This window comes from Microvirgula aerodenitrificans DSM 15089 (assembly GCF_000620105.1).
Classification (GTDB): Bacteria; Pseudomonadota; Gammaproteobacteria; order Burkholderiales; family Aquaspirillaceae; genus Microvirgula; species Microvirgula aerodenitrificans.
This window is the reverse complement of sequence record NZ_JHVK01000001.1, coordinates 1-53,480: the sequence shown is the minus strand read 5'-3', so window position 1 is coordinate 53,480 and position 53,480 is coordinate 1. Positions and strand designations below refer to the sequence as shown.

Sequence of the window (53,480 nt, the reverse complement as noted above, 5' to 3'; positions counted from 1 at the left end):
TTTCGCCGGTCTTGCCCTGCTCGACACGGCGGTCCTCGCCGTCAACCGCGAGGGCGCCATCCTCCACGCCAACCCGGCAGCCGAAAACCTGCTGGCGCTGGGCAGTCGCGAACTGGTCCGCCACACCCTGTCGAGCCTGTTCGTCAATGCCCAGCCGCTGATGCGCGGCCTGGCCACCGCCGTCGACAACGATGTCAGTTTCACCGAACACGATCTGACGCTGGACACCACCAACCAGCTGCACCTGCACCTGTACTGCTCGCTGACGCCGATCGACGCCAACGGCGCGGCGGCGCTGCTGGAGCTGCGGCCGATCGACCAGCAGATCCGCATCGCCAACGAGGAACGCCTGCTGATCCAGCAGCAGGCGAACCGCGAGCTGATCCGCAATCTCGCCCACGAGATCAAGAACCCGCTTGGCGGCATCCGGGGTGCCGCGCAGTTGCTGGCACTGGAACTCGATGACCGCCCGGACCTGACCGAGTACCTCGATGTCATCCGCAACGAGGCGTTGCGCCTGCAATCGCTGGTCGACCGCCTGCTGGCGCCGAACCGGCGCCATGTGCAGGACGACGTCAATATCCACGAAGTGCTGGAACGGGTGCGCAGCCTGCTGCTGGCCGAGTATCCGGACGGACTGCACGTTCTCCGCGACTACGATATCAGCCTGCCGATGCTGACCGCCGACAAGGAGCAGTTGATCCAGATCGTCCTCAATATCGTCAAGAACGCGGCACAGGCCATGGCCGGCCACGGCACCATCCGCCTGAAAACCCGCATCGCCCGCCAGGTCACGCTGGCACGCCGCCGCTACGCGCTGGCACTGGAATTGCAGATCATCGATGACGGCCCCGGCATCCCGCCCGACCTGCACGACCATGTGTTCTACCCGCTGGTGACCGGCAGGGCCGAGGGAACCGGACTGGGCCTGACGCTGGCACAGACCTTCGTGCATCAGCACCAAGGAACCATCGAGTTCGAATCCCGGCCAGGACGCACCTGCTTTACCGTGCTCCTGCCGTTCCTGGAGAAAAGCGCATGACCACTGCACCGGTCTGGATTATCGACGACGACAAGTCCATCCGCTGGGTTCTGGAAAAAGCACTGGCCCGCGCCGGCATCGCCTTCCAGAGTTTCAGCAATGCCGACGATGCCCTGAACGCCATGTACGACGACACGCCGAAGGTGATAGTCAGCGATATCCGCATGCCGGGCACGGACGGACTGAAATTCCTGGGCAAGATCAAGGCTGACCATCCGCAACTGCCGGTCATCGTCATGACCGCGCACTCGGATCTCGACAGCGCCGTTTCGGCCTTTCAGGGCGGCGCATTCGAGTACCTGCCCAAGCCGTTCGACATCGACCAGGCCGTCCAGCTGGTCGAACGCGCACTCGGCGAGGTCGCCAGCATCGACCGCCCGGCGGACACGCTGGAACCGCTGCCGGTGCTGCTTGGCCAGGCGCCGGCAATGCAGGACGTGTTTCGCGCCATCGGCCGGCTCAGCCAGTCCAGCGTCACCGTGCTGATCACCGGCGAATCCGGCTCCGGCAAGGAACTGGTCGCGCAGGCGCTGCACCGCCACTCGGCGCGTGCCGCCAAGCCGTTCATCGCCATCAACACCGCCGCCATCCCGCGCGATCTGCTGGAGAGCGAGCTGTTCGGCCACGAGCGTGGTGCCTTCACCGGCGCCACAGCGCAACGGCGCGGCCGCTTCGAGGAGGCCGAGGGCGGTACGCTGTTCCTGGATGAAATCGGCGACATGCCGACCGAGCTGCAGACCCGCCTGCTGCGGGTGCTGTCGGACGGGCAGTTCTATCGCGTCGGCGGCCATATGCCGATCAAGGCCAATGTGCGGGTCATCGCCGCCACCCACCAGAACCTGGAATCCCGCGTGCGCGACGGCCAGTTCCGCGAGGACCTGTTCCATCGCCTGAACGTGATCCGCCTGCGTCTGCCGCCGCTGCGCGAGCGCCACGAGGACATCCCGCTGCTGACCCGGCATTTCCTGGCCCGCAGCGCGTCCAGCCTTGGCGTCGACGCCAAGCGGCTGTCGGAAGCCGCCATGGCCCAGCTGGCCGACTATGCCTTCCCAGGCAATGTCCGCCAGCTGGAGAACCTGTGCCAGTGGCTGACAGTGATGGCACCGGGCCAGACCGTCGAGCCGGCCGACCTGCCGCCGGAGCTGAAGGAAAGCGGCGGGGACGCGGTCGCAGGCCACCATCCGGCGACAGCCGGCGACTGGGCCGGCAGCCTGGCCGCCGTCGCCGCCGAGCAGTTGCGCCGAGGCGAGACCGGCATCATCGACGCGCTGACCCGCGAGTTCGAGGGCACGCTGATCCGCACCGCACTGGCGCACACCGGCGGGCGCCGGGTCGAGGCGGCGTCCCTGCTCGGGCTCGGCCGCAACACGCTGACACGCAAGGTGCAGGAGCTGGGGATAGACAGCGACGAATAAAAGAAGGGGACCTCGCGGTCCCCTTCTTTGTGCCCTGCATGCTACTCGGCGCTGTCCTTGCGGCCTTCGCGCCGCGCCTTGCGCTCGGCGCGGTCGGCCTCGTCAGCCAGCCGCTCGGCTTCGAGCCGGGCTTCGATTTCCTGGGCCATGACCTCCCACTGCGCCGGCGTTTCCAGCGTCAGCCGGCCGATACGGCCGTCGCGGAAGTCGTTCAGCACCACTTCGGCCGCCTTCTGCTCGTCCAGCACGCCGCCGGCACGCATGGCGCCACGGCGACGGCCGATTTCCTCGAACAGTGCTACATCGCTGTCCGGCAGCGCGCTCAGGTTGTAGCGCGCCATCAGTTCGGCCGGGTAGACCGGCATCAGCATCGCCAGCAGTTCGAGCGCCACCTCGGCCTCGTCCATCGCATTGCGGCCGACAGCGCCGCTGGCGGCCAGCGCATAGCCGGAACGCTCATGCTCGATCTTCGGCCACAGCATGCCCGGGGTATCGAACAGCACGACTTCGTCGGTCAGCTGGATGCGCTGCTGCGCCTTGGTGATGGCGGGCTCGTTGCCGGTCTTGGCGATCTTCTTGCCCATCAGGCTGTTGATCAGCGTCGATTTGCCGACGTTGGGAATACCGCACACGATCAGCCGCAATGGCCGGTCCGCACCGATCACCCGACCGGGCACCAGCGCGCGCGCCGCGTCGATAATCTTCTTTTTCGGATTGCTCTCGCCGTTGTCGAGCGCAATCGCGCCGGTCCCCGGCTGCGAGGCGAACCAGGCCAGCCAGTCCCGGGTGGTGGCCGGATCGGCCAGATCCTGCTTGTTGAGGATCTTGAGCTTCGGCCGCCGGGTCTCGAGCAGACGGGAAATCATCGGGTTGGACGACGACATCGGCAGACGCGCATCGCACATCTCGATCACCACGTCGACTTCGGCGAGCTTGTCGGCAAACTCGCGCTTGGCCTTGTGCATGTGACCGGGGAACCATTGGATGGCCATGGGGAGAATCCTTCTGTGGTCGTCCTGGAGCGGCCGACCGGCTTTAACGGCAAAACGGCGCGCATTGTACCCGTGCGGCAGCCTGCCGGATATGGCGGTCGCAGGCAAACCCTTGGCGAAACGGGCTTTTGTGCCGTACTTGACCCCGGTCAATGACGTGCTGCTTAGCCATGGCCGGCACGAACGGGCGGTCGTACATTGTTCCCATGCTGTGCCGCGCATCGGCCAGCAGGGTGTTCTTCACGCAAGCTTGAATCAAAGCCTTGGGCGTCACTGCGGTGGCGCCTTTTTTATTGTCGTCGGCCGCCATCCCGTACACTCGACACCTTGCCGTTTTTCTCCGGTGCGCGATGACACGCTTTGATATCTCGATCTGCTGGTTCCGCCGCGACCTGCGGCTGTCCGACCAAGCCGCGCTGTACCAGGCCCTGAAGCACAGCCGAAGCGTGGTGTGCGTCTTCGTATTCGACCGCGCCATTCTCGAACCACTGCCAAGGGCCGACCGCCGGGTGGATTTCATCCACCGCTCGCTGGCCGAACTCAAGCAGGCGCTGCGCGAGCACGGCAGCGATCTGCTGGTCCGCCATGCCGATGCCTGCGAGGCGATTCCCGAACTGGCTCGCACGCTGGGTGCCGACGCCGTGTTTGCCAACCGCGACGATGACCCGGCCGCCATCGCCCGTGACGATGCCGTGGCTGCCGCCCTGGCCGCCGACGGGCGCACGCTGCTCACCAGCAAGGACGTGACGCTGTTCGAGCGTGACGAGGTCCTGACCGCATCCGGGACGCCCTACAGCGTCTATACGCCGTACCGGAACGCATGGCGGAAAAAGCTCGATCCGTTCTTCCTGCAGGCCTATCCGGTGGAACGCTACCTGACAGCACTGGCGCCGCTGCCGCCGCAACCGTTCCCGTCCCTGCCCGAGCTCGGCTTTGCGCCGGCCGACCCCGGCGTGCCGACCGGGATGTCCGGCGCGCAGGCCCTGTTTGCGGCCTTCCAGCCACGCATTGCCCATTACCGCACCCTGCGCGACTACCCGGCCGACAATGGCGTGTCGGCGCTGTCGGTCCACCTGCGCTTCGGCACGATCTCGATCCGGCAACTGGCGCAGTTCGCCTGGGCCGACGGTTCGGACGGCGCGATGTGCTGGCTCGACGAACTGATCTGGCGCGACTTCTACCACCAGATCCTCTGGCACCATCCCCGGGTCGGTCAAGGGCGGTCGTTCAAGCCGGAGTACGAGGGCCTGGCCTTCCCCGGCGACCCGCAGCATTTCGACGCCTGGTGCGAGGGACGGACCGGCTATCCGCTGGTCGACGCCGCGATGCGTCAGCTGAACCGGACCGGCTGGATGCACAACCGGCTGCGCATGGTCAGTGCCAGCTTTCTGGTCAAGGACCTGTTGATCGACTGGCGCCATGGCGAAGCGTATTTCGCCGAAAAGCTGCTGGATTTCGATCTGGCCGCCAACAATGGCGGCTGGCAGTGGGCCGCCTCGACCGGCTGCGATGCCCAGCCATACTTCCGCATTTTCAACCCGGTCACCCAGTCGGAGAAATTCGACCCGCGCGGCGATTTCATCCGCCGCTTCGTCCCGGAACTGGCCGCGCTGGACCACAAGGCCATCCACGCGCCGTGGCAGGCCAGGCAGTTGCCGCCCGGCTTCCGGCTGTCGCATGACTATCCGGCGCCGATCGTCGACCATGCCGTGCAGCGGCAGCGTGCGCTGGCGCTGTACGGCAAGGACTGACGGCAGACAGCAGCAAGCCCGCAGACCTTTCCGTCTGCGGGCTTGCCGTAGGTGAACGCCGGTTACTTGTGGCGGTCGAGGAAGGCGCGGATTTCGGTTTCCGCCTGCTCCTTCGTTCGGCCGTAGCGCTCGCGGATCAGGCCGTTGAGCTGCTCGACCTTGCCATTGATGCGGGTCAGGTCATCATCGGTCAGCTCGCCCCAGGCGGCCTTGACCTTGCCCTTCAGTTGTTCCCACTTGCCTTCAAACGTATCACTGTTCATGGTCTTTCTCCTTGCAGGTTGGACTTCGTGCCCCGGAGCGGCCGGTCAGCCGCGACGGGAAAACAGGCTGAGCACGAAGAGGATGAGGCCAACGACAAAAACGATTTTGGCCGCGTAGGCTGCCGTACCGGCCAGACCGCCGAATCCAAGCGCGGCCGCAACCAGTGCGACAATCAGAAAAATGACGCCCCAACGAAACATGTCTGTCTCCTTCGGTGCTGACGCGCCGGAACGGGCCGCGACATGGGTGGGGGGAATGCGTGCCGGGCGGGAATTACTTCACCCGCAGGTCGTTCTTGACCGAGGTGACGCCCTGGATGCCGCCGGCGACTTCCGCCGCGCGGAGCACCTGGGCCTTGTTCCTGACCACGCCGCTGAGCTGGACCCGGCCATTGCTGGTACTTACGCTGATCGGAAATGACTTCACATCGGCATCGGCCAGCAGCGCCGCCTTCACCTGGCTGGTGATGGCCGTATCGCTGAGATAGCCCCTGGCGCCCTTGTCACCGCCGTCCTTCAGCCTCAGGTCACTTCTGACCTCCTTGACGCCGGGCACGTTCGCCGCCAGTTGCGCGGCCAGCGACGACTGCTGCATATCGTTGACGAAGCCTGACAGCAGCACGACGCCCTGCTGGGTCTCCACGCCGATATCGAGGCTTTTGATCTGCTCGTCGGCCAGCAGCGCAGCCTTGACCCTGGCCGTCACCGCGCTGTCGTCGATATAGGCATCCGCCTGCTTTGCACCACTCTCGATCTTGCTGCCGGCCTTGTCGATACTCTGGCCGAGGGTGTCCGCCATCGCCGCGCCACTGAAGACCAGCGAGGAAGCGAGGAGCCACGGGGTCGCATGCTGGAACATCCGGTTTCGGGTCGTATTCATGGGGGTGCATCCTTTCCGTTGTTGTTCGGTTTCGGTGTGCTTGTTGCGTACCCCCAGACTAGGGCAGTCATGCCGACGACCCAATGGCGAAAGGTTTAGCAAATGTAAGTATAGCCAGTACATAATGACACATTATGTTAAGGGCCTGTTTTTATTGTAAAAATATTGAAACACCTAGTCACACCGGAAACGCGCTGCGCCGGTGGCAGGCCGGGATTCCGGCATGAAAAAGCCGGAAGCGGCACAGGATGTGCAGCTTCCGGCCGACGGGGGCAGGCCCGGCGCGATGACTAGCCCAGCAGTCCTTCCGCCGTCATCGCCGCCTGCACGGCCGGCCGCTTGAACACCCGCGCGCGCAGCGCCTTGATGCGCGGCCAGCGATCGAGCGAATGATGCAGGAAGCCCAGCCAGCCCAGGCAGGTGAACAGATAGGCATCGGCCACGCTGTAGCTGCCGTTCAGGTAGTCCCGCCCCGCCAGGCGCGTTTCGACATCGTCGAGTCGCAGGCTGAGCCGGGCCCAGGCACGCTGCTTCATCCCGGCCGAGTTCTGGCCATCCACATCCCACAGCGGCCCCGTGCCCTTGTGGATTTCAGTGGCGATAAAGTTCAGCCATTCCGCCAGTTGCGCCCGTTCCAGCGTGCCGGCACGCGGTACCAGCCCCTTGCCGGGCACCAGGTCAGCCACGTACTGCATGATCGCTGCCGCCTCGGTCAGCACCGTACCGCACGGCAGGGCCAGCGCCGGCACATAGTTGCGCGGGTTGATGGTGCGGAAGTCGCGACCATCGGCGGTCAGGCGCGGTGACGCACGCAGGTTGATGCGTTCGAGGTCGTACGGCAGGCCGGCTTCTTCCAGCACGATATGCACCGCCATCGAGCACGCGCCCGGGGTGTAGTACAGCTTCATTCCTGTTCCTCTCGTCATGAATCACGATGCCGGCCAGCAGGTCGTCGCGGCTCGCCGGCCGCTACAGTATGGCGCGGCGATGGCGGGCTGACAAAGGCCGCCGGCCCGCGGAAGCCTGGCGTTCGTCGCCGGGGCTTGCATTAGACCGACCGGTCTAATACCATGTCTCCATGATGACTGAAGCCTCACCGTCGCACGATACCCGCGAACACATTCTTGCCGTCGCCGAGCCGATGATCCTCGGTCGCGGCTTCACCGCGGTCGGCCTGACCGAGCTGCTGACGGCCGCCGGCGTGCCCAAGGGATCGTTCTACCATTACTTCCGTTCTAAGGAGCACTTCGGTGAAGCGCTGCTGGAACGCTACTTCGCCGGCTACGCCAGCCGGATGGAGACGCTTTTCGCCGACGGCGTGCCCGGCCCGATGCGCGACCGGCTGCTGGCCTATTTTGCGTCCTGGCTGCACGGCGCCTGCGATATTGAAAATCACGGCAGTTGCCTGGCGGTCAAGCTGTCGGGCGAGGTCTGCGATCTGTCCGAGCCAATGCGCGAAGCGCTCGCGCACGGCATGAACCAGGTGGTCGGCAAGCTGTCTGCCGCCATCGCGGCGGCCGTTGCCGACGGCTCGACCACGGCCGGCGACGATTGCGATGCACTGGCCGAAGCCCTGTACTCGATGTGGCTGGGTGCTGCGCTGAGAACCAAGGTGCTGCGCGACCCGGCTCCACTGCAACGGGCGCTGGACGAAACCCGGCGGCGCCTGCCGCAACCGGACTGATCCCTGTTCCGGCCGGTGTGACCACGACACCGGCCTTTCATTTCCCCACCAACTAGACGACCAGTCTATTTTCAGGACACCACCGATGAACGCCGACAAGTTGCTCACGCCGCTCACCCTGGGCGCAATCGAACTCCGCAACCGCATTGTGATGGCCCCGCTGACCCGCCTGCGCGCCATCGAACCGGGCGATATCCCGACTCCGCTGATGGCCGAGTACTACACCCAGCGGGCCAGCGCCGGCCTGATCATTACCGAGGCCGCGCAGATTTCGCCGGTCGGCAAGGGCTATGCCGGCGCACCGGGCATCTATGACGAAACCCAGGTCGCCGCCTGGAAGCACATCACCGATGCCGTCCATGAGCACGGCGGCCGCATGGCGATCCAGTTGTGGCACGTCGGCCGCATTTCGCACACTGCGCTGCAGCCCGGCCACGCCGCCCCGGTGGCACCGTCGGCGCTGGCTGCCGACACCCGCACCACCATTCGCGATGAAAACGGCAATCTGACCCGCGTGCCCTGCTCGGTGCCGCGCGCACTGGAAACCGCCGAACTGGAAGACCTGGTTGAAGACTACCGTCTGGCCACCGACCGCGCGCGCCGCGCCGGCTTTGACCTGATTGAAATCCATGCCGCACACGGCTACCTGCTGGCCCAGTTCCTGTCGCCGCAGTCCAATGTCCGCACCGACGCCTATGGTGGCAGTATCGAGAACCGGGCCCGGCTGACGCTGGAAGTGGTCGATGCGACCATCGCCGAGTGGGACAGCGCTCACGTCGGCATCCGCATTTCGCCGCTGGGGATGTTCAACGGGCTGGACGATGCCGGACAGGAAGAAATGGCCTGCTACCTGGTCAGCGAGCTGGCACGGCGCAATCTCGCCTACCTGCATATCTCGGAACCGGACTGGGCTGGTGGCCCGGCCTACAGCGAGGCGTTCCGCCGCGCGCTGCGCGACCGCTACCCGGGCAAAATTCTGGCCGCCGGCAGTTACACCACGGAAAAGGGCGAGAAGCTGATCTCGCAGGGGCTGATCGACGCCGCCGTCTTTGGCCGGCCGTTTATCGCCAATCCGGATCTGGTCGAACGACTGACCCTGGGTGCACCGCTGAACGCCGTCGACGAAGCCACGGTGTATGCGTCGGGCGCCACCGGCTACACCGACTACCCGACCCTGTCCGCCCGGGCCTGAGCCCGGCATGACGCAAGACCGGCGCGGCCTCGTCAACCGGCCTTGCCGGTCTTGCCCCCCGGGTGACGCCCGGTCTTGTCCTGATAGAACGCGCGAATCTCGCGCATGTCGCGCTCGATATCGCCGGTCGGCTGGAACAGCGGGCCGAAGCCGGCGGTCTTGCTCGGGTAGTCCATATAGGCCATCAGGATCGGCACTTCGGCACCGACGGCAATATAGTAGAAGCCGGTCTTCCATTCGGTGACGCGGTTGCGCGTCCCCTCCGGCGGAATGGCGACCACCAGCCGCTCGGACCGACGGTAGACCTCGACCATCTGTTCGACCAGCGAATTGCGCTGGCCGCGCTGGACCGGAATCCCCCCGAGCCAGCGCATGATCGGCCCCATCGGTCCGCGAAACAGGCTGGCCTTGCCCATCCAGTAGATTTTCGCCCGTGCGGCGAAGCACATGCCGAGTGTCAGCGGAAAGTCCCAGTTGCTGGTATGTGGTGCGGCGATCAGCACATATTTGGGCTGATCGGGAAAGCGGCCAACCAGCTTCCAGCCACTGACGCGCAGCAGCACAATGGAAATCCAGGCGAACAGCGTGCGAATGACGGGGGTATCGAAAAGGGTGTAGTGCATCGGGTTCGGCCGAAGCCGCTCGGGTCGCGGTGGAAAAGGCGGCGGACTGTACCTGAAATCGCTTCGCCTGGTATTAACGACAGCACGCCTGCGACAGCGGGTTTGATCTTTCTCATATACCAGTTCTGAATTTGCAATCCATTTTTAATTGCATTTCAGAATATGAGCACTGCGTAGACTGGGGCTGTCAGTATTCGCGGAGATCCCGCCATGCGAGCCCTCATTGTCGGCGGCGACCATATCGAGCCCACCCGGCGCGCCCTGCAGGCGCAAGGTTTTCAGGACATCGTGCACTGGAGCGGCCGCAAGACCGGCGACCTGACCCGGCCGATGCCGGCCCGGGTCGGCCATATGGTCATCATGCTCGGCTACATCAACCACAACCTGGCCAGGCGCATGCGCCAGATTGCCCGGGCGCAGAACATCCGGCTCGATTTCGTCGGCCGCAAGGGACTGCACTAGCGACCGGCAGGCATCAGAACTTGTAGCCCTTGTGCAGCGCGACGATGCCGGCGCTGAGGTTGTGATAATCGACCTTGCCGAAGCCGACATCGAGCATCATCTGCTTCAGCGTTTCCTGGTCCGGGTGCATGCGGATCGACTCGGCCAGGTACTGGTAGCTGGCGGCGTCGCCGGCAATCAGCTTGCCCATGATCGGCAGCGCCTTCAGCGAATACAGGTCGTAGACCGGCTTCAGCGGCGACCAGATGCGCGAGAACTCCAGCACCAGCAGCTTGCCGCCCGGCTTCAGCACCCGCAGCATCTCGGCCAGTGCCAGTTCCTTGTGGGTCATGTTGCGCAGGCCGAAGGCGACGCTGACCAGATCGAAGTAGTTGTCCGGGAACGGCAGCTTTTCCGCATCGGCCAGCGCGACCGGCAGCACCGTACCCTCGTCCAGCAGCCGGTCACGGCCGACGGTCAGCATCGAGCTGTTGATGTCGGTCAGCCAGACTTCGCCCTGCTTGCCGACCCGTTTGGCCCAGCCGCGCGCCAGGTCGCCAGTGCCACCGGCGATATCGAGCACTTTCTGGCCCGGGCGCAGCCCGGCGGTATTCAGCGTGAAGTGCTTCCAGATCCGGTGCAGGCCACCCGACATCATGTCGTTCATCACGTCGTACTTGTTGGCGACCGAATGGAACACCTCGGCCACCTTGCCGGCCTTGGCATTTTCTTCGACGGTCTGGAATCCGAAATGGGTCTGCTTGTCCATGCTTACTCCCTGCTGGCGCCGGCGGCGGCGAGGCGGTCGAGATAGTGTTGCCAGTATTCGGCCTGCTTGAGGCCGAGCTCGTAAAGATAATCCCAGCTGTACAGCCCGGTGGAATGACCGTCGTCAAACACCAGCTTCAAGGCGTAGTGACCAACCGGTTCGAGATCGGTTATGGCCACGTGACGCTTGCCGACCTGCAGCGTTTCCTGGCCGGGGCCATGGCCGCGGACTTCCGCCGACGGCGAGAACACCCGCAGGTATTCGCACGGCAGCTGAAAACGCGCGCCATCGTCGAAGGCGATTTCCAGTTGTGCGCTGCGCGTGTGCAGCACGATGTCGGTCGGGCGGGGAGAAGCAGGGGTCAGGCCGGTCATGCGCGGGTCTCCTTTTCCAGCAGCATGGCGTCGCCATAGCTGAAGAAGCGGTATTCCTGTTCCACCGCATGCCGGTATGCGCCGCGCAGGGTGTCGATGCCGGCAAAGGCACTGACCAGCATCAGCAGCGTGGACTTCGGCAGGTGGAAATTGGTCAGCAGGCGGTCGACCACCCGGAAGCGGTAGCCCGGCGTGATGAAAATGTCGGTCTCACCGCGGCCGGCGCGCAGCGCGCCGTCCTGGGCCGCCGCTTCCAGCGCGCGCATCGAGGTGGTGCCGACGGCAACCACGCGGCCACCGGCCGCATGGCAGGCGGCGATCGCGTCCACGGTCCCGACCGGAATCTCGAAGCGTTCGCTGTGCATCTTGTGTTCGTCGATATTGTCGACCCGCACCGGCTGGAAAGTGCCGGCGCCGACATGCAGCGTGACCGTCGCCGTGCCGATGCCGCGCGCGCGGATGGCGGCGAGGATCTCGTCGGTGAAGTGCAGGCCGGCCGTCGGCGCCGCCACGGCGCCGCGTTCGCGGGCATACACGGTCTGATAGCGCGACTCGTCGTCACCGCCGGCGGCCCGCTCGATATATGGAGGCAGCGGCAGCTTGCCGGCGTCGTCGAGGATCGCGTATACGTCGCGGTCGCCGAGGAAGCGCAGCAGGAACAGTTCGCCCTGGCGTTCGACCATCTCCGCCTCCCAGCGGTCGGCAAACAGCAGCCGGGTGCCCGGCTTCGGCGATTTGGAGGCGCGGACATGAGCCAGCGCATGGTGATCGTCGAGCACGCGCTCGACCAGCGCCTCGATCGCACCGCCGCTGGCCTTGCGGCCGTACAGCCGTGCCTTGATGACGCGGGTATCGTTCATCACCAGCAGGTCGCCGGGGGCGAGCAGCCCGATGAGGTCGGGAAAACGCAGGTCGCTCAGGCGGTCGCCCTCAACGTGCAGCAACCGGCTGTTGCCGCGCTGTTCGGGAGGAAACTGCGCGATCAGGCGCTCGGGAAGGTCGTAATCGAATTCGGAAAGCAGCATGGGGAACGGCACGGCCGGAAGGCAATCGCCGGATTATAACGTTTTGCCCGGTCCCTACCTGCAAAATGCCGCCATGACCCTGTTGCGAGTGCGGAGACGACGAGCGGGAAAATCGAGCAAATACTCTGAAAAATCAGGCCGGCAGCAGCATGGCGGTGACCATTTTCGAGTCACTTGTAACGGAAGTTGCTTGCCAGTTCGCGAACGTTTGCCGCAAAATCGCCGCCATGTCGACGACAAACCCCCGAAACCCCAGCCGCGTACTTGTGCTGCACGGACCGAACCTGAACCTGCTCGGCACCCGTGAACCCCAGCATTATGGCGCAGATACGCTCGCCGGGATCAATGCGCGTCTGATCGAGCGGGCCCGTGCCCGCGGCGTGGCCTGCGATACCTTCCAGTCCAATGCCGAGCACCTGCTGATCGAGCGCATCCATGCCGCCCGCGAGGACGGCACGGGGTTCATCGTCATCAATCCGGCGGCATTCACCCACACCAGCGTCGCCCTGCGCGATGCGCTTGCCGCTGTCGATCTCCCCTTCGTCGAGGTGCACCTCTCCAATGTGCACAAGCGCGAACCGTTCCGACACCACTCGTATTTCTCCGACCTCGCGGTCGGCGTGATCTGCGGGCTGGGTGCGCGCGGCTACGAATTCGCACTCGATATCGCCCTGGACTCGTTGGCGGCCCACTGAGCCATCCGCCCGGTGCGCCGCCCAAGCAAATCTTACGGGAATCCGCCATGGACCTTCGCAAGCTGAAAAAACTGATCGACCTCGTCGAGGAATCCGGCATCGCCGAACTCGAAGTTACCGAGGGAGAAGAAAAAGTCCGCATCACCCGCGTGCAGGCAGGCAACACTGTCAGCTACGCCGCACCGCCGATGGCGATGCAGGCCCCGGCACCGGCCGCCGCCCCCGTGGCAGCAGCCCCGGTGGTCGAGGCCAAGCCGGTCGTCGACGACACCAAGCTGATCAAGTCGCCGATGGTCGGGACTTTCTACCGCTCGTCCAGCCCGGGTTCGAAGCCGTTCCTCGAAGTCGGCCAGACGGTCAATGTCGGCGATACGCTGTGCATCATCGAAGCGATGAAGCTGATGAATGAAATCGAAGCGGACCGTTCCGGCGTGATCAAGTCGATCCTGGCCGAAAACGGCCAGCCGGTCGAATACGGCGAGCCGCTGTTCGTCATCGAGTAATTCCCGCGTGTGCAACGTGAACCCTGAGAAGGCGATGCCGCTGGCGGTGATTCTTCTGACGGTTCACGTTTCACGTTTCACGGATGCAGCCTGCAACCCCACTCGTCGCCGTCCCGGCGGTCCCGCTCCGGCATCCTGCCCGGACCGGACAGTCGGACCGACACCGGTCAGCGGTGTCGCGCCATGACGGACGAGTCGCGGAGACCCGCCATGTTTGAAAAAATCCTTATCGCCAATCGCGGAGAAATCGCGCTGCGCATCCAGCGTGCCTGCCGCGAAATGGGCATCAAGACCGTGGTCGTCCACTCCGAGGCCGACCGCGAAGCCAAGTACGTGAAGCTCGCCGATGAATCGGTGTGCATCGGTCCGGCCGCGTCCGCGCTGAGCTACCTGAATGTGCCGGCGATCATCGCCGCTGCCGAAGTCACCGATGCCCAGGCCATCCACCCCGGCTACGGCTTCCTGTCGGAAAACGCCGATTTCGCCGAGCGCGTCGAGCAGTCGGGCTTCGTCTTTATCGGCCCGCGTCCGGAAACCATCCGCCAGATGGGCGACAAGGTGTGTGCCAAGCAGGCCATGATCGAAGCCGGCGTGCCCTGCGTACCGGGCTCCGGCGGCGAACTGCCGGATGATCCGGCCGAAATCACCAAGACGGCCCGCGAAGTCGGCTACCCGGTCATCATCAAGGCGGCCGGCGGCGGCGGCGGTCGCGGCATGCGCGTCGTGCATTCCGAAGCCTCGCTGATCAACGCGGTCAACATGACCAAGACCGAGGCCCAGTCCGCGTTCGGCAACCCGGCCGTGTACATGGAAAAATTCCTCGAGACACCGCGTCACATCGAGATCCAGGTGCTGGCCGACGAGTACGGCCACGCCATCTATCTCGGCGAACGCGACTGCTCGATGCAGCGCCGTCACCAGAAGGTCATCGAAGAAGCGCCGGCCCCCGGCATCACCGACAAGCAGCGCAAGCAGATCGGCGAAGCCTGCGCCGAAGCCTGCCGCCGCATCGGCTACCGTGGCGCGGGCACGTTCGAGTTCCTGTTCGAGAACGGCGAGTTCTATTTCATCGAAATGAACACCCGCGTCCAGGTCGAACACCCGGTGACCGAACTGATCACCGGCATCGACATCGTCCAGGAACAGATCCGCGTGGCCGCCGGCGAAAAGCTGCGCTACACGCAGAAGGACGTGAAGATCCACGGTCACGCCATCGAGTGCCGCATCAACGCCGAAGACCCGTTCACCTTCGTGCCGAGCCCGGGCAAGATCGAAAGCTATCACCCGGCCGGTGGCCCCGGCATCCGCATCGATTCGCACATTTACCAGGGCTATACCGTCCCGCCGTATTACGATTCGATGGTCGGCAAGCTGATCGCCTATGGCGATACCCGTGACCAGGCCATTGCCCGCATGCGCGTGGCGCTGTCCGAACTGGCCATTTCCGGCATCAAGACCAATATTCCGCTGCACCAGGAACTGATGATGGACGCCGCCTTCCAGCGCGGCGGCACCAGCATCCACTATCTGGAGCACCGGCTTGCAGAACGAAACAAGAAGGGCTGACATGGCTTGGCTTCAAGTCTCTATCGATGCTGACAGCCGTATCGCTGAACGCTTCGCCGACGCACTGATGGAACTCGGCGCCCTGTCCACCGCCATCGAGGATGCGGCGGCGGGTACCGAATTCGAGCAACCGATCTTCGGTGAACCGGGCGAGCCGGTCGACCAGTTGTGGGACAAGAGCCGCATCATCGCCCTGTTCGACGCCGACGCCGACGTGGCGGTGATGATCGCCGCCGCGGCCGCCGAGGCCGGCATGGCCCTGCCGGCCTGGAAGGAAGAGACGGTCGAGGCGCAGGACTGGGTGCGGGTGACCCAGGCGCAATTCGACCCGATCCGCATTTCCGACCGGCTGTGGATCACGCCGACCTGGCATGAGTCGCCGGCGCCCGATGCCATCAACCTGGCCCTGGACCCGGGCCTGGCCTTCGGCACCGGCAGCCATCCGACCACGCGGCTGTGCCTGCAGTGGCTGGATGCCAGCATCACCGGCGGCGAGCATATCCTCGACTACGGCTGCGGCAGCGGCATCCTTGCCATTGCCGCGCTGAAGCTGGGCGCCGCCGATGCGGTAGGCATCGACATCGACAAGCAGGCGGTCACCGCCAGCAATGACAATGCGGCTCAGAACAGCGTCACCGCCACCTTCGGTCTGCCCGATACGCTGGTGGAGGCGTCGCAGTACGACGTGCTGCTGGCCAATATCCTCGCCAATCCGCTGCGTGTGCTCGGCGACCTGCTCGCCTCCCACGTGCGCCCCGGCGGCCGCATCGTGCTGTCCGGCATCCTCGACGAGCAGGCAGAGGAACTGTCCCGCCTGTACAGTCAGTGGTTCGACATGGATGCGCCGGTATTCGACGAGGGCTGGACCCGACTGACGGGTACCAGACGGAGTGTTTGATTACGCTGACATAATTGCAATGCGCCGCAGCCGAGCGGCGCATTTGCATTTATCGTACCCGCCTGTGTAACCTCATAAGCAAGAACCGAGAAAACCCATAGCTGACCCCATGTATACAACCCAATGCCCTCATTGCGACACCCGCTTCCGCCTGCAACCCGAACAGCTGGACGCTGCAGACGGGCTGGTGCGCTGCGGACGCTGCCGCACGGTGTTCAACGCCAGAGCGCATCTGGAAGAAGAGCCGGCAGCGGAAACGCCGGTCGAGCCCGACACGACCGCCCCGGCCGGCGCACGCGCCGAAGACTTTGCGACCCCCGGCACCGGATCAACCGCGCCGTGGGATGAAAACGCCCCGGCCAATGAGGCGCAACGGCTCGCGCATCGCATGCGCCAGGCCAAGTCGGGCGAATGGGCAGCCGAGCCGCTGAAAGCCTCCAGCGACGAAATCGAACTGGCACCGGCCGGCAGCTCGCACGATTTCGACCTCGACCTGCCCGACCTCGCCACCCTGTCGAGTTATGGCGAAGTCGAGACACCGCCCCCGCCGGCAGAGGAGCCGGAAGTGCCACCGCTGCCGCCGCTGCAGGAAGACCGGCAGCCGGAAGCGCAGCCCCCGGAACCCGAGACGCCGGTCAGGAATGAAGAGCCCGACTTCGCCAGCCTGCTCGACAGCCTGAAGACGCCACCCCGGGTCGAACCGGTCGTCGGCGCCGTCGTCAGCGCCACCACCGAGCCGGACTTCGACGTCAGGATCGGCGACCACAAGACTCCGCTGCGCGTCGATGACGAGCACACGCCGGTCCCGCTGCCGGAAGACCGGCCGGTGCGTCCCGCCCGCTCCGAAAAAGCCAGGAAGAAGACCGCCGGGCCGAAGCGCAGCTTCGCCTGGCTGTGGCTGATCGGCGCCCTGCTGGCCGCCATCGCCCTGGCCGCCCAGCTGGTGTACCTGTTCCGTACCGAGATCGCCAGCCAGGTGCCGGGCGCCCGCGCGCCGCTGGAAGCCGCCTGTAAGGCGTTCGACTGCACGGTGCCCTTGCCGCGCCAGAGCGAGCTGCTGCGCACCGAGTGGTCGGAAATGAGCTTTATCCCGGAACAGAGCGCACTGGTGCAGCTGTCCGCCACGGTCATGAACCACGCCGACTACGACATGGACTGGCCGTACATGCAGGTCACGTTCAAGGACGCCTCCGAGCACGTGCTGCTGAAAAAGGTCTTCCCGCCGAAGGAATGGCTGCCTGCCGGCGAGCAGAAACAGCCGGCCTTTGCCGCCAACAAGGAGGTCAAGGTCAACATGCAATTGAACCTCGGCACCCTGCGTGCGCAGGGCTACAGCATCGCCTGGGTCTATCCGTAACATCTGGCCAAGGCAAATCCCGCTCCATCTGCTAGGATGAGCGGGTTTTTTTCACCTTTTGTTGACGAGAATCATATTCCATTCGTCATAGTTAAAGCACGATGACCTATCTTGCGCCGGCACGGTCCTGACTTGTCTCATTCCCGACCGCTCCTGCGTTGCAGGGCAGTCCGAAGCAGCATGACCGATCCGGCACCGCCCGACTGCCGTCTCCGGCTCCGTCAGAGAATCCGCCATGCCCGACTTGTCCATTCGCACTCGTCTGTCCCTGCTGATCGCCGTGCCGCTGCTTGCACTGACCGGCTATGCCGGATACGACGCAAACAGAAGCTGGAACACCATCGAGGAGATGGCGTCGACATCGGCGCTGATCGCTTTCTCGACCGCCTCCGGTGACCTGGTTCATGCCCTGCAGGCCGAACGCGGCCGCTCGATCGGCTTCCTGAACGGCGACCCTGACCGCAAGCCGGTCGACGCGACCCGTGAGGACAGCGATCGCGCCAACGCCAACCTGCTCGATTTCATCCAGAATCGCCCGCTGCCGATTGCCATACAATCGAATATCGCACCGCTGAAAGCCAAGCTCGGCGAACTGGCCGCGCTGCGCGCCAGACTCGACGCGCGCCAGCTGCAGCCGGCCCAGGCGCTGGCGGCCTATACCGGCCTGATCGACGAGCTGTTCGCCTTTGTCGGCACACTGGAACATGCCACCCGCGACCCGGAGCTGTCCCGTGACACCACCGCGCTGCTCGGCCTGATGTGCCAGAAGGAATTCGCCGGCCGCGAACGCGCCACGCTGAATGGCGCGCTGTCTGCCGGCCAGCTCGACACTGCCGCCCGCGACCGCATCATCGGCGGCATGGGCCAGCAGGCGGCCTGTGAGAAGCAGTTCGAGCGCGCTGCCGCGCCGGAAATGAGCGAGGTGTACAAGATCATCCAGGGCACGCCGGAATACCAGGGCGGGCAGAAGATGCGTGATTCACTGATCGTGCCGGGCGAAATCGCCGCCGTCGGCGTCAAGCCTGCCGACTGGTTCAAGGCCTCGACACTGCATATCGACGCGATCAAGGGCATGCAGGACACGCTGAGCCTGACCATGCAGGCCAAGGCCGACGGCCACCTGGCCGACGCTCGCCGCTCGCTGGCCATCACGGGCGGCATTACCGCGCTGCTGCTGGCCATCGTCATCGTCATGTCGCTGATGACGCTGCGCAGCATCCTCAAGCCGATCAACCAGCTGCGCCAGTTGATGGACGACATGGCCCGTTCGCTGAACCTGTCGCTGCGCACCGGCATGAAGGGCAAGAACGAAATCGCCGCCATGGCCGGCAGCTTCGACCGTCTGGCCGCCACCTTCGAGCAATCGCTGAGCGAAGTCGGTGACAACGCGGCCACACTGGCCACCGCCGCGCGCCAGCTTACCGCCATCAGCGCCCAGGCCTCCGAGGCCAGCAGCGCCCAGACCGAATCGTCGAACCGCATTGCCGATGCCGGCGAGGAAATGAGCCAGGGCATTGCCGAGGTCGTGCGCCATGCGCATGCCAGTCGCGACAATGCCGATGCCTCGCGCCGCCTGGCCGACGAGGGGGTCGAGCACATGAATGCCACCACCGCCGAAATTCGCCAGCTGGCCAGCCAGGTCAACGATGCCACCCAGCGCATCGAGGGCCTGCATGCCCGCTCGCAGGAAATCAGCCGCATTATCGTGACCATCCGTGAAATCGCCGACCAGACCAATCTGCTGGCGCTGAACGCGGCCATCGAAGCCGCGCGGGCCGGCGAGCAGGGCCGCGGCTTTGCCGTGGTGGCCGACGAAGTGCGCAAGCTGGCGGAACGCTCGAGCCTGGCCACGGTCGAAATTTCCACCCTGATCGGCGCCATTCGCACCGACACCGATGATGTCGCCGGGCAGATGAACGAGGCCAGCCAGCGCATGCACGACGGGCTGACCCTGCTCGACACCGTGCAGCAGACGCTGGGCCGCATCCGCGCCAGCGCCGAGGGCACGCTGGACAAGACCAGCGAGATCAGCAAGTCGATGCAGGAGCAGGAAGTGTCCAGCGACGCCGTGGCCCAGGGCATCGTCACCATTGCCGGCCAGATTGCGCAGACCGGCCAGCTGGTCAACGAAACGGCCGAGGTCGCCGGGGCGCTGGACGTGACCGCCGACCGCCTGATCGGGCTGGTCGGACGCTTCCGCCACGGCCAAATACAGGCTTGACAAAACGCCCCGCCGGTCTTTCCGCCGTTTAATCGTTCAGGCGCGTTGCTCCGGGCGGGGCTCTGTGAAAAAATCGACTCAATTCAACGGATTTTGGTTTTCTCACTATGCTGGACCGGGACGGCTATCGCCCCAACGTGGGAATTATCCTCTGTAACGCGAAAAATCAGGTGTTCTGGGGCAAGCGGGTGCGCGAGCACTCGTGGCAGTTTCCACAAGGGGGTATCAAACCGGGCGAAAGCCCGGAAGCGGCCATGTACCGCGAACTGATGGAAGAAGTGGGCTTGTCCCCTCATCACGTGAAGATCCTCGGTCGCACCCGCGACTGGATGCGTTATGAGGTACCGCCCAACTGGGTCCGTCGGGAATGGCGAGGCAGTTACAAGGGACAGAAACAGATCTGGTTCCTGCTGCGCCTGACCGGACGTGACTCCGACGTCTGTTTGCGGGCATCGAGCCATCCTGAGTTCGATGGCTGGCGCTGGAGCGACTACTGGTCGCCCATCGACAGCGTGATCGACTTCAAACGCGGCGTGTACGAATCGGCGCTGACCGAGCTCGCCCGTCTGTTGCGCGGGCTGGACGCCCGCCAGTCGTAGCGCCCTGCCCCCCGGCTTCCGGGAGGTTTATCGACCCGCCCGGCGTGGCGGTGCCGCGCCGATTGCGAAAAGGAGCTGTGCATGGCCCTGACCCCTTCTTCCATGCTGCCGCTCGGCTACCCGCTGCCGGCGTTCGAGCTGCCGGACGGCACCGGCCGCCGCTACCGCAGCGAGCAGCTTGCCGGTCCGGCCGGCCTGCTGGTCATTTTCATCTGCAACCATTGCCCTTATGTGAAGCACATCGACCCGGTGCTCGCCCCGCTGGGCGCGGTACTGGCGGCACAGGGTATCGGCATGGTCGCCATCTCCAGCAACGACGTGGTCGCCTATCCGGACGACGCGCCGGCGCGCATGGCGGAGACCGCGCACCTGCTCGGCTACACCTTTCCGTACCTGTATGACGAAGACCAGTCGGTTGCCCACGCCTTCCATGCCGCCTGCACCCCGGACCCGTACCTGTTCGATGCCGGCGGCCACCTGGTCTGGCGCGGCCAGCTCGATGCCAGCCGGCCCGGCAATGGCATTGCGGACGCCGCCGACCTCAGGCGCGCCGTCACCGCCATGCTGGCCGGCCAGCCGCCGCTGACCGAACAGAAGCCCAGCATCGGCTGCGGCATCAAGTGGCGCAAAGCCTGACCCTTTCCGGACATCCATGCTGAATACACCCCGCCCCCCGTACGGGCTGGCCGCGCTGGTCGCCGTTGTGGCGACCTGGTCGGCCATCCTGCCGTTCGACCGCCCGACCTGGTGGCTGGAAGTCGCGCCGGTACTGCTGGCCGCGCCGCTGATCGCCCTGAGCTGGCGCCGCTTCCCGCTGACGCCGCTGCTGTGCGCCGCCGTGGCGCTGCACATGATCCTGCTGTTGTATGGCGGCCACTACACCTATGCCGAGACGCCGTTCGGCAACTGGCTGCGCGAGCAGCTCGGTACCGAACGCAATCCGTTCGACCGCCTCGGCCACCTGGCGCAGGGCTTCGTGCCGGCACTGGTGGTCCGCGAGATCCTGCTCCGCCGCTCGCCGCTGCACGCCGGCAAATGGCTGACCTTCATCACCCTGTCGATCTGCCTGGCCATCAGTGCCGCCTACGAACTGTTAGAATTCGCGGCGGCGATGGCCATCGGCCAGGGCGCCGACGAATTCCTCGCCACCCAGGGCGATCCGTGGGATACACAGTGGGACATGCTGTGCGCGCTGATCGGCGCGACGCTGTCACTGCTGTTGCTGTCACCACTCCACAATCACCAGATCGCGAAACTCCGTAGATTTTCCTGATGAGTCAGACTTACGACGAAAGTGCCGTCCGCGTCCTGAAGGGCCTCGAGCCCGTCAAGGAACGGCCGGGCATGTACACCCGCACCACCGACCCCACCCATATCTGCCAGGAAGTCGTCGACAACGCGGCGGACGAGGCGCTGGGCGGCTATGCGCGCAAGATTGCCGTCACCGTACACACGGACGGCTCGCTGTCGGTCGAGGATGACGGCCGTGGCATTCCGGTCGGCCTGCATCCGGCCGAACACATTCCGGTAGTCGAGCTGGTGTTCACCCAGCTGCACGCCGGCGGCAAGTTCGACAAGACGGCCGGCGGCGCCTATGCGTTCTCCGGCGGCCTGCACGGTGTCGGCGTCTCGGTCACCAATGCGCTGTCGACCCGGCTGGAAGTCGAGGTCAAGCGCGACGGCGCGGTATGGCGCATCGTGTTCTCCGGCGGCGACGTCATCGAACCGCTGACGCAGATCGGTGAATGCGGTGCCCGGACCTCCGGCACCAGCGTCCGCGTCTGGCCGGACCCGAAATACTTCGAGAGCCCGCGCTACTCGATGACCGAGCTCGAACGCCTGCTGCGCGCCAAGGCGGTGTTGCTGCCCGGCGTGGCCGTGACGCTGACGATCGAAAAGGCCGACGGCAGCAGCGACACCCGTACCTGGCGCTATCCGGACGGACTGAAAAGCTATCTGGACGAGCTGTGCAACAGCGACGCGCCGCTGGCGCCGCCGTTCGCCGCCGAACACTATGCCGGCCCCGATCACGACACCTTTGCCGAGGGCGAAGGTGCGGCATGGGCCTTTGCCTGGTTCGAGGAAGGCACCGGCGGCGGCGAAAGCTACGTCAACCTGATCCCGACCGCCTCCGGCGGCACCCACGAGGCGGGGCTGCGCACCGGCGTGTTCGAGGCAATGAAAGCCTTCGTCGAGCACCATGGCCTGATGCCGCGCGGCGTGAAGCTGCTGGCGGAAGACGTATGGAGCCGCGCCCGCTATGTGTTGTCGGCCCGCGTGCTTGACCCGCAGTTCCAGGGCCAGACCAAGGAAAAGCTCAACAACCGCGATGCGCTGAAGCTGGTCTCGGCCATGGTGCGCGACCCGTTCGAGCACTGGCTGAACACCCATGTCGACGACGGCAAGAAGATCGCCGAGCTGGCCATTCGCCAGGCGCAGCACCGGCTGAAGTCCACGCGCAAGGTCGAAAAGAAAAAGGGCTCCGGCGTCGCCGTGCTGCCCGGCAAGCTGACCGACTGCGAGAGCGAGGACATCGAGCGCAACGAACTGTTCCTGGTCGAGGGCGACTCGGCCGGCGGTTCGGCCAAGCTGGCGCGCGACAAGGAAACCCAGGCCATCCTGCCGCTGCGCGGCAAGGTGCTGAACAGCTGGGAAACCGACCGCGACCAGCTGTTCGGCAATGCCGAAATTCATGATATCTCGGTGGCGATCGGCGTCGATCCGCATGGTGACGGCGATGCGCCGGACCTGTCCGGCCTGCGCTACGGCAAGATCGCCATCCTGTCGGATGCCGACGTCGACGGCTCCCACATCCAGGTCCTGCTGCTGACGCTGTTCTATCGCCATTTCCCGAAGCTGGTCGAACACGGCCATATCTACGTGGCACAGCCGCCGCTGTTCCGCGTCGACGTTCCCGGCCAGGGCAAGACCCGTCCGCCGCGCAAGTTCTACGCGCTGGACGAGGCGGAAATGGACGGCATCGTCGACCGGCTGCGCGCCGAGCAGGTGCGCGAAGGCAGCTGGTCGGTCAGCCGCTTCAAGGGCCTGGGCGAGATGAACCCGGAGCAGTTGCGCGACACCACCATGAATCCGGACACCCGCCGGCTGCTGCCGGTGCAGATCCGCACCGACGCCCACGACGACACCCGCAGGATGTTCTCGATGCTGATGGGCAAGGGCGAGGCCAGCAGTCGCCGCACCTGGATGGAAGCACACGGCAACGAAGTCGAGACCGATATCTAGACTGCCGGTCACTGCGGGCGGCATGGCGCCGGTTTGCAGACAAACAGAAGGGAGCCCTGGGGCTCCCTTCTGTTTTTGCCGCTTTGGCCTTCCGGTCCGGACTATTCGTCGTCGCCGCCGCGCATGCTGCGGTCAACTACCTGACGGGTCAGGTGCGGGGCGAACAGTTCGATGAAGTGGTAGGCGAAGCCGCGCAGGTACGCATCGCGGCGGATGCCGATCCGGGTGGTCGACGGCAGGAACAGGTGCTCGGCATGCACGAAGCCGAGCTGGGTGTCGCGCTCCGGCTCGAATGCCATGGTGGCGATGATGCCGACCCCGAGTCCCAGCCCGACATAGGTCTTGATCACGTCGGTGTCGATGGCGGTCAGCACGATATTCGGTTCGATGCCGGACAGTTCGAAGGCACGGTTGATATTGTTGCGGCCGGCAAACGCGTAGTCGTAGGTCACGATCGGCCACGCGGCGATGTCCGCCAGCGTCAGCGGATGGTCAAGCGACAGGATCGGATGGCCGAGCGGCGCCACCACACTGCGGTTCCACTGGTAGCAGTCGAGTGCGGTCAGTTCGGAGAACTGGTCGATGCTTTCGGTCGCCACGGCAAAATCGGCCTCGCCAGCCACGACCATTTCGCAGATCTGGATCGGATTGCCCTGCTTGATGCGCAGCGAGACCTTCGGATAGCGCTTCAGAAACGCCTGCACCGCGGTCGGCAGCGCATAGCGTGCCTGGGTGTGCGTGGTGGCGATGGTCAGTTCGCCCTCTTCCTCGCGGGCGAACTCGTCGCCGACCCGCTTCAGGTTCTGCGCTTCGCGCAGGATGCGGCCGGCGATATCCAATACCTGCTGGCCCGGTTCGCTGACCGCCACCACCCGCTTGCCGTTGCGGATAAACACCTGAATGCCCAGTTCGTCTTCCAGCAGGCGAATCTGCTTGGAAATCCCGGGCTGCGACGTGTGGAGTTTCTCCGCCGCCTCGGACACATTCAGGCCCTGCTTGGCGACCTCCACCAGATAACGCAACTGCTGCAGCTTCATTCTGCTCCCCTGCCGGGCGGCCCCCTGTCGTCTGGCCGCCGGTTTCTAAATAACCCTGAACGCTTAAACTCTAACACAATCTTCTTTTGGTGTTCTAAAGCCGTCTGGGTACGATACGGCCTCAGCCAGTAACAGGAGAATGCAGTGGAACTCGACGCCAAAGTCGCGGCCGCGCGCGCGCTACTCGCCGGAATCGCCAGCGGGCATGCCCCTGCCGTGTTCACGACGAGCTTCGGCGCCGAGGACATGGTCATCACCGACCTTATCGCCGACGGGAATATCGATATCGATATCGTCAGCATTGATACCGGTCGCCTGCCGGCAGAGACTTATGAACTGATGACGCGAACGGCCAGCCGCTATCCGCAGCAGCGCATCGACGTGCTGTTTCCCGATCATCAGGGCGTGGAAGCCTTTGTCGCGCAACACGGCGTCAATGGTTTCTACGACAGCGTCGACGCGCGCAAGGCCTGCTGCGCGGCACGCAAGCTCGAACCGCTGCGCCGCGCACTGGCCGGCCGCAATGCCTGGGTGACCGGCCTGCGCCGTGCCCAGTCGGTGACCCGCGAAGGGCTGGGCGAAAGCGAATACGACGAACAGTACCGGCTGACCAAATTCAACCCGCTGCTCGAATGGAGCGAACGCGACGTCTGGGATTACCTCCGCGCCCGCGACGTGCCCTACAACACCCTGCACGACCAGCACTATCCGTCCATCGGCTGCGCCCCCTGTACGCGGGCCATCGCCGTCGGCGAAGACGTGCGCGCCGGCCGGTGGTGGTGGGAGAATCCCGAAAACAAGGAGTGCGGCCTGCACGTCCATATGCTGAAACCCGCTGCCTGAGTGGCGTTTCCCGATCCGCCCGACCGCCTTTGCGCGTGTCATCAATGCCTGCAATCGAGCCATGTACCAGTACGACGACTTTGACCGCCGCATCGTACGCGAGCGCGTCGACCAGTTCCGCGACCAGACCCGACGCTTTCTCGCCGGCGAACTGTCCGAGGATGACTATCGACCGCTTCGCCTGCAGAACGGCCTGTATATCCAGCGCCATGCGCCCATGCTGCGCATCGCCATTCCCTACGGCACCCTGTCCAGCGTCCAGCTGCGGGCGCTGGCCGCCATTGCCCGCGAGTTCGACCAGGGCTGGGGCCACTTCACCACCCGCCAGAACCTGCAACTGAACTGGCCGAAACTGGAAACCGTGCCGGACATCCTCGACCGGCTGGCCGACGTCGACATGCACGCCATCCAGACCTCGGGCAACTGCATCCGCAATACCACCACCGACCACTTCGCCGGCGTCGCCGCCGACGAGCTGTTCGACCCGCGCCCGTACTGTGAACTGATTCGTCAGTGGTCGACGCTGCACCCCGAGTTTGCCTACCTGCCGCGCAAGTTCAAGATCGCCGTCAACGGTTCGGCCACCGAGGACCGCGCCGCGAGCTGGTTCCACGATGTCGGCCTGTGTGCGCAGCGCAACGAGGCCGGCGAGATCGGCTTCAAGGTCATGGTCGGCGGCGGCCTCGGCCGCACGCCGATCATCGGCAGCGTCATCCGCGACTTCCTGCCGCCGGAACACCTGCTGACCTACCTCGACGCCATCCTGCGCGTCTACAACCGCTATGGCCGGCGCGACAACAAGTACAAGGCGCGCATCAAGATCCTGGTCAAGGCAATGACACCGGAAGCCTTCGCCGCACGGGTCGAGGACGAGTGGCGTCATCTGAAGGATGGCGTCGGCACCGTCAGCGCCGACACCATCGCCATGCTGACCCGCCACTTCGCGCCGCCGGCTTACGACACGCTGGAAACACCGGATGCCGGCTTCGCCGCGCAGCGCCGCGACGACCGTGCTTTCGCCCGCTGGCTGGAACGCAACACCCTGGACCACCAGGTGCCCGGCTACCGCGCCGTCACCCTGTCGCTGAAACCGCACGGGCTGCCGCCCGGCGACATCAGCTCGGAACAGATGGAAGCCGCCGCCGGCTGGGCCGACCGCTTCGGCTACGGTGAAGTCCGTGTCAGCCACAACCAGAACCTGATCCTGCCGGACGTGCGCGAGCGCGACCTGTACACGCTGTGGCAACTGGCGCGGGAACAGCGGCTGGCAACGCCGAACATCGGCCTGCTGACCGACGCGATCTGCTGCCCGGGCGGCGACTACTGTTCCCTGGCCAACGCCAAGTCGATCCCGGTCATTGCCGCCATCGCCGAGCGCTTCGACAACCTCGACTACCTGGAAGACCTCGGCGACCTCGAACTGAACCTGTCCGGCTGCATGAATGCCTGTGGTCACCACCATATCGGCCATATCGGCATTCTCGGCGTCGACAAGAACGGGGAGGAGTGGTACCAGGTCACGCTGGGCGGCGACGCCGGCCGCAGTGCATCGCTGGGCAAGGTCATCGGCCCGTCGTTCGCGCGTGCCGACATGCCGGACGTCATCGAAAAGCTGCTGCATACCTATATCGAACACCGTGCTGCCGGTGAGCGCTTTATCGACACCCTGCGCCGCATCGGCGCGGAACCGTTCAAGGAACGCGTATATGCCAAAGCTGATCAGACTCACTGATGCCGGCGCGGTCATCGGCAACGATGACTGGACCCTGCTGCGCGATCCGGAAACGGAGGCGCTGCCGGCGTCCGGCGACGTGATCGTGCCACTGGCCCTGTGGCAGACCCGGCGCGAGGCGCTGGAAAAACATGCCGGCCGGGTTGGCGTGTGGCTTGCGGCCGATCAGGAGCCGGCCGAAATGGGGGCGGATGTTGCAAATTTGCCACTAATTGCCATCGATTTTCCGCAATTTGCCGACGGAAGAGGCTATAGCAGCGCAAAGTTGTTGCGAGAAAGATACAATTACAGACAGGAGTTGCGTGCAATCGGTGACGTACAACGCGACCAGCTATATTACCTTTCACAAGTTGGATTTAATGCGTTTGCCATTAGATCCGACCGAAATCCGGAAAGTGAAATCGCTGGTCTGTCCGACTTTTCCACCAGCTATCGCAGCCGGGGTTGGGGAGGACGACGTGTTCAAGGGTCTGACGCATGATTTGTGGTACCGTAGCGCCGCTGGTTCACGGCCATGCACGCGTCAAGACCGTTGGCGTACGCTTAATTGACAGCGCCTCGGGCAGAAATCTATATTAGCGATGCCTGTATCTTCTGGATTGCATAATTTACCGACGCGCGTGAGTGATCCGGTATCGTGCAACTAGCCAAAGTTCCTGACGAAAAAGAGGGTAACCGATGAAAACCACCAACAAAATCAAGCTGGGCGGTCTGATGGGCGCGCTGCTGGTGTCGCTGTTTTCGGCCAACGCCTACGCGACCAAGCCGGGCTACACCGTAGACCAGTCCACCGACGCAGTGACGCGTAACAGCTACAACGAATGCTGGCGCACTTCGTACTTCGACAAGGCCAAGGACGGCCTGGTCGAGTGCGGTGATGCAGCAGCCAAGCAAGCACCGAGCGCCGTCATGGTGCCGGTGAAGGAAAAGATCTCGCTGTCCGCCGAAGTGCTGTTCGACTTCGACAAGGCCACGCTGCGCCAGGATGGCAAGAAGGCCCTGCTGGAAGTGGCCGACAAGATCAAGGCCAAGGGCGCCAAGCTGGTTGGCGTCGAAGTGACGGGCTTCACTGACTACCTGGGTAGCGACAAGTACAACCAGGCGCTGTCCGAACGCCGTGCCAACACCGTCCGCAACGAAATCGTTGCCTACGGCGTGGCTCCGGAAAAAGTGACCGCGGTTGGCAAGGGTGAATCTGAAGCCAAGATGACCCAGGAATGCCAAGCCAAGAAATTCAAGAAGCGTGCCGACCTGAAGGCTTGCCTGGCTCCGGACCGTCGCGTTGATGTGGACATCACCGCCCAGCAAGAAACCCTGCAGGAAAAAACCAAGTAATTGGTTTTCCCCTCAGGTGCAAAACCCCGCGATCTCGCGGGGTTTTTTATTTCTGCCGCCGCGATCAGGCGCTTCATGAGCACGCTCATGCACCACGGCAACCGTCGGTGCCCCCATTATCGGCAGCCTGACTGCAGCGTATTCTTTACGCTACCGGCCCCCGCTCGCTACAATCGGTCGTTTAACGGACTCACATTACAGATGCAGGTTCACTTCGGCGGACACCCGGGCGACACATTCCCGCCCTGTGCGTTGACCATCGGCAATTTCGACGGCGTACACCTCGGCCACCAGGCCATCCTTCGCGACCTCCGGCGCGAGGCTGACGCGCGCGGGCTGCCCACCGCCCTGCTGACGTTCGAACCGCATCCGCGCGAATTCTTTTCCCGCAACGACCCGCCGGCACGGCTGGCGACGTTGCGCGACAAACTGGCTTTCCTGCAGGGCACCGGTCTGGTCGACCGGGTCCATGTACAGCGTTTCAACCGCGGTTTTGCCTCGCTGTCGCCGCAGGCATTCATCGACAGCGTGCTGGTCGAGCGGCTCGATACCCGCTTTCTGCTGATCGGCGACGATTTCCGCTTTGGCAGCCGCCGCACCGGTGATTTCTCGCTGCTGGCCGCCGAGCCGCGCTTCACCACCCGGGCGATGCCGACGGTCGAGCTTGACGGTGCACGCGCCTCCAGCACCGCCATCCGCGAAGCGCTCGAAGCCGGTGACATGCCGCTTGCGGCACGCCTGCTTGGCCGGCCGTACCAGTTGTCCGGCCGGGTCGTGCATGGCCGCAAGCTCGGGCGTACGCTCGGCTTCCCGACCGCGAACATCCACCTGCCGCACCGCAAACCGGCGCTGGCCGGTGTCTTTGCCGTCGAGTGCCGGACGCCGGACGGGCAGCGCCATGTCGGCGCCGCCAGCCTCGGCAAGAACCCGACCATCGACGACGCCGGCTGCTACCGGCTGGAAGTCTACCTGCTCGACTATTCGGGCGATCTGTATGGCCAGCGCCTGATCGTCCGCTTTATCCACAAGCTGCGGGACGAGGAGAAGTACGACTCGCTCGACGCGCTGATTGCCCAAATTCATGCGGACGTCGCTGAGACGCGCCGCCTCATGCCCTGTTGATTATCCGGAAAGTCCCATGAGCCTCGATGTGAAAAAAACCGTCAATCTGCTCGACACGCCGTTCCCGATGCGTGGCGATCTCGCCAGGCGCGAACCCGGCTGGCTCAAGCAATGGCAGGCCCAGCAGCGCTACCAGAAGCTGCGCCAGATTGCGGCCGGCCGGCCGAAGTTCATTCTTCATGACGGCCCGCCGTATGCAAACGGCGACATTCACATCGGTCACGCGGTCAACAAGATCCTCAAGGACATCATTGTCCGCTCGAAAACCCAGTCCGGTTTCGATGCCCCGTACGTGCCGGGCTGGGACTGCCACGGCCTGCCGATCGAACACCAGATCGAGAAGCTGACCAAGGGCGACAAGAAGGCCATTGCGGCTGCGCCGACCATCCATGCGCGCATCGTCGAATACCGCAAGCAGCACGGTCTGGAACCGAAGGACGTCCGCCTGCCGGCCGCCTTTACCCGCGAGCTGTGCCGCGAGTACGCCGGTCTGCAGATCGAACGGCAGAAACAGGACTTCATCCGCCTCGGCGTGCTCGGCGACTGGGACAATCCGTACCTGACGATGAACTTCAAGACCGAAGCCGACATCGTCCGCACCCTGGGCCGCATCCACCAGAACGACTTCCTGTTCAAGGGCGAGAAGCCGGTGCACTGGTGCATCGAATGCGGCTCGGCGCTAGCCGAAGCCGAAGTCGAATACGAAGACAAGGATTCGCCGGCCATCGACGTGGCCTTCCGCGTGCTGGACGGCCAGAAGCTGGCAACGGCCTTCGGCCTCGCCGCGCCGGTCGATGATGCCAGCGCCGTGATCTGGACCACCACGCCGTGGACGCTGCCGGCCAACCAGGCGGTGTCCGCCCATGCGGAACTGACCTACCAGCTGTTCGATACCGCCCGGGGCAAGCTGATTCTGGTACGCGAACTGGCCGCCGCCGCGCTGAAGCGCTACGGCTGCGAAGACGCGCGCCTGCTCGGCGAGACCGTCGGCGCCAGGCTCGAACACCTGCAGCTCGCCCATCCGTTCCTCGACCGCAGCGTGCCGATGATCCTCGGCGAGCACGTGACCACCGACGCCGGCACCGGCCTGGTCCACACTGCGCCGGCCCATGGCGTGGAAGACTTCCAGGTCGGCCGCCTGTACTCGCTGCCGATCGACAATCCGGTCGGCGATGACGGCCGCTACAAGAAGAGCGCGCCGGTGTTTGCCGGTGACACGGTCTGGGAAGCCAACCCGAAGATCGTTGCCCTGCTGACCGAACGCGGCGCGCTGCTGGCCAGCGAAACCCTGAATCACAGCTATCCGCACTGCTGGCGCCACAAGACGCCGATCATCTTCCGCTCGACCGCCCAGTGGTTCATCGGCATGGAAAAGCACGGTCGCGACGGCCGCACCCTGCGCGACCACGCCAACGAAGCGGTCGAAGCCACCGAGTTCTTCCCGGCCTGGGGCCGTGCCCGCCTCGAATCGATGATCCGCAACCGCCCTGACTGGTGCGTGTCGCGCCAGCGCAACTGGGGCGTGCCGATGACCTTCTTCGTGCACAAGGAAACCGGCGAGCTGCACCCGCGCTCGGGCGAATTGCTGGAAGCCGTCGCCAGGCGCATCGAGGAATGCGGCATCGAAGCCTGGTTCAGCCTGGACGCTGCCGAACTGCTTGGTGCCGAGGCCGCCGACTACCGCAAGCTGACCGACACCCTCGACGTCTGGTTCGACTCCGGTTCGACCCACTATGCCGTACTGCGCCAGCGCCCGGAACTGGCCTGGCCGGCCAATCTGTACCTGGAAGGCTCCGACCAGCATCGCGGCTGGTTCCAGAGCTCGCTGCTGACCGGCTGCGCGACCGAAGGCCGCGCGCCGTACGACCAGTTGCTGACTCACGGTTTCGTCGTCGACGGCGAAGGCCGCAAGATGTCGAAGTCCAAGGGCAATGTGGTCGCCCCGCAACAGATCAACGACAGCCTTGGCGCTGACATCCTGCGCCTGTGGGTCGCATCGACCGACTACTCGGGCGAACTGGCAATCTCGGACAAGATCCTCAAGGGCACCACCGACAGCTATCGCCGCCTGCGCAACACGCTGCGCTTCCTGCTGGCCAACCTGTCGGACTTCGACCCGGCCCGCGACGCACTGCCGGTGGCGGAACTGGTCGAGATCGACCGCTACGCACTGGTGCTTGCCGGCCGCCTGCATGACGAGATCACCGGTCAGCACTACCCGCGCTATGCGTTCCACAATGCGATGCAGCGCATCGTCGGCTATTGCTCGGACGAGCTTGGCGCGTTCTGGCTCGATATCCTCAAGGACCGGCTGTACACCACTCCGGCCGGCTCCGCTGCCCGCCGCTCGGCGCAGACCGCACTGTGGCACGTCACCCGCAGCCTGCTCGGCCTGCTGTCGCCGGTGCTGTGCTTTACCGCGGACGAAGCCTGGCATGTGCTGAACGGCGACAGCGACGACAGTCCGCTGTTCCACCTGTGGCACGAGGTACCGGCCGTCGACGACGCCGAAGCGCTGGCCGCCCGCTGGGATGCCGTCCGTCCGCTGCGCGCGGCGGTCAACAAGGAAATCGAAGCCCGTCGCGAAGCCGGCGAAATCGGCGCCTCGCTGCAGGCCGAAGTCGATATCGTGGCTGATGCCGAGCTGTACCCGGCACTGGCCGCGCTCGGCGACGAACTGAAGTTCGTGCTGATCGTGTCCCGCGTCGGCCTGAGCCAGGGCGAGACGACCGCGATCACGGTTGCGTCGTCTGCCTATCGCAAATGCGAGCGCTGCTGGCATTACCTGCCGAGCGTCGGCGAGCATGCCGAACACCCGACCCTGTGCGCGCGCTGCGTGGACAATGTGTTCGGCCACGGCGAGACCCGCGCCCATGCGTAAGGCCGCGGGATGGTTCGGCCTGGCGCTGGTGGTGATCGTGCTCGATCAGCTGACCAAGCTGTATTTCAACGGCAGCTACCAGTACGGAGAGGTGCGTCCGGTCATTGACGGGCTGTTCAACTTCGTCCTGGTCTACAACCCGGGAGCGGCGTTCAACTTCCTCGCCGATGCCGGCGGCTGGCAGCGCCATTTCTTCACCGTGCTGGCGCTGGCGGTGGCCGGCTGGCTTGGCTGGCAGATCTGCCGCGCCCGGCAAAGCACGCTGATGAACCTGGCGGCGGCGCTGATTATCGGTGGCGCGCTCGGCAACCTGGTCGACCGCGTCATCCATAGTCATGTGATCGACTTCATCCAGGTCTACTGGCGCACCTTCTACTGGCCGGCATTCAATATCGCCGACAGTGCGATCTGCGTCGGCGCGGTGCTGATGGTGATCGACGGTTTCCGCAAGGAGCGCAACGGATGAGACATATTGTGCTGGCCAACCCGCGCGGCTTCTGCGCCGGGGTCGATCGTGCGATCGCCATCGTCGAGCGCGCGCTGGAAAAGTACGGCGCGCCGATCTATGTCCGCCACGAAGTGGTGCACAACACCTTCGTCGTCGAGGGTCTGAAGGCGAAGGGGGCGATCTTCATCGAGGATCTGGCCGATGTGCCGGCAGGCCACACGCTGATCTACTCGGCGCATGGCGTGCCGCTGTCGGTGCGCGAGGAGGCCGCCCGGCGCGGCCTCAACGTCTACGACGCAACCTGTCCGCTGGTGACCAAGGTCCATGTCGAAGTGCGCAAGATGAACGAGCTCGGCCACGAGATCGTCATGATCGGCCACAAGGGGCACCCGGAAGTCGAAGGCACGATGGGCCAGGCGGCCAGCGACAATATGTATCTGGTCGAAACGGTGGATGATGTCGCCCGACTGGAAGTCCGCGATCCGGAACAGCTGGCCTATGTCAGCCAGACCACGCTGTCGGTCGACGAGACACGCGACATCATTGCCGCCCTGCGCGCCCGCTTCCCGGCCATCCACGGGCCGAAGAAGGACGATATCTGCTACGCGACGCAGAACCGGCAGGATGCGGTCAAACAGCTGGCTGACGAGTGCGACCTGGTGATCGTGGTCGGTTCGCCGACCAGCTCGAACTCGAACCGTCTGCGGGAAGTCGCCGCCGGTCGCGGCATCGAATCGTACATGGTCGACAATGCCGGCGAGCTGAAGCGCGAATGGTTCGACGGCAAGCGCCGGGTCGGGCTGACCGCAGGCGCCTCGGCACCGGAAGTGCTGGTGCAGTCGGTCGTGACCACCATTCTCGGCTATGGTGTCGACGGGGTGGACGAGTTGTCCGGCGTCGAGGAAAACACGATTTTCTCGTTGCCGGCCGGACTTCGCGACGCCTGACCCCACCGAAAGGAAAGCCCATGTCCCCGCATTCCCTGTTCCGCCACCTGGCGCTTGCCGCCATGGTCGCCCTGCTTGCCGCCTGTGCCAGCGGCGGCTCGCAGACCACGGCCTACGGCAACGTCGAAGTCGGCGCGTCGGTCAACCGCTGACGCGCGCGGCGTGCCGGCCGGCCGCGACCGGCTCGCCGCCACCCAGTATCCCGGCATGACGTTCGCTGACCAGCTTGTCCAGCAGACCGAACGATGCGCGACTGGCGCGTTCGGCCTCGCTGGCAGCCGCCAGCAGTGCGTCGGCACCGGTTTCGCCGGCTTCCACCAGGGCAATGGCCGCCTCGAGTCGCTGGTAGGTCTGTGCCAGCTGCGCCGACACGCCCTTCCAGGCGCCGAGATCGCCAAAACGCTGCTGCCCCTGCTGCTGCGCCCAGTCCTCGACCCGCTGCCGCAACTCGGTCCGCGCCGCATGGTCGCCATTGGCACTGCCGCCCAGCGCGTGATAGCCAAGCTGCTTGTACAGCACATTGTCGGTCTTGATCAGCGAGCAGGCCGACTGGTCCTTCACATGCTCGACGTGGGCGATCACCGCCGACGAGGTCTGCGCCAGGCGCACGAACACCGCCCGGAAGCCATCCACTGACTCGCGCACTTCGCCGGCCACGGTATTGGCCGCCTGCGAGCGCGCCAGCATGTCCTCGACCCGGCTGCTCAACTGGCTCAGCGTCGCCTGCACCTGCACCGCCGACGCCTTGCTGCGGTTGGACAGTGTCTTGACCTCATCCGCCACCACGGCAAAACCGCGCCCGGCCTCGCCGGCCCGGGCAGCCTCGATAGCTGCATTCAGCGCCAGCAGGTTGGTCTGTTCGGCCAGGCCGGAAATGGCCTGCAGGGCGGACTCGATCAGTGTCCATTCCTTTTCCAGCGCAGAACCGGCGGCATTCACCGCCTCGACGCTGGCGGCGATGGTATCGAGCTGCTGGCCGATCTGACCGGCCGCGCTCTCGCTGGCCCGCGCCTGCTCGGCGTTCTCGCCGGCAATGCTGGCGATCTGCTGCATCTCGTCACTGATGGTGCGCAGGTCGCTCTGGCTGGCGCCCAGGTCTTCGCGCAGATTGGCCGTGTTCAGCGTATGCAGTTGTGCGGCCAGCTGGTTCTGCTTCAGGTAGGCACTGTTCTGCGCCATCGCATCGATGGCGTGATCGATGTCATCGAGCGAATCGGCGAACACGCCGGGCAGGCCGGCCGACAGCGGACGACGGCCGTAGTCGCCGCCGCGGATGCGCGAGAAGCAGTTGCTGATTTCCTTGAAATAGCTCTCGACCAGGTCCATGAACTCGTTCAGTTCCCAGGCTACCTGACCGACCTCACCCAGGTTGCGGACCCGGGTGGTGCGATGGTGCAGCTCGCCGCGCCGGGCATGCTCGATATGCTCGCGCAGCAGATACAGCACGCGGAACGGGCGTCCGGACTGCACGACCACATAGGCCGTCAGCAGCAGCGCCAGCACCGGGCTGCCCCACACCGGCAGGCCGATGCCAAGTCCGAAGCACACGACCGTCGCCAGCACCAGCAGGTTGTAGCAGACCAGCACCAGCTTGAACTGGGTGGACAGGAACGGCGGGCGCCGACGTGGCTGGGATGCGCTCATGCGTGTTGTCTCCGGCTGAATACTTCCTGGTTCAATGAAAGCACCAGTTGTTCGTAGCTGGCGAAGCCGAGCTCGGCGATATGCCGTTCCAGCCAGGCCAGCGACAGGTCGGGGGCATCTTTCTTTCCGCTATTGCGCTCGATGGCGCTCATCTGCTCATAGACGGGAATCAGGGCATCGAGGGCGGCGCGTGCCGGGCGGCGACGCACCGAGTAGTAGCCTTTGAGCGCACCGTGGCGGTCAAAGTCCGGGGTGATGTTGGCCAGCACCCAGTAAAAGCCGTTGTCGGCGATGCGGTTCTTGACCACGCCAAAGAATTCTTCGCCCCGCTGCAGGGTCTTCCACAGCAGGCGGAAAGCACCGCGCGGCATGTCCGGGTGACGGATGATGCTGTGCGGATGGCCGAGCAAGGCATCCTCCCGGTAACCGCAAATACGCATGAAGTCCCGGTTGGCATAGGTAATGACCCCCTTGGGGTCGGTCTTGGTGATGATCAGATCATCATCGGTCAGCACATACTCACGCTGAGCGATCAAGGACAGCGGCGCATTCATATTTATAGGAGTACGTGCGGGGTGGAAAAGCCGGCATTCTAATGAGAACCATGCAAATAACATCTGTCCAATGACGTTTTCTTGCGCTAGATCATGATTTTGTCGTCTGTGCAACAATTCAGTCATATCGGCTGACCCATGCTAGCATTTGCGCTGTTTTCAGCGTTTTGTACGGACATCGCCATGCCAATCGGAACCCCTCTCTCCCCCTCCGCCACCCGCGTGATGCTGCTTGGCAGCGGCGAACTCGGCAAGGAGGTCGCCATCGCCCTGCAACGCCTCGGCTGTGAAGTCATCGCCGTCGATCGCTATCCACATGCGCCGGCCATGCAGGTTGCCCACCGCAGCCACGTCATCGCCATGACCGACGGCGCGGCGTTGCGGGCACTGATCGAGCAGGAACGGCCGGCACTGGTGGTACCGGAAATCGAAGCCATCGCCACGGCCACCCTGCTGGACATCGAACGCGAAGCGCTGACCGAAGTCATCCCGACTGCCCGTGCCGCCCATCTGACCATGAACCGCGAAGGCATCCGCCGGCTGGCGGCCGAGACCCTCGGCCTGCCGACCTCGCCGTTTGCCTTCGCCTCCAGCCTGGACGAACTGCAGGCCGCCATCGACGCCGGCATCGGCTACCCGTGCGTGGTCAAGCCGGTCATGAGCTCCAGCGGCAAGGGCCAGTCGGTGCTGCGCAGCGCGGACGATGTCCGTACCGCCTGGGACTACGCCGCCAGTGGCGGCCGGGTCGACAGCGGCCGGGTCATCGTCGAAGGCTTTATCGACTTCGACTACGAAATCACCCTGCTGACCGTGCGCGCGCGCGGCCGCGACGGCCAGCCGGAAATCCACTTTTGCGCACCGGTCGGCCACCTGCAGCAGAACGGCGACTATATCGAGAGCTGGCAGCCGCAGCCGATGTCGCCGCTGGCGCTCGAACGCGCCCGCGACGTAGCCGGACGCGTGGTCGACGCACTGGGCGGACGTGGCCTGTTCGGCGTCGAGCTGTTCGTCAAGGGTGACGAGGTCTGGTTCTCGGAAGTCAGCCCGCGCCCGCACGACACCGGTCTGGTGACCCTGGCCAGCCAGATGCTGTCCGAATTCGAGCTGCACGCCCGCGCCATTCTCGGCCTGCCGGTCGACACCGGCATGCGCGTGCCGGCGGCGGCCAGCGCCGTCATCTACGGCGGCGTCGACGCGGTCGGCATCGTGTTCGACGGCGTGGCCGACGCCCTGGCCGTCCCAGGCGCCGACCTGCGCCTGTTCGGCAAGCCGGAGAGCTTCGTCCGTCGCCGCATGGGCGTGGCAGTCGCATCGGCCGACGATATCGACACCGCCCGCAGCCGTGCCCGCGAGGCGGCCGGCAAGGTCAAGCCGCGCGAGGCCGGGCAATGAGCGACGCGACCGCCACCCCGTACCAGCTGCTCGGCGGCGAAGCCGGCGTGCTGCACCTGGTCGACCGCTTCTACAATTTCATGGACGCCGATCCGCGGGTGAAGTCGCTGCGCGACATCCACCCGCCGGATCTGGAAGATTCGCGCCGCAAGCTGTACATGTTCCTGTCCGGCTGGCTGGGCGGCCCCAACCTGTTCGTCGAGGCCTTCGGCCATCCGCGGCTGCGGGCGCGGCACCTGCCGTTCGCGGTCGACGAGGCCATGCGCGATGCGTGGATGCTGTGCATGCACGAGGCGCTGAACGGGCTGGAAGCCTCACCGGAAGTGACCCGACGGCTGTATGACGCGCTGTGGGATCTGGCCGACTTCATGCGCAACAGGTAATCCGACAGACGGACCCGTTTTTTCGCTGCCACCTTCTATCGTGCAGATGTGGACTGGCCCAAGCCCGTATGAAAAACGGGCAGGCCCTCCCGTTACGACATCGCCCGCGCATCAGGGAGGGCGATGCCTTCTGCACGAGGAGACAAACATGCAGCGGGCATTCTGGGCAAGCCTCGGCGCCGTCGCGACGCTGGGCACCACCGCGGCCGACGCGGCGGAATTATCAAATGCATTCGGGCTGGGCGACCCCTGGTCGCCACAGGCACTGGCGCGCATCGACGCAATGCCGCCAGCCGGCTCTCCGGCCAATACCCTCTCCAATGGCTGCATGCCGGGCGCGACCCTGTGCAGCAGGCTGATCGGCGTATCGCCCTCGGCCTCCGGCCAGCCACTGGGCACACTGAATCTGACCTCGACGATCTCGCTGGAAGCGGAAAAGCTCGGCAACGGCTACACCGCGCTGAAACCGACGCTGAAAATCGGCAAGAACGCCCGCCTGTCGATACGGCCAAAGCAGCGCATGCTGCTGTGGCGGCTGGATTTCTGAGCCGCCGCAAATGGCAGGCACGCGAAAGCCGCCGGGCCTCCGGCGGCTTTGACGGCGGCGCCCTGTCCTAGCTCCGGTTACCGCGCTCGATCTGCACCCCGACCCGCTTGACGCCGGCCAGGATACCGAGCTTGGTCACGCTGACCCGTACCCATGGCGCACCGAACTCGTCGCGGATAACGTGAGCGATATGCTCGGCCAGGGCCTCGATCAGCAGGAAGTGCCGTTCGGCCAGAATCGCGCGCAGTCGCTCGACCACCACGCCATAGTGGATGGTGTCGCCGATGTCGTCGCTGTGACAAGGGGTCTCGCTGGGGATGCCGATGTCGAGGTCGATCTCGATGGTCTGCGGCGCATGCCGCTCCCATTCATAGAGACCGATGACGGTATCGACGCGCACTTCGCGCAAAAAGATGATGTCCATTCCGACACTAAGAAAGACGGCAGTGGGGCGATGGCCGCCAATGCCGTAAAATGCAAGGTTTCGTATTTTAAAGAATTCGACATGTCCACGATAGCGTTCATCGTTGCCGCCTACCTGATCGGGTCCTTGCCCTTCGCTGTCATCGTCAGCAAAACGATGGGACTGTCCGACCCGCGCAGCTACGGATCGAAGAATCCGGGCGCGACCAACGTGCTGCGCAGCGGCAACAAGAAGGCGGCGGCGCTGACCCTGTTCGGCGACGCGGCCAAGGGCTGGCTGGCGGTCTTTCTCGCCCAGCAGTTCGGCCCGCGCCATGGACTGGCCGAACCGGAATTCGCCATGGTCGCACTGGCGGTATTCGCCGGCCACCTGTGGCCGCTGTTCCTGCGCTTTCGCGGCGGCAAGGGCGTGGCCACGGCGCTCGGTGTACTGGTTGCCGTCAATCCGCTGATTGCGCTGAGTTCGGCCGCCGTGTGGCTGCTGATCGCCGCCACGACCCGCTACTCGTCGCTGGCCGCCATTCTGGCCGCCATCGCCGCGCCGGTCGCCACGGCCTTTATCCAGCCCGGCGTCTACTTTGGCGCCATTGTCGTCATCGCCCTGTTGCTGGTGCGCAAGCACAAGCAGAATATCCTCAATCTGCTGTCCGGCCAGGAAGGCCGGATCGGTGCCGGCAAGACGGCGGCAAACGGCGAGCAGGATTCTTGACCGACCCCACTCAGGAGCACGACCATGGCCAGAAAACAGGAACACGAACAGCTGGACGACGAAACACTGGCGCTGCTGGCCTGGTGTGCCGAGGTGGAAACCCACCTGGTGGCGGCCGGGGCCACGGTGGCCGAGGCGCAGGAGCATATCGAGGACCAGGCCGAGTGGTATACCGACCAGTTCTATGACGGCCTGACCCCGGAGGAAGCCGCAAAGGCCGCACTCGCCTGACAGCGGGGACTTGCCAAGACGGCGTCATGGCGGTTTGATGATGATTTAGTCCCTGAACGTCAACCGCCATGACCGACCACATCGACGCCCTGATTTCCCGGTTCGACCAGTTGCTCGAACGCCTCGATCGCGCGCTGCCGCCACTGCCGGAACCCACCGACTGGCGTGCGCATGCCTTCCGCTGGCGCGTGCGCAATGGCCGCGGCTGGCTGGCGGCCGTCGACCAGCCGCACAGCATCCGCCTGAGCGACATCGCCAATGTCGACGCGCAGAAGGACAAGCTGGTGCGCAACACCGCCGCCTTCGTCGCCGGACGTCCGGCCAACAATGTGCTGCTGTCCGGCTCGCGCGGCTCGGGCAAGTCGTCGCTGGTCAAGGCCCTGCTGCCGGCCTTCTCCGCGCAGGGACTGCGTCTGGTCGAAGTCGATCGCACCCATCTGGCCGATCTGCCGGACATCATCGAGCAGGTGGCCGACCGCCCCGAACGCTTTATCCTGTTCTGTGACGACCTGTCGTTCGAAGAGGGCGACGACGCGTACAAGGCGCTGAAGAGCGCGCTGGACGGCGGCATCAGCCGCCGCTGCGACAACCTGCTGGTCTACTCGACCTCGAACCGGCGCCACCTGCTGCCGGACCGGATGCGCGACAACCTCGATACCCGCTCGGTCGATGGCGAAATCCATCCCGGCGAGGCGGTGGAGGAAAAAGTGTCACTGTCCGAACGCTTCGGGCTGTGGCTGTCGTTCTATCCGTTCAGCCAGGACGAATACCTGGCCGCCGCCGAGGTCTGGCTCTCCCATTTCAAGCTCAAACTGACGAAGGAAGCCCGCCAGGCCGCCCTGCTGTGGGCGCAGATGCGCGGCGCACGCTCGGGCCGCGTCGCCTGGCAGTTCGCCTGCGACTGGGCCGGGCGTACACCGGCCGAGCGCAAACAGTTGTAGGACCGCGGGCTTACGGATGGTGGCGCGGCAGCTCGGCCAGCCAGCTCGGCACCGCGACCCGGATCAGGAACGCCGTCGACAGGCCGGCCATCAGGATGCCGACGATGGCCTCGAACGGACCGATGACGCGTTCGTGCCCGCTCGGCACCACATCGCCATAGCCCACGGTGGTGTAGCTGGACATCGAGTAGTACAGCGCGTCGCTGAAATCCGTCAGCGAGGTCTGCCACTGGATCGCTTCCGCCCACAGCAGCATCTCCAGCGCATGCACCAGCAGCAGGGCAAAGGTCACCAGCCCGAGACGGGCCAGTTCGGCCACGACGCGCTGCCGTTTCCGCGCCGGCCGCAGCACGCGCAGAATCAGGTACAGGCCGGCGACATGCAGGGTCACCGTGGCCAGTGTCAGGCCCAGTCCGAGGAAAAAATGCTCAAGCATGGCGGCGAACCCGGATAATGATCGGTTGTCAAAACCGGCGCCCTCCTCTGTGGAGCGTGCCGGTCGCTTACCCTATCAAGGATTTTCCCCGTGCGCGACCTCACCCCGCTCATCAACCGGCTGAAGAAAAACGATCGCCACCTCGGCAAATGGGCCCGCCGGGAAGGCATCCAGTGCTATCGCGTCTATGATCGCGACCTGCCCGAGTTTCCCGTCGCCATCGACCGCTACGCCGACCGCCTGCATATCGCCGAGTACGACACCGGCTGGCAGCAGGACGAAGATACCCACGAAGTCTGGGTCGAAGGCGTCAAGGCGGCGGCCAGCGAGGCGCTCGGCGTCGCGTTCGAGACCATCGCCTTCAAGACCCGTCGCCGGCAGAAGGGCCTGGCCCAGTACGAAAAGACCGGCGAGGACGGCGCCTTCTTCGTCGTCGAGGAGGCCGGGCTGAAATTTCGCGTCAATCTCGACAGCTATCTGGATACCGGACTGTTTCTCGACCATCGCCCGACCCGCGCCCGCATCCGTCAGGAAGCGGCCGGCAAGCGTTTCCTGAACCTGTTCGCCTATACCGGCAGTTTCAGCGTCTACGCGGCGGCGGGGGGCGCGCGCGAGACAGTGACGGTGGATCTGTCCAACACCTATCTGCAGTGGGCCGGTCTGAACATGGAGCTGAACGGCTTCACCGACCCGGCGGCGCACCGTCGCGACCGCGCCGACGTGTTCCAGTGGCTGGACGACACCATTCGCGACGGCGAACATTTCGACCTGATCGTCATGGACCCGCCGACCTTCTCCAACTCGAAGAAGATGATCGACGTACTCGACATCCAGCGCGATCACGGCTGGCTGATCGACAGCGCGATGATGGTGCTCGCCCCCGGCGGCACGTTGTACTTTTCGACCAATCTGCGCGGCTTCAGGCTGGACGCCGACCTGGCGGACAAGTACCGGCTGGAGGATATCAGCGCGGTTTCGGTGCCCGAGGACTTCCGCAACCGCAAGATCCACCAGTGCTTCCGCCTGCAGGCCAGGGCCTGAGTCCGGCAAGCGCACGGAAATTTGATTTTCGTCAAAGTTAGTTTTCCGCTTTTCTCTAATATACAAACCGAGCCGCAGTTGGTTCGATGTAGTTTCTCCTCTATTTCTCCTTTGCAGACTTCACGCCACGGCCCCACCGTGGCGTTTTTTTTGTCCGGATTTCGTCCATCAGGCTTTGTTGATATGCATCAACATTACGAATCCAGAAAAGTCTAATATTCGCTTCGAACCGCAGTCGGTTCGATGTAGTTTCTCCTCTATTTCTCCTTTGCAGACTTCTCGCCACGCTTCTCCGCGTGGCGTTTTTTTTGCCTGCAGCCTGCCTGCTCTCGTCTTTTCCGGTCAGGGCAATGGCACCTGCATGCCCGAGATGCCCGGCATCGCCTCGCGCATCAGCTGGAGGAACAGGCGCAGGCGGGCCGGGTAGTAACTTGCGAACGGGTAAACCAGGAACACCGGCAACGGGTCGGCACGCCAGCCCGGGGCCAGATGCAGCAGGCGCCCTTCCGCCACGTCGTCCTTCACCATCCAGGCGGACACCAGGCCGGCCCCCAGCCCCGACAGCATGGCATTGCGCAGCGCGTACAGGCTGTCGGTACTCAACCGTGGCCGGATGGCAAAGCGGTGGACATCGCCGTCACCCAGCGACGTCAGTGCCACTTCGTGACGATAGAAGGTCTGCAGCGCCAGCCACGGCAGTGTCTCCAGCGCTGCCGCCGAGGTGGGCAAAGGCCGCCCGGCGAGCAGCGACGGTGCGGCCACGGCAATGCGCGGCACTTCGGCCAGCCGGATGGCCACCACCGACGGATCATCTACCGACCCGACCTGAATGGCGCAGTCGATGCCTTCGGCGATGAAATCCGGCCGCCGGTCATGCAGCAGCCATTCCACTGTCACCCGCGGATGGCGATCCAGATAGGCCATCAGCGGCGCAATCAGCTGGCCCTGGCCAAACGCATGCGGCGCGATGACGCGCAGATGACCTTCCGCCTCGTCCTTGACCCCGCGCAGGTCCGCACTCATCGCCTGCCAGCTGTCGAGCAGCGTCTTGGCATGGGCGAAGCAGCGCCGGCCGTCGTCGGTCAGGGTCATGGCATGGGTCGAGCGCTGCAGCAGCTTCAGTCCGAGTGCGCGTTCCAGTGTCTGCAGCCGCCGGCTGACCGTTGGCTGGCTGGTCTCCAGTTGCGCCGCGGCGGCCGACAGGCTGCCCGCTTCGACGATGCGGACGAAGGTCTGCATCAGTCCGATCCGGTCCAGGCCGGCAAAATCGGTGTCTTTCATACGTCAAGCGTATAACAAATCTGCGTCGGCGGTGACTACCGGATTCGGGCTCCGGCGCAGAAACTGGCGCCATCGTTCGTTTCCACAGAAAGATCCGCGCCATGACCACCATCCAATTAACGCATGAAACCAGCCAGCCAGCTCCCTCGCGCCAACTGGTGCTGCTGCTGGCGGCCGGCGCCGGGCTGAGCGTGGCCTCGCTGTACTACAGCCAGCCGATGCTGGGCGTGCTGGGCCCCGACCTGCAGACCAGCGACCGGATGGCCGGTCTGGTGCCGACCCTGACCCAGCTCGGCTATGCGCTGGGCATCCTGCTGCTGGCTCCGCTTGGCGACCGTTTCGACCGCCGCCTGATCATCGTGACCAAGGCCGTGCTGCTGACGCTGGCCCTGCTGCTGAGCGGGCTCGCCCCCGGCATCGCGCCACTGCTGGTCAGCAGCGCGGCGGTCGGGCTGACGGCGACGCTGGCACAGGACATCGTGCCGGCCGCCGCGATCCTGGCGCCCGCCGCCCAGCGCGGCAGGATTGTCGGCACGGTGATGACCGGCCTGCTGCTGGGCATTCTGCTGTCGCGGGTGGTCAGCGGTTTTGTGGCCGAGCATTTCGGCTGGCGCACGATGTATGTCACCGCCGCCGCGGCCATCGCCCTGACCGGCCTCGCCGCCTGGCGCGGCCTGCCCCGCTTCCGGCCCACCACGCAACTGGCTTATGGCGCGCTGATGCATTCGCTGCTGGTGCTGTGGCGTCGCCATGCGGCGCTGCGCCGTGCAGCCTGGGCCCAGGGCCTGCTGTCGGTCGGCTTCAGTGCCTTCTGGTCCACGCTGGCCGTGATGCTGCATGCGTCCTTCCATCTGGGCAGCGCTGCCGCCGGAGCCTTTGGCCTGGCCGGTGCCGCCGGGGCGCTGGCGGCCCCGCTGGCCGGTCGTCTGGCCGATCGCAAGGGTCCGGAACGGGTCATGCGCCTCGGCGCCGGGCTGGCAGCGCTGTCGTTCGCTCTGCTCGGCCTGGCTGTCCTGCTGCCCGCGACGGCCCAGCTGGCCCTGATCGCCCTCGCGGCAGCAGGTTTCGACTTCGGCATCCAGGCGGCACTGGTCGCCCACCAGACCCAGGTCTATGGCATTGAGCCCGCTGCACGCAGCCGCCTGAATGCCCTGCTGTTCACCGGGGTGTTCATCGGCATGGCAACGGGCGCGGCGCTCGGCAGTCTGGCGCTGGCGCAATGGGGCTGGACGGGGGTTATTGCCCTGGCCACGGCGGCATCGCTGGCCGCCCTGCTTGTCCGCCTGACACAGCGCACAGGCATGGCATAGTGCGACACTATCGGGCGGGATGAAAAATTCAATCCCGCCCGCCGCTTGCCTTGCCGGCAGGCGACGCCATCTGCGCAGCATCCGGCCACTCGCGCCGCCCAATGCAAAGGAGACCCTCATGGCCGTCGAAAACCTGAATCAGGACACATTCAAAACCGCGCTGGACGATGAGCGTCCGCTTGTCGTCGATTTCTGGGCGCCGTGGTGCGGCCCGTGCCGCAATTTCGCCCCGGTGTTCGAAGCCGCATCCGAAGCCCATCCGGACATACGCTTCGTCAAGATCAACACCGAGGAAGAACAGGACCTGGCCAATGCTTTCCGCATCCGCTCGATCCCGACGCTGATGGTGTTCCGCGAACAGGTGATGCTGTTCAACCAGGCCGGCGCACTGTCCGCGCCCCAGCTCGAACAGCTGATCGGGCAGATCAAGTCGGTCGACATGGCGGAAGTGCATCGTCAGATTGCCGAGGACGCGGCAGCAAAGGAATAGGCAACGGACAAGGGCATCAGGGCGCTCCATTCGCTCTATCATCAGGTTTGAAGATGACTCGATAGACAGGACTCCTGATGCCCCGCCTGCTTCCTCTCTCCCTGCTGCTGATCGCCGGCATGGCCAATGCCGCCTGCCCGCCGCTGCTCGACCACCGCTTCAAACTGCTGGACGGCAGCAGCCTCGACCTGTGTCAGTACGCGGATCAGCCGATTCTGGTGGTAAACACCGCCAGCAAGTGCGGCTTTGCGCCGCAGTTCGACGCGCTGGAAAAGCTGTACCGCGACTACAAGCCGCGCGGGCTGCTGGTCATCGGTTTCCCGAGCAACGACTTCCGCCAGGAGCTTCCCAGCAACAAGGAAATCGGCGATTTCTGCCGGCTGACTTATTTCGTCCAGTTCCCGATGGTGGAAAGCTCGGTGGTGACCGGCAGCAAGGCCATCCCGTTCTTCAAACAACTGAAGGCGGCAACCGGCGACGTGCCGCGCTGGAATTTCCACAAGTACGTGATCGCGCCGGGCGGCAAGACCGTTACCGCTTTCGGCACGCTCACCAAACCGGATGCCCCGGAGATACTGGATGCGATCCGGCCGGGACTGCGCCCGGCCCCGTGACGCCTGCGCTCAGGACGGGATGCCCATATGCGACAGCGGCAACGCTGTCGTGTGCTTGATCTCGTTCAGCACGAAGCTGGATTTCACGTCCGACACGCCCGGGTGGGTGATCAGCGTGTTCATGATGAAGCGCGAGAAGTGCTCCAGGTCCTCGAAATACACGTGCAGCAGGAAGTCCACTTCGCCGGTCATGGCGAAGCCGCTGATGACTTCCGGCCAGCTGCGCACCGCGCGGCTGAAGGCGTTGATCGACTCGCCGTCGCGCTTTTCCAGCGATACGCGGACGAATGCCTGCAGGCCCAGCCCGATACGGGCCGGCTCGAGCAGGGCCACATACTGGCGGATCACGCCGCTTTCCTCCAGCTGCTTCAGGCGTCGCAGGCACGGCGAGGGCGATAGGGCGACGGTTTCGGCCAGCTCCACATTGGTCAGCCTGCCATTCTTCTGCAGGGCGGCGAGAATCTTGATGTCTGTCTTGTCTAGTTCGAGGCTTGGCATTTCGTGCTATCCAGATTGCGCTGAATCCGTGATTCATGTCCCGCATATTGTACCCATGAGCAACAATGCAACAAAATTGCTTTGTGCGACGTCTACGCTCTAATTGACGACTTCGTCCGGTCCATATCGCGCCTTCCCTGCCCGGGACGGTCGCCCGGGAGCCCCTGATGTCCGCCCCATCCGACACCGCCTGCATGGTCGATCTGGCCACTTTCCCTGTCCCCGACTACAGCGATACCGAGCATGAGACCTGGACGCGCCTGTATGCGCGCCAGCGCGAACTGCTGCCCGGCCGCGCCTGTGACGAGTACCTGGCCGGTCTGGCCCGGCTGGAGCTGTCGGAAACCCGGCTGCCACGACTGGTCGACATCAGCCGCCGCATCGAGCAATACACCGGCTGGCGGCTGACCCGGGTCGCCGGACTGGTCGAGAACGACGACTTCTTCACCCTGCTGGCCGGACGCTGTTTTCCGTCCACCGACTTTATCCGCAAGCCGGACGAGCTCGACTACACCCCGGCGCCGGACATGTTCCATGACCTGATCGGCCACGCACCGCTGCTGACCCACTCGCGCTTCGCCGCTTTCTTCGAGCGCTTCGGTCATGCCGGCAAGGCAGCGTTCGCCAGCGGCCATCCGGCCACCGAGTGGCTGCCGCGCATCTACTGGTACACGGTCGAGTTCGGCCTGATTCGTGCGGCCGAAGGGCTGCGCATCTATGGTTCGGGCATCGTGTCATCACCGGGCGAGGTGCTGCACAGTCTGTCCGACGCGGTTACCCGCCACGATTTCGACCTCGATGCCATCGCCGCGCGCGATTACGACATCTGGCACATGCAGAACGACCTGTTCGTCATCGACAGTTTCGACCAGCTCGAAGACGATTTTGCCGCCTGGTGCCGCGAGGCCCGGCTCGGCTGAGCAACACCGGCAGCACCCGATTCCCGCCATCCAGAGCGGGAACACACGAGGAGACAATACGCATGGCAGACCCCCTCAATCCGATGGGAACCGACGGTTTCGAGTTCATCGAATTCGTCGCCCCCGAGCCCGCGGCGCTGGAAGCGCTGTTCACCCAACTGGGCTTCGTCCGTACCGGCCTGCACCGCACCAAGCGCGTCGCGCTGTGGCAGCAGGGTGATATCCATTTCATCGTCAATGCCGAACCGGCCAGTTTCGGCGCCGACTTCGCCCGCCTGCACGGCCCGTCGGTGTGCGCCTTTGCCTTCCGGGTCGGCAATGCCGCCGATGCCTACCGGCGCGCGCTCGAGCTCGGCGCCGAGGGCGTTCCGCACCGCGCCGGGCCGATGGAACTGAACCTGCCGGCGATCAGGGGCATCGGCGGCGCCTGCCTGTACCTGGTCGAGCGCTTCGGCGAGCATTCGCTGTACGACGTCGATTTCCGGCTGACCCCGGCCGATACCCGGGGGTGCGGCCTGACCGGCATCGATCACCTGACCCACAACGTCGAACGCGGCCATATGGACGACTGGGCCGGTTTCTACCAGCGGCTGTTCAATTTCCGCGAGATCCGCTATTTCGACATCGAGGGCAAACTGACCGGGCTCAGGAGCCGGGCGATGACCAGCCCGTGCGGCAAGATCCGCATCCCGATCAACGAATCGGCCGATGACCGCTCGCAGATCGAGGAGTACCTGCGCGCCTACCATGGCGAAGGGGTCCAGCACATCGCGCTCGGCTGCGACGACATCTATGCAACAGTCGAGGCACTGCGTGCGCGCGGCGTGCGTTTTCTCGACACGCCGGACAGCTACTACGACGGCGTCGATGCCCGCCTGCCCGGCCATGGCGAAGACCTGGCGCGTCTGCGCAGCGATCGCATCCTGATCGACGGCAGCCCCGGCGGCGGGCGGTTGCTGCAGATTTTCACCGATACCGTCATCGGGCCGATTTTCTTCGAGATCATCCAGCGCAAGGGTGACGAGGGCTTCGGCGAAGGCAATTTCCGCGCGCTGTTCGAGGCCATCGAGCGCGACCAGGTCGCACGGGGTGTGCTGTCCGACACGGGGGCCCCGCAATGAGCACCTCACCGATCTACTGGCCGCTGGCACAGGGCCGCCACTCGCCGCAGGCGCATGCCGACCTGCCGGCAGGCAGCTACGAACGCGAGATGGGCCGTGACGGCTTTGCCGGTCCGGCCTGTCACTTCCATCACGCCCACCCGCCGACCGGCTGGTCAGCGATCGACGGCGAGCTGCGGCCGCGCGCATTCGATTTCAACCTGCTGCCCGCCAGTGATACCTGCCCGTGGAGCGCGCCGCTGCTGCTCGGCAACCGGCAACTGGCCATCCGCCAATGGCGCGCAGGGCAACCGACACCGCTGGTACGCGACGCCGATGGCGACCTGCTGCTGTTCGTCCATGCCGGTGCCGGCACGCTGTTCTGCGACTGGGGCCGGCTCGACTACCGCGACGGCGACTACCTGCTGCTGCCGCGTGGTGCGCTGTGGCGGCTGGAACCGGCGACACCGGGGCCGATGCTGCTGATCGAGGCCATCGACGGTCGCTACGATCTGCCGGACAGGGGCCTGCTTGGCCGCCACGCCCTGTTCGACGCCGCCTGCCTGCGCACGCCGGTCATCGACGATGCCTTTCTGGCCCAGCAGGGCGATACGCCGACTGCGGTCCGGGTCAAGCGTTTCGACCGCGTCAGCACGCTGCGCTACCCGTTCAATCCGCTGGACAGCATCGGCTGGCACGGCGACCTGTGTGCGTTCGCGCTCAACTGGCGCGACATCCGCCCGGTCATGAGCCATCGCTACCACCTGCCGCCGACCGTGCACGCGACCTTCTTCGCGCCGGGCTTCATGATCAGCACTTTTGTACCCCGCCCGCTGGAATCCGACCCTGGCGCATTGAAACTGCCGTTTTTCCACAGCAATGACGACTACGATGAATTTATCTTCTATCACGCCGGCGAGTTCATGAGCCGCGACCACATCTACCCGGGCATGGCCACGCTGCATCCGACCGGCCTGCCCCACGGCCCGCATCCGAAAGCCTTCGCCACGGCGGCGGCCGGCGCGCGGGCCTTTACCGACGAGGTCGCGGTGATGGTGGACAGTCGCAAACCCCTATTGGTTGCGCCGTTGCCGGACGGCGTGGAATGGACGGCTTACGCGGATTCCTGGAAGGGCTGAGCACCAGACCAACCGGGACACGACAGGGACACCATGAAACTTGCGTCAATCAAACACGGCCGCGATGGCCGCCTGGTGGTAGTCAGCCGCGACCTGAGCCGCTGCGTGGCCGTGCCCGGCATCGCGCCAACGCTGCAGGACGCCCTCGACCGGTGGGAACAGGTCGCCCCGCGGCTGGCTGAAATCGCCGCCGCACTCGACAACGGCGAATTGTCCGGCAGCCTGCCATTCGTCGCCGCCGACTGCGCAGCCCCGCTGCCCCGCGCCTATCTGTTCGCTGATGGCAGCGCCTTTCTGTCCCACGTCGAACTGGTACGGCGGGCCCGGGGTGCGGACATGCCGGCCGAGCTGTACCAGACGCCGCTGATGTATCAGGGCGACAGTGGCGGCTGGCTGGCACCGACCGCGCCGATCCCGTGGCGCGATGCAGCCTGGGGCCTGGATTTCGAGGGCGAAGTTGCCGCGATTACCGGCGACCTGCCGGCCGGCTGCGACGAACTGACTGCGGCCACCGGCATCCGCCTGCTGATGCTGGTCAACGACGTCAGCCTGCGCGGGCTGATTCCCGCCGAGCTGGCGCGCGGCTTCGGCTTCTACCAGAGCAAGCCGGCGTCGAGCGCCAGCCCGGTTGCCGTCACCCCCGACGAGCTTGGTGACGCCTGGCATGACGGCCGCGTGCAGTTACCGCTGGAGGTGACGCTGAACGGCAAACCGTTCGGCCACCCGCATGCCAGTGCCATGCATTTTTCCTTTCCGCAGCTTATTGCCCATGCGGCACGCACCCGCCCACTGGTCGCCGGCAGCATTATCGGCTCCGGCACGGTATCCAATGCCGACCCATCGGTCGGCGAAGCCTGCATTGCCGAACGGCGCATGCGCGAGCACCAGGCCGACGGCACTCCGCACACCCCCTGGCTGATGCCTGGCGACAAGGTCCGCTTCGACATGCGCGGCAGCGACGGCCAGTCGGTCTTTGGCGCCATCGAGCAGCAGGTGGCCGCATGCTGATTCTTTACGACTACTGGCGTTCCAGTGCGGCCTACCGGGTGCGGATTGCGCTGCACCTGAAAGGGCTCGAATTCGAGTCGCGGCCGGTGGACCTGCGCCACGGCCAGCAGCGCGATGCCGACTACCTGCGGCTGAATCCGGCCGGGCTGGTGCCACTGCTGGTCGACGGCGCCCTGCGCGTGTCGCAATCGCTGGCCATCTGCGCCTATCTGGACGAAGCCTGGCCGGACACCCCGCCGCTGCTGCCACCAAACCCGCGTGCGCGTGCCACCATCCGCTCGATGGCGCTGACCCTGGCCTGCGACACCCATCCACTGCAGAACCTGCGCGTGCTCCAGCAGCTGGAAGCGGACTTCGGCGCTGACGACATGCAGCGCGGCAACTGGGTCCGGCACTGGATCCACAGCGGTCTGGCCACGCTGGAGCGGCTGGCGGCCGACAATGCCGGTGCCTGCTGCCATGGTGACACGGTGACGCTGGCCGACCTGTGCCTGGCCCCGCAGCTGTACACGGCACGCCGCTACGACCTGCCGCTGGACGACTTCCCGCGCCTGGTCGCCATCGACGCCCATCTGATGACCCTGCCGGCCTTTATCGCCGCCCAGCCAGTACAGCCGGGCCGCTGAACCGGCCAGCCCGGCGATTTGCAAAAAGCCGGAAATCCGGCCGCCATTTCGGCCGGCGGCACTTTTTTGCAGAAAGCGCTTGACCACCACCCCGGTTTACGGTTTAATTCGCGTCCTCAACGCAGCGCACAGCGCAGCAACGAGAGATGGCCAGGTAGCTCAGTTGGTAGAGCAGCGGATTGAAAATCCGCGTGTCGACGGTTCGATTCCGCCCCTGGCCACCAGAATTCAAAAGGCTTGCAGAAATGCAGGCCTTTTTTGCGTCAGGCGGGCGGGCGGCAGATGCCATCCGCCTATTTCCACCTATCCGCGCAGCAAGCCCTCCCCCAGTCCCTCGCGCGCGCTCACCCCCGGCAACACAAAGAAATACCCGCCGCCAAACGGCTTGATGTATTCCTCCAGCGGCTCGCGGTCCAGGCGCTTTTGCGTATCGATAAAGCCGGTCTGCAGATTGGCCTGAAAGCTGACAAACACCAGCCCCATGTCCAGCTGCCCGGAACGGGTCAGCCCGGCCGAATAGCTGTAGCTGCGGCGCAGCAGCCTGGCATCGTGGCGACCGTGCCGGCGCGGTTCGGCTCGACGCATGTGCGAGTCGAGCGGCACGCCCTTGCCATCGGGGTCGGCGGCGAAGCCCGGGTCGTCAAACTCTGCCTTGCGGCCCAGCGGCGCACCGGAGGCCTTGTCGCGGCCAAAGTCGGTCTGCTGCTCGCCCAGCGGCGTGCGGTCCCACTGCTCCAGCAGAAAGCGGATCAGACGCACCGCCATATAACTGCCGCCGGCAGCCCAGTCCGGCTCCTGGTCCTTGCTGCCGACCCAGACCATGTCGTCCATCAGCTTGTCATCGCCCGTCGACGGATTGCCGGTCCCGTCCTTGAAGCCGAACAGGTTGATCGGCGTACTGCCGCTGCGCACGGCCGATGCCGGCAGGAAACCGTCCATCTTCCAGCGCGGCGCCAGTTTGTCCGGCATGTGCTTGATGATGTCGCGCACGGCATGAATGACCGTCTCTCGCGAATGGGCGCAGCACTGCAGCAGCAGGTCGCCATCACACCAGCCGGCGTCGAGTGCGTCGTTCGGAAAGGCTTCCATATGGACCAGATGCCGCGGCTTGCGCGCCTCGAGGCCGAAGCGCGCGTCGAACAGTGTCGCGCCGACCGCCACCGTGATGGTCAGCCCGTCCGGCACGATCTCGGCGCCCATCACGCCGGAGTCCATGGGCGGCAGCCGGGCGTCGCCCACCGGCGCCGGGCCGCCACGAGTCAGGAAGCGGATGCGTTCGGTCAGTTGCCGGAACAGCGCGGCCAGTTGTTCGCGGTTGCGCGCCAGCACGTCGAAGGCGATGAAAATCGCTTCCTGCGGGGCTGCGGTCACGATGCCGGCCTGGTGAACACCGTCGAATGGCACTTGCTCACGGGCCGGGTCAGCAGCCGGCCGGCGGAACCAGCTGGTGGCGCCGGCAGCGCCCAGCACCGCGCCGCCGCCGAAAGCGCTCATGCCCAGCAGCCATTTGCGACGCGACGGGCAGGCGGGGGCCGCTGCCCCGGACACAGGAATATCTGTTTTTTCAGTCATGATGGTATTCCGTCCCCTGCCGACGAATCCCTTGCCGGCAGGGCATGAGGAGGGGTCAGTCGAGGCCGAGCACGCCACGCAGGCGGGACAGGTCTTCCGCCAGGGTATTGATCGGGCCCTTCATTGCCGTGCGGTCGGCATCGGTCACCTTGCCGTAGTCGACAAAACCGTCGCCGTCCGCTGCGCGGTATTTGCCCAGCAACGTGTCGACATCCTTGAAGTTGCCATCGATGCGGGCCAGCAGCGCGGCATCAGCCTTCTGCAGCAGCGGTCGCAGCAGATCGACGATCTTGCGTGCGCCTTCGACATTGGCGTGGAAGTCCCACAGGTCGGTATGGCTGTAGCGATCTTCCTCGCCACTGATCTTGGTCGCCGCCACTTCTTCGATCAGACCGGCCGCACCGCCGACCATCTTCGCCGGCGGAATGCTCAGTGACTTGATCCGCGTCTGCAGTTCCACCGTGTCCGCCACCAGCTTGTCGGCCAGCTTGTCCAGCCCCCTGGTGCTGTTGTCGGCAAACAGGGCTTTCTCCAGCCGGTGGAAGCCGGTGAAGTTCGGGTCGCTGGCCTTGTCCTTGAAGTCGTCTTCGCGCACGTCAATGGCGGTGTCCAGGTCAGAGAACAGTTCCGCAATCGGTTCGATCCGCTCGTAGTGGCGACGGGTCGGCGCGTACAGCGCCCGGGCTTCCTCCAGCTTGCCGGCCTTGATCGCGTCGGCAAAGCGCTGTGTCTGCTTGACCAGT

The 53,480-nt window shown here is 65.1% G+C and carries 59 protein-coding genes and 1 tRNA gene (1 of these 60 running past the window's edge); 41 read left to right on the top strand and 19 right to left on the bottom strand.

Features of this window, described 5'->3' with window-relative positions; translation table 11 throughout:
* Positions 1-1,042, top strand: partial view of a nitrogen regulation protein NR(II) gene (gene glnL, locus Q352_RS0100300; RefSeq protein ID WP_028497597.1) — the 3' portion only. The gene continues 14 nt to the left of window position 1, outside the view; 1,042 of the gene's 1,056 nt are visible here — the last part of the coding sequence; its start codon lies off the left edge, out of view; it ends in the stop codon at positions 1,040-1,042.
* Positions 1,039-2,457, top strand: a complete 1,419-nt coding sequence (gene ntrC / locus Q352_RS0100295) for a nitrogen regulation protein NR(I) (RefSeq protein WP_028497596.1) — start codon at positions 1,039-1,041, stop codon at positions 2,455-2,457. Before glnL ends, ntrC begins: the two co-directional genes overlap by 4 nt.
* 41 nt (positions 2,458-2,498) lie before the next feature.
* Here the strand turns inward: ntrC and ylqF are convergent, their stop codons facing one another.
* Both ylqF and Q352_RS0100285 read right to left on the bottom strand, forming a co-directional pair.
* Positions 2,499-3,449, bottom strand: coding sequence for a ribosome biogenesis GTPase YlqF (gene ylqF / locus Q352_RS0100290; protein WP_028497595.1), 951 nt, complete (start codon positions 3,447-3,449; stop codon positions 2,499-2,501).
* 43 nt (positions 3,450-3,492) lie between these two features.
* Entirely contained in the window at positions 3,493-3,759 is a 267-nt protein-coding gene (locus Q352_RS0100285; protein WP_028497594.1) for a hypothetical protein, read from the bottom strand.
* Between the two features lie 40 nt (positions 3,760-3,799).
* Here Q352_RS0100285 and Q352_RS0100280 point away from each other — a divergent pair, with 40 nt between their 5' ends.
* Complete coding sequence (locus Q352_RS0100280; protein WP_028497593.1) at positions 3,800-5,200, top strand: cryptochrome/photolyase family protein; 1,401 nt, start codon at positions 3,800-3,802, stop codon at positions 5,198-5,200.
* A gap of 62 nt (positions 5,201-5,262) precedes the next feature.
* Here the strand turns inward: Q352_RS0100280 and Q352_RS0100275 are convergent, their stop codons facing one another.
* The 4 genes from Q352_RS0100275 to Q352_RS0100260 form a co-directional block, all read right to left on the bottom strand.
* Positions 5,263-5,463 (bottom strand): CsbD family protein, encoded by a 201-nt coding sequence (locus Q352_RS0100275; RefSeq protein ID WP_028497592.1) that lies wholly within the window; start codon positions 5,461-5,463, stop codon positions 5,263-5,265.
* Positions 5,464-5,508: 45 nt separating this feature from the next.
* Entirely contained in the window at positions 5,509-5,664 is a 156-nt protein-coding gene (locus tag Q352_RS22545) for a DUF1328 domain-containing protein (protein WP_084299677.1), read from the bottom strand.
* Between the two features lie 73 nt (positions 5,665-5,737).
* On the bottom strand, positions 5,738-6,343 hold the full coding sequence (osmY, locus tag Q352_RS0100265; protein WP_084299675.1) for a molecular chaperone OsmY: 606 nt from the start codon (positions 6,341-6,343) through the stop codon (positions 5,738-5,740).
* Positions 6,344-6,633: 290 nt separating this feature from the next.
* Positions 6,634-7,251: a glutathione S-transferase N-terminal domain-containing protein gene (locus Q352_RS0100260; RefSeq protein WP_028497590.1), complete on the bottom strand. Its 618-nt coding sequence runs from the start codon at positions 7,249-7,251 to the stop codon at positions 6,634-6,636.
* 170 nt (positions 7,252-7,421) lie between these two features.
* On the opposite strand from Q352_RS0100260, the gene Q352_RS0100255 reads away from it, so the two are divergent.
* Positions 7,422-8,027, top strand: coding sequence for a TetR/AcrR family transcriptional regulator (locus tag Q352_RS0100255; protein ID WP_036384647.1), 606 nt, complete (start codon positions 7,422-7,424; stop codon positions 8,025-8,027).
* Positions 8,028-8,112: 85 nt separating this feature from the next.
* A complete protein-coding gene (gene nemA, locus Q352_RS0100250; protein WP_028497588.1) occupies positions 8,113-9,219 on the top strand; it encodes an N-ethylmaleimide reductase in 1,107 nt (368 codons plus the stop codon).
* Between the two features lie 32 nt (positions 9,220-9,251).
* On the opposite strand, the gene Q352_RS0100245 is transcribed toward nemA, so the two are convergent.
* Positions 9,252-9,842: a lysophospholipid acyltransferase family protein gene (locus tag Q352_RS0100245; protein ID WP_028497587.1), complete on the bottom strand. Its 591-nt coding sequence runs from the start codon at positions 9,840-9,842 to the stop codon at positions 9,252-9,254.
* A 210-nt stretch (positions 9,843-10,052) separates the two neighbouring features.
* Here Q352_RS0100245 and Q352_RS19280 point away from each other — a divergent pair, with 210 nt between their 5' ends.
* Positions 10,053-10,304, top strand: a complete 252-nt coding sequence (locus Q352_RS19280) for a DUF2325 domain-containing protein (protein WP_051528577.1) — start codon at positions 10,053-10,055, stop codon at positions 10,302-10,304.
* Positions 10,305-10,317: 13 nt separating this feature from the next.
* Here the strand turns inward: Q352_RS19280 and ubiE are convergent, their stop codons facing one another.
* The 3 genes from ubiE to queA are packed head-to-tail and all read right to left on the bottom strand — an operon-like array spanning position 10,318 to position 12,451.
* Positions 10,318-11,052: a bifunctional demethylmenaquinone methyltransferase/2-methoxy-6-polyprenyl-1,4-benzoquinol methylase UbiE gene (gene ubiE / locus Q352_RS0100235; protein WP_028497586.1), complete on the bottom strand. Its 735-nt coding sequence runs from the start codon at positions 11,050-11,052 to the stop codon at positions 10,318-10,320.
* A gap of 2 nt (positions 11,053-11,054) precedes the next feature.
* Positions 11,055-11,426: a gamma-butyrobetaine hydroxylase family protein gene (locus Q352_RS0100230; RefSeq protein WP_028497585.1), complete on the bottom strand. Its 372-nt coding sequence runs from the start codon at positions 11,424-11,426 to the stop codon at positions 11,055-11,057.
* On the bottom strand, positions 11,423-12,451 hold the full coding sequence (queA, locus tag Q352_RS0100225) for a tRNA preQ1(34) S-adenosylmethionine ribosyltransferase-isomerase QueA (RefSeq protein ID WP_028497584.1): 1,029 nt from the start codon (positions 12,449-12,451) through the stop codon (positions 11,423-11,425). Before queA ends, Q352_RS0100230 begins: the two co-directional genes overlap by 4 nt.
* 227 nt (positions 12,452-12,678) lie before the next feature.
* On the opposite strand from queA, the gene aroQ reads away from it, so the two are divergent.
* From aroQ to parE, 10 genes are all read left to right on the top strand, one after another.
* Positions 12,679-13,146, top strand: coding sequence for a type II 3-dehydroquinate dehydratase (gene aroQ / locus Q352_RS0100220; protein ID WP_028497583.1), 468 nt, complete (start codon positions 12,679-12,681; stop codon positions 13,144-13,146).
* A 47-nt stretch (positions 13,147-13,193) separates the two neighbouring features.
* Positions 13,194-13,649 carry an acetyl-CoA carboxylase biotin carboxyl carrier protein gene (accB, locus tag Q352_RS0100215; protein ID WP_028497582.1) on the top strand — a complete coding sequence of 152 codons (456 nt, stop codon included), beginning with the start codon at positions 13,194-13,196 and terminating at the stop codon, positions 13,647-13,649.
* 210 nt (positions 13,650-13,859) lie between these two features.
* Entirely contained in the window at positions 13,860-15,215 is a 1,356-nt protein-coding gene (gene accC, locus Q352_RS0100210) for an acetyl-CoA carboxylase biotin carboxylase subunit (RefSeq protein ID WP_028497581.1), read from the top strand.
* 1 nt (position 15,216) lies between these two features.
* Positions 15,217-16,113 carry a 50S ribosomal protein L11 methyltransferase gene (gene prmA, locus Q352_RS0100205; protein WP_028497580.1) on the top strand — a complete coding sequence of 299 codons (897 nt, stop codon included), beginning with the start codon at positions 15,217-15,219 and terminating at the stop codon, positions 16,111-16,113.
* 109 nt (positions 16,114-16,222) lie between these two features.
* Positions 16,223-17,470: a DUF3426 domain-containing protein gene (locus Q352_RS22095; RefSeq protein WP_028497579.1), complete on the top strand. Its 1,248-nt coding sequence runs from the start codon at positions 16,223-16,225 to the stop codon at positions 17,468-17,470.
* Positions 17,471-17,705: 235 nt separating this feature from the next.
* Positions 17,706-19,691, top strand: a complete 1,986-nt coding sequence (locus Q352_RS0100195) for a methyl-accepting chemotaxis protein (RefSeq protein ID WP_028497578.1) — start codon at positions 17,706-17,708, stop codon at positions 19,689-19,691.
* Positions 19,692-19,798: 107 nt separating this feature from the next.
* Entirely contained in the window at positions 19,799-20,290 is a 492-nt protein-coding gene (locus Q352_RS0100190; RefSeq protein WP_028497577.1) for an RNA pyrophosphohydrolase, read from the top strand.
* An 81-nt stretch (positions 20,291-20,371) separates the two neighbouring features.
* Positions 20,372-20,926, top strand: coding sequence for a thioredoxin family protein (locus tag Q352_RS0100185; protein ID WP_028497576.1), 555 nt, complete (start codon positions 20,372-20,374; stop codon positions 20,924-20,926).
* 16 nt (positions 20,927-20,942) lie between these two features.
* Positions 20,943-21,563, top strand: coding sequence for a DUF2238 domain-containing protein (locus tag Q352_RS19270; protein WP_036384644.1), 621 nt, complete (start codon positions 20,943-20,945; stop codon positions 21,561-21,563).
* Complete coding sequence (parE, locus tag Q352_RS0100175) at positions 21,563-23,533, top strand: DNA topoisomerase IV subunit B (RefSeq protein ID WP_028497575.1); 1,971 nt, start codon at positions 21,563-21,565, stop codon at positions 23,531-23,533. The genes Q352_RS19270 and parE overlap by 1 nt, the downstream gene beginning before the upstream one ends.
* 101 nt (positions 23,534-23,634) lie before the next feature.
* On the opposite strand, the gene cysB is transcribed toward parE, so the two are convergent.
* Positions 23,635-24,570, bottom strand: coding sequence for an HTH-type transcriptional regulator CysB (gene cysB / locus Q352_RS0100170; protein WP_028497574.1), 936 nt, complete (start codon positions 24,568-24,570; stop codon positions 23,635-23,637).
* A gap of 144 nt (positions 24,571-24,714) precedes the next feature.
* Between cysB and Q352_RS0100165 the strand changes: the two genes are divergently transcribed.
* The 9 genes from Q352_RS0100165 to Q352_RS24240 all read left to right on the top strand — a co-directional run bounded on the left by Q352_RS0100165 (position 24,715) and on the right by Q352_RS24240 (position 34,030).
* Positions 24,715-25,413 carry a phosphoadenylyl-sulfate reductase gene (locus Q352_RS0100165; RefSeq protein WP_028497573.1) on the top strand — a complete coding sequence of 233 codons (699 nt, stop codon included), beginning with the start codon at positions 24,715-24,717 and terminating at the stop codon, positions 25,411-25,413.
* Positions 25,414-25,474: 61 nt separating this feature from the next.
* A complete protein-coding gene (locus Q352_RS0100160) occupies positions 25,475-27,145 on the top strand; it encodes a nitrite/sulfite reductase (RefSeq protein ID WP_028497572.1) in 1,671 nt (556 codons plus the stop codon).
* Positions 27,120-27,626, top strand: coding sequence for a DUF934 domain-containing protein (locus Q352_RS0100155; RefSeq protein WP_028497571.1), 507 nt, complete (start codon positions 27,120-27,122; stop codon positions 27,624-27,626). Before Q352_RS0100160 ends, Q352_RS0100155 begins: the two co-directional genes overlap by 26 nt.
* A 197-nt stretch (positions 27,627-27,823) precedes the next feature.
* The gene (locus Q352_RS0100150) at positions 27,824-28,480 is read left to right on the top strand and encodes an OmpA family protein (RefSeq protein ID WP_028497570.1); all 657 of its coding nucleotides are present in this window, start codon (positions 27,824-27,826) and stop codon (positions 28,478-28,480) included.
* Positions 28,481-28,681: 201 nt separating this feature from the next.
* Positions 28,682-29,602, top strand: a complete 921-nt coding sequence (locus Q352_RS0100145) for a bifunctional riboflavin kinase/FAD synthetase (protein ID WP_028497569.1) — start codon at positions 28,682-28,684, stop codon at positions 29,600-29,602.
* A gap of 16 nt (positions 29,603-29,618) precedes the next feature.
* The gene (gene ileS, locus Q352_RS0100140; RefSeq protein ID WP_028497568.1) at positions 29,619-32,483 is read left to right on the top strand and encodes an isoleucine--tRNA ligase; all 2,865 of its coding nucleotides are present in this window, start codon (positions 29,619-29,621) and stop codon (positions 32,481-32,483) included.
* Positions 32,476-32,949 (top strand): signal peptidase II, encoded by a 474-nt coding sequence (lspA, locus tag Q352_RS0100135; RefSeq protein WP_211249579.1) that lies wholly within the window; start codon positions 32,476-32,478, stop codon positions 32,947-32,949. The genes ileS and lspA overlap by 8 nt, the downstream gene beginning before the upstream one ends.
* Positions 32,946-33,878: a 4-hydroxy-3-methylbut-2-enyl diphosphate reductase gene (ispH, locus tag Q352_RS0100130; protein WP_028497566.1), complete on the top strand. Its 933-nt coding sequence runs from the start codon at positions 32,946-32,948 to the stop codon at positions 33,876-33,878. Before lspA ends, ispH begins: the two co-directional genes overlap by 4 nt.
* 20 nt (positions 33,879-33,898) lie before the next feature.
* Positions 33,899-34,030: a hypothetical protein gene (locus tag Q352_RS24240; protein WP_255420186.1), complete on the top strand. Its 132-nt coding sequence runs from the start codon at positions 33,899-33,901 to the stop codon at positions 34,028-34,030.
* Here Q352_RS24240 and Q352_RS19265 read toward each other — a convergent pair.
* On the bottom strand, positions 34,020-35,522 hold the full coding sequence (locus Q352_RS19265; RefSeq protein WP_051528575.1) for a methyl-accepting chemotaxis protein: 1,503 nt from the start codon (positions 35,520-35,522) through the stop codon (positions 34,020-34,022). The two genes, Q352_RS24240 and Q352_RS19265, sit on opposite strands and share 11 nt — an antisense overlap.
* Positions 35,519-36,202, bottom strand: coding sequence for a PAS domain-containing protein (locus Q352_RS0100115; RefSeq protein WP_233495192.1), 684 nt, complete (start codon positions 36,200-36,202; stop codon positions 35,519-35,521). The genes Q352_RS19265 and Q352_RS0100115 overlap by 4 nt, the downstream gene beginning before the upstream one ends.
* A 57-nt stretch (positions 36,203-36,259) precedes the next feature.
* On the opposite strand from Q352_RS0100115, the gene purT reads away from it, so the two are divergent.
* From purT to Q352_RS0100100, 3 genes are all read left to right on the top strand, one after another.
* Complete coding sequence (gene purT / locus Q352_RS0100110) at positions 36,260-37,468, top strand: formate-dependent phosphoribosylglycinamide formyltransferase (RefSeq protein ID WP_028497564.1); 1,209 nt, start codon at positions 36,260-36,262, stop codon at positions 37,466-37,468.
* Positions 37,465-37,851 (top strand): group II truncated hemoglobin, encoded by a 387-nt coding sequence (locus tag Q352_RS0100105; protein ID WP_028497563.1) that lies wholly within the window; start codon positions 37,465-37,467, stop codon positions 37,849-37,851. The genes purT and Q352_RS0100105 overlap by 4 nt, the downstream gene beginning before the upstream one ends.
* 148 nt (positions 37,852-37,999) lie before the next feature.
* Positions 38,000-38,398, top strand: coding sequence for a hypothetical protein (locus tag Q352_RS0100100; protein WP_028497562.1), 399 nt, complete (start codon positions 38,000-38,002; stop codon positions 38,396-38,398).
* Positions 38,399-38,465: 67 nt separating this feature from the next.
* On the opposite strand, the gene folB is transcribed toward Q352_RS0100100, so the two are convergent.
* Entirely contained in the window at positions 38,466-38,822 is a 357-nt protein-coding gene (folB, locus tag Q352_RS0100095) for a dihydroneopterin aldolase (RefSeq protein WP_028497561.1), read from the bottom strand.
* Between the two features lie 81 nt (positions 38,823-38,903).
* Between folB and plsY the strand changes: the two genes are divergently transcribed.
* The 3 genes from plsY to Q352_RS0100080 all read left to right on the top strand — a co-directional run bounded on the left by plsY (position 38,904) and on the right by Q352_RS0100080 (position 40,702).
* Positions 38,904-39,530 carry a glycerol-3-phosphate 1-O-acyltransferase PlsY gene (gene plsY, locus Q352_RS0100090; protein WP_028497560.1) on the top strand — a complete coding sequence of 209 codons (627 nt, stop codon included), beginning with the start codon at positions 38,904-38,906 and terminating at the stop codon, positions 39,528-39,530.
* A gap of 24 nt (positions 39,531-39,554) precedes the next feature.
* Positions 39,555-39,761, top strand: a complete 207-nt coding sequence (locus Q352_RS0100085) for a hypothetical protein (protein ID WP_028497559.1) — start codon at positions 39,555-39,557, stop codon at positions 39,759-39,761.
* A 68-nt stretch (positions 39,762-39,829) separates the two neighbouring features.
* Positions 39,830-40,702: an ATP-binding protein gene (locus tag Q352_RS0100080; RefSeq protein ID WP_028497558.1), complete on the top strand. Its 873-nt coding sequence runs from the start codon at positions 39,830-39,832 to the stop codon at positions 40,700-40,702.
* Between the two features lie 10 nt (positions 40,703-40,712).
* Here Q352_RS0100080 and Q352_RS19260 read toward each other — a convergent pair whose 3' ends face one another.
* Positions 40,713-41,138, bottom strand: a complete 426-nt coding sequence (locus tag Q352_RS19260; RefSeq protein WP_051528574.1) for a potassium channel family protein — start codon at positions 41,136-41,138, stop codon at positions 40,713-40,715.
* 90 nt (positions 41,139-41,228) lie between these two features.
* On the opposite strand from Q352_RS19260, the gene Q352_RS0100070 reads away from it, so the two are divergent.
* Positions 41,229-42,179, top strand: coding sequence for a class I SAM-dependent methyltransferase (locus Q352_RS0100070; protein WP_028497557.1), 951 nt, complete (start codon positions 41,229-41,231; stop codon positions 42,177-42,179).
* Positions 42,180-42,521: 342 nt separating this feature from the next.
* Here the strand turns inward: Q352_RS0100070 and Q352_RS0100065 are convergent, their stop codons facing one another.
* On the bottom strand, positions 42,522-43,460 hold the full coding sequence (locus Q352_RS0100065; protein WP_028497556.1) for a LysR family transcriptional regulator: 939 nt from the start codon (positions 43,458-43,460) through the stop codon (positions 42,522-42,524).
* 101 nt (positions 43,461-43,561) lie between these two features.
* On the opposite strand from Q352_RS0100065, the gene Q352_RS0100060 reads away from it, so the two are divergent.
* The 3 genes from Q352_RS0100060 (at position 43,562) to Q352_RS0100050 (ending at position 45,874) form a co-directional block, all read left to right on the top strand.
* On the top strand, positions 43,562-44,770 hold the full coding sequence (locus Q352_RS0100060; RefSeq protein ID WP_028497555.1) for an MFS transporter: 1,209 nt from the start codon (positions 43,562-43,564) through the stop codon (positions 44,768-44,770).
* 118 nt (positions 44,771-44,888) lie between these two features.
* Positions 44,889-45,260, top strand: a complete 372-nt coding sequence (trxA, locus tag Q352_RS0100055; RefSeq protein WP_028497554.1) for a thioredoxin — start codon at positions 44,889-44,891, stop codon at positions 45,258-45,260.
* 77 nt (positions 45,261-45,337) lie between these two features.
* On the top strand, positions 45,338-45,874 hold the full coding sequence (locus Q352_RS0100050; protein ID WP_028497553.1) for a glutathione peroxidase: 537 nt from the start codon (positions 45,338-45,340) through the stop codon (positions 45,872-45,874).
* A gap of 9 nt (positions 45,875-45,883) precedes the next feature.
* Here Q352_RS0100050 and Q352_RS0100045 read toward each other — a convergent pair whose 3' ends face one another.
* Positions 45,884-46,372 carry an Lrp/AsnC family transcriptional regulator gene (locus Q352_RS0100045; RefSeq protein ID WP_028497552.1) on the bottom strand — a complete coding sequence of 163 codons (489 nt, stop codon included), beginning with the start codon at positions 46,370-46,372 and terminating at the stop codon, positions 45,884-45,886.
* Positions 46,373-46,539: 167 nt separating this feature from the next.
* Here Q352_RS0100045 and Q352_RS0100040 point away from each other — a divergent pair, with 167 nt between their 5' ends.
* The 6 genes from Q352_RS0100040 (at position 46,540) to Q352_RS0100015 (ending at position 51,389) form a co-directional block, all read left to right on the top strand.
* On the top strand, positions 46,540-47,292 hold the full coding sequence (locus Q352_RS0100040; RefSeq protein WP_051528573.1) for a phenylalanine 4-monooxygenase: 753 nt from the start codon (positions 46,540-46,542) through the stop codon (positions 47,290-47,292).
* A gap of 62 nt (positions 47,293-47,354) precedes the next feature.
* Positions 47,355-48,413, top strand: a complete 1,059-nt coding sequence (gene hppD / locus Q352_RS0100035; RefSeq protein ID WP_036384636.1) for a 4-hydroxyphenylpyruvate dioxygenase — start codon at positions 47,355-47,357, stop codon at positions 48,411-48,413.
* Complete coding sequence (locus tag Q352_RS0100030; protein ID WP_028497549.1) at positions 48,410-49,531, top strand: homogentisate 1,2-dioxygenase; 1,122 nt, start codon at positions 48,410-48,412, stop codon at positions 49,529-49,531. The genes hppD and Q352_RS0100030 overlap by 4 nt, the downstream gene beginning before the upstream one ends.
* A gap of 33 nt (positions 49,532-49,564) precedes the next feature.
* Positions 49,565-50,539 carry a fumarylacetoacetate hydrolase family protein gene (locus Q352_RS0100025; protein ID WP_028497548.1) on the top strand — a complete coding sequence of 325 codons (975 nt, stop codon included), beginning with the start codon at positions 49,565-49,567 and terminating at the stop codon, positions 50,537-50,539.
* On the top strand, positions 50,533-51,165 hold the full coding sequence (gene maiA / locus Q352_RS0100020) for a maleylacetoacetate isomerase (protein WP_028497547.1): 633 nt from the start codon (positions 50,533-50,535) through the stop codon (positions 51,163-51,165). Before Q352_RS0100025 ends, maiA begins: the two co-directional genes overlap by 7 nt.
* Positions 51,166-51,313: 148 nt before the next feature.
* Positions 51,314-51,389: transfer RNA gene (locus Q352_RS0100015), tRNA-Phe, on the top strand.
* A gap of 79 nt (positions 51,390-51,468) precedes the next feature.
* Here Q352_RS0100015 and efeB read toward each other — a convergent pair.
* Positions 51,469-52,737 (bottom strand): iron uptake transporter deferrochelatase/peroxidase subunit, encoded by a 1,269-nt coding sequence (gene efeB, locus Q352_RS0100010; protein ID WP_028497546.1) that lies wholly within the window; start codon positions 52,735-52,737, stop codon positions 51,469-51,471.
* A 55-nt stretch (positions 52,738-52,792) separates the two neighbouring features.
* A partial coding sequence (gene efeO, locus Q352_RS0100005) for an iron uptake system protein EfeO (protein ID WP_028497545.1) occupies positions 52,793-53,480 on the bottom strand: 688 nt, incomplete at its 5' end.

What these genes read in the sequence shown, in the direction of transcription:
- ntrC (WP_028497596.1), top strand. Translation starts at nt 1,039, where the DNA reads ATGACCACTGCACCGGTCTGGATTATCGACGACGACAAGTCCATCCGC.
- ylqF (WP_028497595.1), bottom strand. Translation starts at nt 3,449, where the DNA reads ATGGCCATCCAATGGTTCCCCGGTCACATGCACAAGGCCAAGCGCGAG.
- Q352_RS0100285 (WP_028497594.1), bottom strand. Translation starts at nt 3,759, where the DNA reads ATGGCGGCCGACGACAATAAAAAAGGCGCCACCGCAGTGACGCCCAAG.
- Q352_RS0100280 (WP_028497593.1), top strand. Translation starts at nt 3,800, where the DNA reads ATGACACGCTTTGATATCTCGATCTGCTGGTTCCGCCGCGACCTGCGG.
- Q352_RS0100275 (WP_028497592.1), bottom strand. Translation starts at nt 5,463, where the DNA reads ATGAACAGTGATACGTTTGAAGGCAAGTGGGAACAACTGAAGGGCAAG.
- Q352_RS22545 (WP_084299677.1), bottom strand. Translation starts at nt 5,664, where the DNA reads ATGTTTCGTTGGGGCGTCATTTTTCTGATTGTCGCACTGGTTGCGGCC.
- osmY (WP_084299675.1), bottom strand. Translation starts at nt 6,343, where the DNA reads ATGAATACGACCCGAAACCGGATGTTCCAGCATGCGACCCCGTGGCTC.
- Q352_RS0100260 (WP_028497590.1), bottom strand. Translation starts at nt 7,251, where the DNA reads ATGAAGCTGTACTACACCCCGGGCGCGTGCTCGATGGCGGTGCATATC.
- Q352_RS0100255 (WP_036384647.1), top strand. Translation starts at nt 7,422, where the DNA reads ATGATGACTGAAGCCTCACCGTCGCACGATACCCGCGAACACATTCTT.
- nemA (WP_028497588.1), top strand. Translation starts at nt 8,113, where the DNA reads ATGAACGCCGACAAGTTGCTCACGCCGCTCACCCTGGGCGCAATCGAA.
- Q352_RS0100245 (WP_028497587.1), bottom strand. Translation starts at nt 9,842, where the DNA reads ATGCACTACACCCTTTTCGATACCCCCGTCATTCGCACGCTGTTCGCC.
- Q352_RS19280 (WP_051528577.1), top strand. Translation starts at nt 10,053, where the DNA reads ATGCGAGCCCTCATTGTCGGCGGCGACCATATCGAGCCCACCCGGCGC.
- ubiE (WP_028497586.1), bottom strand. Translation starts at nt 11,052, where the DNA reads ATGGACAAGCAGACCCATTTCGGATTCCAGACCGTCGAAGAAAATGCC.
- Q352_RS0100230 (WP_028497585.1), bottom strand. Translation starts at nt 11,426, where the DNA reads ATGACCGGCCTGACCCCTGCTTCTCCCCGCCCGACCGACATCGTGCTG.
- queA (WP_028497584.1), bottom strand. Translation starts at nt 12,451, where the DNA reads ATGCTGCTTTCCGAATTCGATTACGACCTTCCCGAGCGCCTGATCGCG.
- aroQ (WP_028497583.1), top strand. Translation starts at nt 12,679, where the DNA reads ATGTCGACGACAAACCCCCGAAACCCCAGCCGCGTACTTGTGCTGCAC.
- accB (WP_028497582.1), top strand. Translation starts at nt 13,194, where the DNA reads ATGGACCTTCGCAAGCTGAAAAAACTGATCGACCTCGTCGAGGAATCC.
- accC (WP_028497581.1), top strand. Translation starts at nt 13,860, where the DNA reads ATGTTTGAAAAAATCCTTATCGCCAATCGCGGAGAAATCGCGCTGCGC.
- prmA (WP_028497580.1), top strand. Translation starts at nt 15,217, where the DNA reads ATGGCTTGGCTTCAAGTCTCTATCGATGCTGACAGCCGTATCGCTGAA.
- Q352_RS22095 (WP_028497579.1), top strand. Translation starts at nt 16,223, where the DNA reads ATGTATACAACCCAATGCCCTCATTGCGACACCCGCTTCCGCCTGCAA.
- Q352_RS0100195 (WP_028497578.1), top strand. Translation starts at nt 17,706, where the DNA reads ATGCCCGACTTGTCCATTCGCACTCGTCTGTCCCTGCTGATCGCCGTG.
- Q352_RS0100190 (WP_028497577.1), top strand. Translation starts at nt 19,799, where the DNA reads ATGCTGGACCGGGACGGCTATCGCCCCAACGTGGGAATTATCCTCTGT.
- Q352_RS0100185 (WP_028497576.1), top strand. Translation starts at nt 20,372, where the DNA reads ATGGCCCTGACCCCTTCTTCCATGCTGCCGCTCGGCTACCCGCTGCCG.
- Q352_RS19270 (WP_036384644.1), top strand. Translation starts at nt 20,943, where the DNA reads ATGCTGAATACACCCCGCCCCCCGTACGGGCTGGCCGCGCTGGTCGCC.
- parE (WP_028497575.1), top strand. Translation starts at nt 21,563, where the DNA reads ATGAGTCAGACTTACGACGAAAGTGCCGTCCGCGTCCTGAAGGGCCTC.
- cysB (WP_028497574.1), bottom strand. Translation starts at nt 24,570, where the DNA reads ATGAAGCTGCAGCAGTTGCGTTATCTGGTGGAGGTCGCCAAGCAGGGC.
- Q352_RS0100160 (WP_028497572.1), top strand. Translation starts at nt 25,475, where the DNA reads ATGTACCAGTACGACGACTTTGACCGCCGCATCGTACGCGAGCGCGTC.
- Q352_RS0100155 (WP_028497571.1), top strand. Translation starts at nt 27,120, where the DNA reads ATGCCAAAGCTGATCAGACTCACTGATGCCGGCGCGGTCATCGGCAAC.
- Q352_RS0100150 (WP_028497570.1), top strand. Translation starts at nt 27,824, where the DNA reads ATGAAAACCACCAACAAAATCAAGCTGGGCGGTCTGATGGGCGCGCTG.
- Q352_RS0100145 (WP_028497569.1), top strand. Translation starts at nt 28,682, where the DNA reads ATGCAGGTTCACTTCGGCGGACACCCGGGCGACACATTCCCGCCCTGT.
- ileS (WP_028497568.1), top strand. Translation starts at nt 29,619, where the DNA reads ATGAGCCTCGATGTGAAAAAAACCGTCAATCTGCTCGACACGCCGTTC.
- lspA (WP_211249579.1), top strand. Translation starts at nt 32,476, where the DNA reads ATGCGTAAGGCCGCGGGATGGTTCGGCCTGGCGCTGGTGGTGATCGTG.
- ispH (WP_028497566.1), top strand. Translation starts at nt 32,946, where the DNA reads ATGAGACATATTGTGCTGGCCAACCCGCGCGGCTTCTGCGCCGGGGTC.
- Q352_RS24240 (WP_255420186.1), top strand. Translation starts at nt 33,899, where the DNA reads ATGTCCCCGCATTCCCTGTTCCGCCACCTGGCGCTTGCCGCCATGGTC.
- Q352_RS19265 (WP_051528575.1), bottom strand. Translation starts at nt 35,522, where the DNA reads ATGAGCGCATCCCAGCCACGTCGGCGCCCGCCGTTCCTGTCCACCCAG.
- Q352_RS0100115 (WP_233495192.1), bottom strand. Translation starts at nt 36,202, where the DNA reads ATGACTGAATTGTTGCACAGACGACAAAATCATGATCTAGCGCAAGAA.
- purT (WP_028497564.1), top strand. Translation starts at nt 36,260, where the DNA reads ATGCCAATCGGAACCCCTCTCTCCCCCTCCGCCACCCGCGTGATGCTG.
- Q352_RS0100105 (WP_028497563.1), top strand. Translation starts at nt 37,465, where the DNA reads ATGAGCGACGCGACCGCCACCCCGTACCAGCTGCTCGGCGGCGAAGCC.
- Q352_RS0100100 (WP_028497562.1), top strand. Translation starts at nt 38,000, where the DNA reads ATGCAGCGGGCATTCTGGGCAAGCCTCGGCGCCGTCGCGACGCTGGGC.
- folB (WP_028497561.1), bottom strand. Translation starts at nt 38,822, where the DNA reads ATGGACATCATCTTTTTGCGCGAAGTGCGCGTCGATACCGTCATCGGT.
- plsY (WP_028497560.1), top strand. Translation starts at nt 38,904, where the DNA reads ATGTCCACGATAGCGTTCATCGTTGCCGCCTACCTGATCGGGTCCTTG.
- Q352_RS0100085 (WP_028497559.1), top strand. Translation starts at nt 39,555, where the DNA reads ATGGCCAGAAAACAGGAACACGAACAGCTGGACGACGAAACACTGGCG.
- Q352_RS0100080 (WP_028497558.1), top strand. Translation starts at nt 39,830, where the DNA reads ATGACCGACCACATCGACGCCCTGATTTCCCGGTTCGACCAGTTGCTC.
- Q352_RS19260 (WP_051528574.1), bottom strand. Translation starts at nt 41,138, where the DNA reads ATGCTTGAGCATTTTTTCCTCGGACTGGGCCTGACACTGGCCACGGTG.
- Q352_RS0100065 (WP_028497556.1), bottom strand. Translation starts at nt 43,460, where the DNA reads ATGAAAGACACCGATTTTGCCGGCCTGGACCGGATCGGACTGATGCAG.
- Q352_RS0100060 (WP_028497555.1), top strand. Translation starts at nt 43,562, where the DNA reads ATGACCACCATCCAATTAACGCATGAAACCAGCCAGCCAGCTCCCTCG.
- trxA (WP_028497554.1), top strand. Translation starts at nt 44,889, where the DNA reads ATGGCCGTCGAAAACCTGAATCAGGACACATTCAAAACCGCGCTGGAC.
- Q352_RS0100050 (WP_028497553.1), top strand. Translation starts at nt 45,338, where the DNA reads ATGCCCCGCCTGCTTCCTCTCTCCCTGCTGCTGATCGCCGGCATGGCC.
- Q352_RS0100045 (WP_028497552.1), bottom strand. Translation starts at nt 46,372, where the DNA reads ATGCCAAGCCTCGAACTAGACAAGACAGACATCAAGATTCTCGCCGCC.
- Q352_RS0100040 (WP_051528573.1), top strand. Translation starts at nt 46,540, where the DNA reads ATGTCCGCCCCATCCGACACCGCCTGCATGGTCGATCTGGCCACTTTC.
- hppD (WP_036384636.1), top strand. Translation starts at nt 47,355, where the DNA reads ATGGCAGACCCCCTCAATCCGATGGGAACCGACGGTTTCGAGTTCATC.
- Q352_RS0100030 (WP_028497549.1), top strand. Translation starts at nt 48,410, where the DNA reads ATGAGCACCTCACCGATCTACTGGCCGCTGGCACAGGGCCGCCACTCG.
- Q352_RS0100025 (WP_028497548.1), top strand. Translation starts at nt 49,565, where the DNA reads ATGAAACTTGCGTCAATCAAACACGGCCGCGATGGCCGCCTGGTGGTA.
- maiA (WP_028497547.1), top strand. Translation starts at nt 50,533, where the DNA reads ATGCTGATTCTTTACGACTACTGGCGTTCCAGTGCGGCCTACCGGGTG.
- efeB (WP_028497546.1), bottom strand. Translation starts at nt 52,737, where the DNA reads ATGACTGAAAAAACAGATATTCCTGTGTCCGGGGCAGCGGCCCCCGCC.